This window comes from Comamonas sp. w2-DMI (assembly GCF_040187735.1).
In the GTDB taxonomy this organism is placed as follows: domain Bacteria; phylum Pseudomonadota; class Gammaproteobacteria; order Burkholderiales; family Burkholderiaceae_C; genus Comamonas; species Comamonas terrae.
The window spans coordinates 57,672-112,506 of the sequence record NZ_JBANEL010000008.1; the positions used below are offsets into that span (position 1 = coordinate 57,672).

Below are 54,835 nucleotides of genomic sequence, written 5' to 3' on the forward strand. Positions count from 1 at the left end.
GCTTGCTTCCAACCAAATGGCGGTGACTCGAAGGGGTTGGAAGACCGGGACCGCTTGCGCAAACCGGCGAGCCTCGCGGCTCCCCCTCCGAGCCACCATAAAACTGGGGCCACAGACGACAAAGCCGCACGACTGCGGTTCAGGTGCGGCTTTGTCGCCGCAAACGGTATTCAGGCTTCCAACCCTGATCACGCTTTACTGGCGTGACCGATGTAGTTTAAGCGATTCAGGCAAGGACGCTGCAAAACGCATGTTGTAACATGTTGTTTTGGTGTTCGTGTGTCTGATCAATTTGCTTCACAAGAAATAAGCTATGTCAACTGAAAAGAATAATTTCTCTAGAAGAGAGTGGTTAATGATTATCGCCATTTTCTTAATGGCCGAAGCATGGATATTAAATATTTCTTATTCATTTAATGGTGAGCAATCTGTTATTAATTATGTTTCTTTTGCCTCAACGATAACTTCATTAATCCTTGCTGTTTTAGCTATTGTTTATGGATTTTATCAAAATGAAACTGGAAAGAAATCTAATGCGGCACTGGAGGCGCATATCGATGCAATGAAAAAGACACAAGCAGAGCTTGATGCGTTTGTTATTTCAGTTGAGGGTCAATTAAATTCTGTGACCGAATCGGCTGATAAACTTGATAGGATCGGCTCGGATCTAAGTCTTAGTGTTAATAAAATTGATGATCTAAAGAATGAGATATCCCATATAAAGGAAGGGCAGCGTCAAGGAAATGAGAATATTAAAGATGTTATTGAGAGTTTAAAGATTTCATCTAAATCAGATTTATCTAAGGCAAAATCTTTTGATGCTTCTTCGGGTAACATTGAACTTATATTGAAGAATATATTTTTTGCTACTTCTTATGAGGTCGATCTGGTGTCAGTACTGCTTGTTGAAGCAGCTGATCGAAATTATAAGGGTGATGTTGTGGATCTTGCCTTTAGTTATTATGCTGATCCTGTATTGAATTTTGTTAATGATTTAGATTCAAAAAATTCTGAGAAATATAAATATTTGGCACGGCATAGTATAGGCTCTCTTGGACAATTTATATCAGATATAGTTACAATAGCAGGATTTTTTGGCGTTTATCATGAAAGAGCAGATGGAGAAATGGAATTCAATGCTGAAATTTTGGATGAATTAAGGGAGTGTTCTGATTCTGCGAGAAAATCAAATAATACTAAGGAGTTAGCTGATATTATTTCTAAAAGTTTTTCTCATTAAATTTTTAGATAGACGTTTTCAAGGCGGTGTCAGCGGCATTTTGCGGCCCTGTGAGCGAGCAGGTGTCGATGTCATTGAGCTCTGGCCCGTATGTTCGGGCGATGGCATGCGCTGCTGCCGGGCTATAGATTCGGTAATGGCCATGAGGTGCGGGCAGCAGCAACTGCAGCTAAAAAGCGCCGCACAGCGCCGTGCTGGCCTGCGGCGGGGTACGGCTGAGGAAAAGGGTTTCGGTATGGCGTATGCATGCCTCCTGTCTTGGCCATGAAAAAAGCCCGTGCGGCGTGGGCCGGGCGGGCTGGGGATGTGAATGAAATCGGGCTCCAGCGCTTATACAGAAAGCGCTGGCAGCTATGAAAACTGCTATGCGTGTGGTGACGCGAACGGCATGTGTGCCAAAGTTGAAGGGGGTGATGTCAGCCATTGCGGCCTCCGTGAGTTGTGCGTTTGCTACAACCACCGCCTTTGACACCAACCAAAGGGCGGTGACTCGAAGAGGTTGGCGTACCGGACAACCCTGCGGCAAACCGGCGAGCCTCGCGGCTCCCCCTCCGAGCCACCATAAAACTGGGGCCACAGACGACAAAGCCGCACGACTGCGGTTCAGGTGCGGCTTTGTTGTCACCGCTAGATTGTTTCAGGACGCCAATCCCGATCACGCTTTACTGGCGTGACGAGATGGAGTGTAGCGCAGCCAGCCTCCAATGTGTCAACAACTCGTTACGAGTCGTGTAACCTGCTAGTTTTCTATGGAGGCAGGCGTGGCAAAGATAAAGAAGACAGCTCAATCCATTCCAATGACCAGCACGCAAGCCGCGATTGGTGGCGGGGTGCTGATTGGATTTTTTGCGCTTTGGTTTTTGTGGGCAGCTGTGGGTGATGAATTTATTGATTGGATTGGTGGAAAAAATAACTTATCCGGTTGGGTACAGGCAATTGGCTCAATTCTTGCAATTTTAGGGGCAGCACTTTTCCCGCTCATTCATCATAAGATTATGGATGGAAAAGATCAAGATAGAAAAAAAAGAGAGGCTCGTTTATATCTTATTCGTATTTATCCAATTCTTAAGGATTTCGAAGACGATGTCAGAACTTGTGCTTATCGATATATTTTTGCTTTAGATTCGGTTGGGATGCAAGAAAATAATATTTCGGAATTGTTTTCAGAATTTACCGAATGGTTTAAGCAGTATGAAAATTTCTTGGATGATTCACTGCATGCCCGATATTTTTCAATTATCCCTGATTTAATCGGCCAGAGAATATCTTACGCGATAGGGAAAATTAAATCTATTCAATTGGATGTCTCTAGGTTTGATGTGGATTTTTATGAGAAAAATAACCAGAGATTTGAATCTAAGTTAAGTGATTGGAGGGATGAATTGTTATATATTGCTGATATCTTGCGCACTGTAAATATCTTGGTTGAAACGGAGGCTAGGCTAATAGAAATTTTTCCGTCAAATGAGGAAATATATGGTGAAATTTAATGGCGATTGCCTATCTTGAGTAAATTATTGAGGGGAATTATGTATCTGCAGAAATACGTGACAAAGAGGAAGTTGGTGAGTTTTTTGACGGAAGGTCTTTACTTTAGAAAAATAAGTGAATTTGAAGATAAAACAGAGGGGGAATTTCAGCATTTTGGGCCATTGCAGGAGCAAATTCTGAAAATCATGAATGATAGTGGAATGCTCGGCGCTCCTGTTCCTAAGGTCAAGGCGAAGTCCCTAACTGAAGAACTTATGAACTTTGATAAGGGTTTTAATTTCATACAGAGCTGGCATAAAAGCGAAATTATGTCTAGGAAGATGTGGAGTGAATATTCTGGTATTGAAAATAATATTGATGGGGCAATCATTGTAATCAGCCCTTTTACAATGGATATTTTGCTGAGGAAAAACTTGTTAACCTCTTGGGAGTTTAAAGTTGTTGATTATGTAAATGACAAATCAAGAGCAAGAAATGCATTTTTCACCAAGCATGAAGATTATAGGTGGGAGAAAGAGGAAAGAATATGCATTGATATAAAAAAATTGATTTTTGGAAATAAAAATATCCTACCGGAAATGGCTTGCTTGAATTCAATGCGGAATTATAACTTTAGGGGTGGAAATTTCCCATTTGTAAAAGATATATTTAAATATAAAGATGAAAATGGATTTATTGTGGATATTCCTGATTTGAATAAATCAGTGGAGGGGGTACTTGTCCCGAATAATTGTAGCTCTGATTTTGAAAGTGAAATAAATGATATTTTAATTTCAAAGAAATATAATATTAAAGTAAAAAGAGTTAACGTTGATTCTTTAGAGAATATAAATAATATTATTCAATGATGATTAATGGATTTTCGATCTTTGTCAAAAAATTACTAACAATTTTGACAGCGGTGGGGGATGAAAATTAATAGTGGGCAATATTGTTAATGTCAGTGAGTTCTGCCAGTCGCTGGTGGACTCTGCTCATTTGCTGCTGTTGGTCGCGAAGTCTGTCCAGTAAGGCCGAGCCTTTGGCTTGCCAGTCGGCATGCAGATCCATATCGGTGGGCAGATTGCGAAGGGTCAGCAGGTCGTGCTGTTACTCGGCGTTGAGGTTGTGCATGTCTCGGCTGAGCAGGGGCTGCTCACCCGCCAGTCGCACCAGTTCGTCGCGGTCTGAGGTGTCGGTCATCAAGACCTCTGGGTGAACTAAAAAAGCCCGCCGGGTCTGGAACCTTGCGGGCCTTTTATTTTGGGAGGTTTGACTTGAGGAGGTGCCGTTGGTGCTCCAGTAGCAACCGCATGCAGAGGGTGCAAACAAAAGCATCCCTGTCGGGGGCCGTGCGGTACAAGTCCACCAGTTGCCGCAACTTGAATCCGCCATCAGAATTCAGTACATCCGAAATGGCGTTGTCGTCAGTCACGATTGAATTAAGGGTGTTCATGGCAGTTTTGGTAATGCAGTGCCCGCATTGCGGGGCGGAAAATATGACGTTTAGCGTCATGCAGGCAGTGGGGCATCTGGTGCCCGGAAAAACTTCTGTTTTGGCGTTATGTGCTGGATGTGATGAACCTGTGCTGGCATCGTTCCGTGCAGAAGCGGCGCAAGCTAACTACATCTTGAAAACGCATGGCAATCTGCTGAGCGATCGCGGTTTCACATCGCTGGGAACATGGCCGTCAAAGCAGTCTCTGAATATTCCTGAGTCACTGCCCGATAGGGTTGCCAAGAACTTCATGGAGGCTTTGAAGATCCGCAATGCCAAGCACTGGAATGCTGCGTGCGGTAGTTATCGGCGCTGCTTAGAGATCGCGCTGAAAGAATTTGCGCCGGAGATTGAGGCGAGGATGCTGGAAAAGCGAATCGACAAGCTGGCTGCGGAGCAACGTATTACCCCAGCCCTTCAGGCTTGGGCGCATGAGTTGCGGCTTGACGGCAACGAGGCACTGCATGGCCTTGAGGATGCCACTGAAGAGATGGCCGAGCAGATGCATCACTTGACGTTTTTTCTGCTTACCTATCTGTACACCTTGCCTCAGCAGATCGATGAGGTACGTGCTCGGCGCGACGCCGCTAAACAGGAATAAAAAAGCCCGCATTTGGCGGGCCTTCTCGGCACTCTCCAGGTGAAGCTATGCTTCACCTGGAGAGTGCCCCGCGATTCTATAAAAAACCGGTGGTTTTGTAAATTCGTTAAAACCCGTGTACTAAATCTACAAAAAGGCCTGCCTCTGCGATCTGAGCGCATCGCGGTCGATGCTGGCGGCGAGCAGCTCCATGTCGGACGGGCTGACGCCCAGGGCCGTGAAGTGCGTGGCCCAGCGATCGACGACGGCGGCCACTTGCCGTATCAGCTCGACGGCGCGGGGCATTTTGATGCCGTACTCGTTGATCTGGGTAAGCGCGTTTTCAAGGCTGGATTCGGAGCCTGCGGTGCCCACGATGAGTGCCTGATAGCCCAGGTTTTGCAGGCTGGGCACGACGTCGTAGGCGGGCGTGAGGTCGTAGTAGCCGTCTGCCAGGTTGAGGCTGATGCTGTGGTTGCGCTCGTGGTCGTCGGTGTTGTCCGTGAGGATGTTGAAGACCATGCGTTTGAACAGCTCCTCGCGCATGGCGGCCTGTCGGTCCGGGTGGCCTAGGCGCAGCAGGATGGTGGCCAGATTGCCGTAGCTTTGCTCCAGACCCGCAGCGCGCAGGGCGGTGTGGGCGGACTGGCAATGCACGCGGTAGGGGCCCAGGCGGTCGAACCGCTCGATGGTGAGTGCGTGCCGCGCCTTGCCGTAGCGTGGCGGCAGTGGCAGCACGGCGGTGTCGGCCACGTGCATGCCGGCCTGGGCGGCTAGCGTCATGGTGGCGTGCTCGATGAGCGGGGTGTCCACGGGGTCGTCCAGCTCGCTGAACTTGATGACGCAGGGGCCGTTATCCGTCTGCAGCAATGCCTTGGGCCGCGCGCCGCCGAGGGTGACGCCGGGCTGGATAAGGCGCTGTATCTCTGCGGTGATCGGAGCCTGGGTCTGCACGTCTTCCACCGCGGCGGCCAGTTGGGCCAGATCCTTCAGCTGCGGATAGGGCCCGAGGTAGCGGGGAATGTACTGCTCTGCCGAGGTGGACACGCCCAGCGCGCCAAAGCGGTCGTCGCCCGCGAAGAGCAGCATTTCCAGAATGGACAGGCGGGCAGGCCGGTCGATGTGGCGGATGATGCGCTCGCCCCAGCGGTCCGGGCGGGCGTCGTCGATCGCGCCGGGGGCGGTGCTTCTCTCGCCCGTGCTGAAGACTTGCCCTTGCACGATGGGCATGTCTTCGCTGAGCGCAAAGTTCCACCAGTCCGGCGTGTAGGTAAAAGTGGCGCAGTCGGCCACCAGCTGCGAGAGGCTGACCTCGCCCACCAGCGTGGACGCCGCGGGGTTGACCATGGCCCACACATAGAGCTGGTCTTGCGGCACGTAGGTGCGTGGCGAGACGTTGGGGATGGCGGGCTGGGTCATTTTTTATTGGGCTTCGAGCCAGCCAGAAGGGCGGCCAAGCCAGCTCCTGCGGGCGAGGTGTTGGCTGGGGTGGATACCAAAGCCTGCGGCTTTCCAAACGCAACCGGAGGCAGGGGCGCGGGCTTGGCTGCATGAGCCGGCTTGGCAGCAGGCTTGCGCTTGGCTCTCACCTTGGCCACTTCCTTCTCCAGCGCTGCATGGTCGTTTTGCGGCGCGATCAGGTCGGCCAGCCCACCGGCCTGATTGATCAGCCACATGCACATCACGTACGAGGCCATGGCGACGGACGGGTCGCCGCGCTCGATGCGCGCCATGGTGGGCTGTGATATGCCCAGCTTCCTGGCCCACTGCGCCTGCGACTCGCCGCGCCGCTTGCGGGCGATGACGATGTTTTGCGCAAGCTGCTCGATCTGCTGGAGCACGGCTTGCGGGTAGTCTGCGGGCGGTGTGTTCTGGCGTGGCATGCATAGATATTAGTGTTTTGACAAAAACATGTAAATCTATGAATCATTTTTGTCTCTGCAGCATTGTTCGTGTGCGATAACAGCCGGTTCCACTGTTTCCCGTATTCATGTTTGATGCATAGATATTGTTAAAAGTCTATTTTTGATTCATCTATGTATAAATTCATGCTTTCTGGCCATGAATTTGTGAGCGCGCTGCGCCCGCTCTAGCTGCGTTTAAAAGTAGTTTGATGCCGATAGCTTTGCCGGGCTGGCGGTAGCCGCTTTGCTTTCCATAGCGCGCAGCAGGCGGCTGCGCTGACGGTCGCGGTGCTGCAGCTCGTGCAGCACGGTGTCGTGGGGCGTCATGGAATCAGGGGCGCGGCGGCCTCGAGGTGGATCCAAGCCAGGGCGATGCAGAAGCCCGCAATCAGCAGCCACGCGGCGACGGCTGCTGCGGTGACAAGGCGGTATTTCGTCATCGGCATGCCCCGCGCTGGCAGATGCAGCTGATGGCCTTGCCCAGGTGGCCCAGCTCGGCAAAGCCGTGGTCGAAGGCCTCGGCCATGGAGCGCGCGCGGTGCAGGATGGACACGGCGCCGCAGGTGAGAACAAAGGTGTGCATGGCGCGGCCTCGTCAGAACAGGGGCTGGGTGAGGTGGCCGGCCGTGCCGGCACGCACGCGGCGCACGGGCATCAAAGCCGGACGCTGGCGGGGCGGGCGAGGCGCCGGGGCCTGCAGCGCCGCCTGGGCGGCCAGCTGTTCGCGCGCCCTGGCAAAAGTGGCGGCCACGTCGGTGCTGACGGCATTGCTGTACTGGAACGCCTTGCTGGTGCAGGGCACGCTGGGCATGGTGATGCGGGCTGCTTGCATGGGAGGTCTCCGGTGAATGGCAAAAAGAAAAAGCCCACGCAGCGCTGGCTGGTGGGCTCGGGGTGTGTGTGCGGTGCTGCGCGTCAGGTGCCGGCAGCCGTGCCGGTGGCGGCCGGCTCTCGGGCCTGCTCCATGCGGAAATCTGCCGGTAGCGGAAAGGTCGGGCTGGTCTGGATGAGTTCCAGCAGCCGCTGCTTGAAGGCTTTCTCGTTGTCGATGCCCGAGGCCTTGTAGTGCAAGGCTGCGGCCTGCCTCGACAATGGGGCGCGGCCGTAGATTTCGGCTGCCCAGTGCAATGCAAGAAAAATGGATGTGCAGCGCAATGCGTTCACTGCCGTGTAGGCAGCTTAGACAAAGAGTCCCGATGCCTTGTGGTGTCGGGGCTCTTTTGCATTTGCGGGCAATTACTTCAGCAACCTTACACCTCTGCGGCGCACAAAATCCTCATAGCTGATCGGCGGGCCGTGTTGCTGATCGCTTTGGTGAGTCTGGCCGGCTGCCAGCGCGCCCCGGTGCATGTCGCTCTGCAGCGGGTCAATGTGCCCATCCCTGTGGTTTGCGCTGACTATCTGCCCAGCGCCGCTGCAATGAATAAAGCCTCGGCGTCATAGGGCGCCAAGGCTTTTCTTGTTTCTGCTTGGTTCTCTCAGTCGGGCTGTGCGTCTTCTGCCAGCCATTGCTTGACTTCCCCATAGTGGTCTAAGCTGGCAAAGTCCACGACATGCGGATGCCGCGCTTTCAGGTAGGCCCAAAAGAGATGCACTGCTTTCCCTTCAGGAGGCACGGCGCCGACAGCGCCCAGAGCATTTGACCACTGGCGCCAGAGTTTTAGAACTTGGGGTTTTGCATCTTCGCGGCGCATGCGGGGCTCTCTTTTGCCTTTGCTTGTGCTCGCTGCTTTCGGCCCTGCCTGGGGCAGTCCGTGTCCGGGCTCGAAATAAAATTTTATGGGGGTGGCCGGTGCATTACCGGGCATGCTCCGGGCCACGTCCATGGTGTCGCCCTGGGTGACAGCTTGGGAAACACCCCTGAACGCGGGGGTGTAGCTTCGTTCTTGGGCTGGATTCAAATGGGCAGAGTGCTTTTGCATAGGGCTCCCTTTCTCTCTGTGGTTGTTAAGGTCAGGAATTCACGCTAGACCCTCTGGGGGCTGCATCCAAGAATGGACTGCTTGCCTTGTAAAGCTATCAGCCTGCGTCGAGATGCTGTTACAGCGTGTGGAGCCCCCTGACCATTCCGATCTCTGAGCCGCTTCCGTGCGTCCTACCTCTGGTAACAAGGCCGTTGTAATAAGCCGTGAGAAGCCACGACTGTCATGGAGAACCAAGTCCGGGAGTTCACTACCGTGTAGGCAGCTTAGAAATGTCAGGCATGAGTCAAGCCCCCGTTCACTGCCGCACAGGCAGCACCCCTAAAACAGCAGGGTGTCGGCGACCCTATTGTTTTAGGATTTTTCGGCGCTAGCCCATATCTTGCAAGCGCTGATAGCTATCAAAAACGGACTACTTGAAGGTCATGCGCAGCAGGCCCTGTGCGGGTTGCTGGTCGGCGGGCAGATTGGGCAGGCCGGGCCGGGCGGCCTGCTTTTCGCGGTGCTGGGCGCGTTGGGTCAGGCGCTGGGTGCAGGCCGTTGCCAGCGTGGCTAGTTGCGCATCGGTCGCGCTCATGATCTCGCCGTCGGCGATGCGCTGCGTCAGGCTGTTGAAGGACACCACCATCTGGTCGGTCGCAATCGGCTGGGCATGGGGCAGGGTGGGGCGGCCCTGGCTGTCGTAGTTCAGGTTCAGCAGATAGCGGCTGTGCTGCCACTCGTCTGCGTCACCTTCCATCACCGCATTGAACACCGTGCGGTGCACCTGCGCCGCGGCCTCTGCGGCCAGAGAAAAGGCCAGCTCCATGCGCTGTGTGTCCGCAGGTTGGTGCAGCGCGGCCTCCATGCGGTTAAAGGCGTCGATATAGGCCAGCTTGAAGGCCAGCGCCTTCTTGCCCGTAAAGCCCATGGCCAGCAACGTAAAGCCGTCGCGGGTTAGGCGGTAGGCGGGGTAGGCTTGCCCGTTTTGCTCGTCGGTGACTGAGGTCTCCGCAAAATTGCGGACACCCCCTTCGGGCAACTGAGCGCAGAGATTGCGAATGCCGCGCAACACGTCGTCATGGCGTTTGCCAAAGTGGCTGGCCAGATCGGTGCTGAGAGTGATGGGGATTCCGTCAACGATGGTGACGGCGGGAGAGATAGCCAGTGCGGGCTGAGACATGGTGCTGCTCCTGTACGAGACTTTTGAAGCGCCTTATCGCAGCGTTCTTACGCACTGCAACAAGGCGGCCGGGAGGTTAAGAACCTGGGTACAGCCAGGCGGACTTCTTCCCCTTTCGGGTCTTGTATCCGTCGCCCTCCCGGCCATAAATCAACCGTCTGCAAGAGTGCAGGCGTGCAATGTCCGGGCGCAAAAAAACCGCCAGTTATCGGATGCGGTTCTTCCGCTGTACCTTAGGAGTTCTTACGCTCCACCTCTTGCGAGGCATTGGTAGTATAGCAGCATGCTGCCATGATTGATTTTTTTGCTATCTCATTGCACGCCCGGGAACCATGAATTCTTGACCGGTAATTTCAGCTGATATTTCATCAAGAAACTGAGAGGGCGCTGTTTGAATAAATTCACTTAAAAGCCAGTTGTGTTGACTGTCAAAGTGTTTTGCTAAATATTCTGGCTTATATCGTGCAAGTTCACTAAGCCTATGCATTGCAGCAAAAATTAAGGGGATTGAGTGTCTTTCAATAAATGAGGTGAGGTTTCTTTTATTTCTTTTTAAATACCAAAGCCTCATTGGTCCATAGATATAAAGAACATATTTTCTTGTGTCTTGGTGATATTTTGTTAGAGCAGCTAGGTTTGCTATTTGGTTTGCTGCGCCTCTCTGCCAAGAAAACCTTTTTTTTCTTCTTAGACGGTAACAAGAAGAGTCTCCGGCATCTTTCTCAAATGTTGGCGGCAAAATTGCAGCGGTCTGCCCGTGTACATAGTGTTGATCTAAAACTGCTGTAAACCATGATCTTGCAGAGCTAGGGGCGTGTACATACTCTGGTTCTTTTATGGGTAAAAATAATTCTTGCTCTGATGTGAAAGTTAGGTGATACGCTCTGTGAATGAAAGGTAGATTGTAAAATATGTCTTTGATACTGTAGGTGTTATTATTTACTGTTTCTCCGTAATAGCGGCATAATTCGGGTAATATGCCATTGTTTTTTAATTTAACAATCTCTTTGGAGAGGCTGACCCTTCCCGGTTTGCTCCAGCCAGAAACCCCATGTTGTTCTTTGAAGGTAATTCCTTTTACGGTGAGGAGACATTTTGCTGCATTTAAGAAGCAGTAATATGCGGTTAGAGGTGCGGAAGTTTTTGGTAAAGATTCGGTTGCTTCGGAAAATGCTCTTGCTTGCTCCCAAAAAAAAAGAGCATCCTTCATCCCATTACGTTTTAGCCATAAGGATACATAATCCCAAGTATCGGTCACTAGAACCGTGTCTTTGCCCCATTCTGGGGACTTATAAGACTTATGTAATTTAAGATGTTTCCCATTGTAAGTGTGTTTTATGGCCATTTTAAAATTAATATGGGTTATGTATTGGGGATTTGCTTATCTTGCGTCGGTATCTTTTATGGAATCTGTCCATTCATATTGTTGCAATTCAAAACTTTTGTTTGATGCTTTTATTAGTTCTTCTTTGAGATTTTTGAATAACGAGTCAACACGATACTTCTTAGAAATTTTTGAATAAATTTTACCGCTCTTAGTTCGCCATTCATAAATTATCCGGACAGCATCGCTATTAATGTCTCTGGAGCGATCATCCTGCTTGTAGATAGATGAGAATATGATTATTGACGCAGCTGGATTTCTTAGTTTGTATTCGTACACGTATTCCCATATTTTATAATCCGAAGATTCTATTTTATCTGAAACCTCTTGCCAGCTGACAAGGTTTCCTTGGCCTTTTAAAGAAGTTAGGAGATTTTGAAATTCTGATTTCCAGTAAGGTTGATATGGCATTTTATATTACAATTAATTTAATGAAACGATTTTTAATTGTGATGAAGAAGAGGGTGGTTATATTATTTTAAATAATCATTATTATATTTGTCTGTGATTTGCAAATTTTTAGCTGCAGACATATATGATACTGGTTGATATATCGGAAAATTTACTCCAGTAGTTAGATGGTTAAATGCGGGATATTACATGTAAAAATTAGTTACTGATGCATTAACCCCGGCCCGCAGTGCGATGTTGGGTAACTGTAATAAACCAAAGAAAAAGGCAATGTAGAGAGCTACATTGCCTTTGTGCGTTAGCAGGCGCTTTTCTGGGGCGCTAATCAGATTTAAACAGCGGCCGCGGGCAGCGCCGTCACTACCTGTTGCCGGGCTGGGCGCTTTGCGAAAGCGCCGCTTGTTGCTGATTGGCAAGGAGCTGCGCCGCCAAATGGCTTCTCAGCACTTGCTCCAGCGCGGGCGAGGGCGTCTCAGGGTCTGGGGTTTTGCCAAAGGCCATCAGATTTCTGGTGAGTTGCACAGGCGTCATCAAGATACCCCAAGGCAGGCCCCACCAGCCCAGAAACAATGAAAAAACCGTGTCTCCGATTTTTTGCTTGGTGCCACATCGTGCGCAAGCCACCAACGGCCGGCTCGACCACGATGTCATCATGACGACGGAATACACGCGGTAAGAGGTATGCACATCCACCGGGCCGGGGCCGTCACACTTGGGGCAGTTGCCTCTGTGAACCCGAAAGATATGGGCTTTGACATCGGCGGGGGAGAGCTGGCTTGCAGCGTCGGAAAGTAGCCCTTGGTGCAGGCATTTCTCGTTGCAGTAGCGACGATCGCCGTCTCGCTTTCCGCCAAAAAGAATTCGGGTATTGCAGTACGCGCACGAAGCCATTCAATCTCTTTCAGTGTTGTTATCGCGCCTGATTAAACCAAAGATCGCTTCTGGTCACTCACTTAAATTGAGCGGCGATGATTTGTGTGTCAAATGCGCCTAACTCTTGGGAGTGAAGGCATGTGGAGTTTGTTTTTCATCAAGAGGTCAAAACGAACTCAAGGGGTTTGAATGGATTGAGAGCGGCATGGTGCCCAAGCGAGGCGCGGGCGCAGGCCCGCGCTTTCACCCAGGTCAGTTGGTCGCAAAGCAGTACATCAGCCCGGCGCTGCCGCTTTGCTGGAGCTGCTCGATGCTGCAGCCGCGCGTGCCGTGCGATGAGTTCCACGAGGCATTGGCCACAGGGTCGGGGTTGGTGCCCTGGTGGTCGTGGTGGCCCACGATGGCGGAGCCGCCGTCGCTCTTGGTCCAGTTGCCGCAGGTGGTGTCTTTGCCGGGCTCGGGCACGGCCAGGGTGCCGTCAGGGCGCGAACCGGTGAGGATGTCGTGGCGGTTGACCTCATCGCCAAAGCCCGAGACGACTTCGCCCTTCTCGGTCAGTGAGGTGTCCTTGCCGACTTTGGCATTGGCGCTGTGCAGGTCGGCCACGCTGGTGGCAATGACCACGCCCTTGGCGTTGCGCCACGGCCCGTTGCCGATGCGGTCGCGCGCATTCACCGCAGGTTGTCCGTTCAGCGCAGCATTGCTCAGGTAGGCGTGCCATGTCTTGTTGCCTGCGCCCACGCTGGCGGCCAGCGACTGGCAGTAGCGGTCGGCCCCGGCCAGCCCGCCCAGGTCGCCACCCTTGCCAGGGTTGGTGCTGGTGATGAAAAAGCTCATGGGGTTGCCGCCCGACGCCCCCATGGCGCCGCAACCCACAATCAGTGCGGCAGCCGCAATGGCGGTGCTGGCGGAAAGAACCAAACGACGGGACATGGCAGGCTCCTGAGCAATAGTGGAGCGTGCAGGCTAACGCAACGGGGTGTGAGCGGCAATATGGGCAGTTCCGGGAACCGGGCTCGCCGCCGTGGCCTATGTCAGCTGCCTTGCTCGACGGCAAGCGAAAAGCGCGCGCTTTCGCCGCGCTGCGCAGCGTCGCGCGCCAGATAGACCTGCACGCGATAGCTAGCGCCTGGTTCGGTACGGAAGCTGCAGACGTTGGGAGTGGCGGTGCCCTGGCACGACGGATCTGCGGCGCCGTCCTGGGTGATCTTCATGCGGGTGTTGGGGTTGTCGGCATCGAGTCGGACGGTCAGCTGCCGATGGGGCCGGGTGTCCAGCCCGTATTGCGCAATGCCGTTGCCGGTGATCTGGCCGCTGTACGAGCTGCCGTTGACGCTGCTTGCGCTGGACTGTGCGCTGCTGCTGCTGGACTGGGCCATGGCGCTGCCTCCCAAGAGAAAACCCAGGAGGCCGGCCGCCGAGAGCATGGGGTGTAGGCTTTTCATGCAACTCTCCCGGGTGCGCAGGTCAGGATGGCACGCCGCCTTGCCGGGGCGGTGGGTGTCGACAGAAGAGAGATTACGCCGGTATGCGCGGCCGTGTCGATGGGCTGGCCGGTTCAGACCTAGACTTTTTCAGTTGCAGCGGAGGGTGGCATGCGCGGGCCCGGTATGGCCAGTGCAGTGACCTGCTAATCAGTTCGCAGTGATCGGCAGCCCTCGGCGAAGCAAACGATGCACGAAGCGATGGCAGTTGGCACAGAGACATTGCAGGTCTTCTAGCCGAGTTTGGTGGTTTTCAGGCATGTGACTCACCTGAACGCGTGCATGGTGAACCTCGATGCAGGCTTCGCCGTGTTCGGAGCCGAAAATCTCGACGGGGTCGGCCTGGCATCTTTCGCAGAATAGCCGGCCATGCTTCTTGATGAAGTCTGCCTTCTTTGCCAGGGCTGCAGCAGGTTTGCGTTCGCGGCCAATGTGCTGCCTTAGCAATTTGCCTCCTTCGGGATAGGTATCGAGAGATATCTCGTTCGTATCAGGATCATTTTCTATGTCTGCCGGCACCATCTCGCCTTTAGGAACGATGTGGTATCCGGCCTCCCGTAGCAGCCGGAAGCATGCCGAGCCCTCGCCGGCAGAAAAGTGTTTCGGCAAGATCTGTCGATGGAGTGCGCGCGCAAGAGCGAGGCCGAAGACTGCTTTCGGAGGAAGGCGCAAACCTTCGTCGGTAATGAGGTCGTAGTCGGTGGATTCTCCGAATTCGTGCAGCGCGCCGTTCAGTAGAGCCGCAATACTCGCAAAGATCAGATCGGGGGTAACCTGTCTCAGTAGTTCGGCCGGAAGGCGCTCGCGGCTGCGTTTGTCCGCGGGGGTATCCGGTACGACGGCGGCAGTGGTAAGCGCCTCTTCCAGAGCTTGCGCAGACGCGGGGGTCAACCGTCGTATCGCTCGCATTGCGTTGCGCTCGACTTTTCCAGGTGCGTGCCGATCCATCGCCACTTGGTCTGCACCGCCTTCGAAGCGCAGACTGGTGACCAGCTCGAGCGATAGCGCGCGAAACGCAAAACTGGTAGCCGAGCTGGCCTCGGGCCAAAGATATTCTTTGGCCTCCCAGGTCACTCCAGGAGGTCGACCCTCGGATGCAGTGGTGATCCGGTCTACCGTGAAGGCTCCAAGTAAGCGCAGGACGCCTCCTGCGATGTTTGTCACATATACACGGTCGCCGGGACTTATCTTGCCGATAAAGTCCGAGTTACCGGCTCCCAATAGTGGGTCACCAGGGACATAGCCATGCCAGCCTGTGGCACCCCAATAGATCGTGAATGCGTTCGCCATCTGCCTCTCTTTTCGCTCACGATCGTAACCGTCCCGGGTCAGCTTCTGGCTGAGGCAGCTGCGCATACCCTGCGGCATTTCGTGACCGGGGATGCTTGTCGTTAGCGCATCAGGGGAGGGGCTGAGTTAATCTTGAACAGAGGTGGCTGCAAGTGTCCTGCGGGATAGGGCGATTCGCACCCGAATCGCACGCAAGCCCGCAAAGCGCTGCGCGGCGCGGCGCCCGGGTGGGTTCAATTCCCGCTAGTCCATTGAGCTGACCCTTGCAATCCCGTTGCAGGGCATTGCGCAATGCAGGCAGGAGCAGGTCTTTACGCCGTCTTGATGTGGTCGCTCCCAATCTCTATCCGCTCTTGACGGGCGAATTTCTACATTTCCTCCATCGTTGGCAGAGCAATGACGTTCTGCGGGAGGAAATGAATGACCACCAACTGGATCGAGATCCTGGCCGCCGTCACGGCGCTAGGGCTGTTTGCCTATCTGGGCTATGCGCTGCTGCGCCCCGAAAATTTCTGAGGTGCTGCCATGCAAGTGCTGCAAGACCTTGTTTTCGTGAGCCTGACGGTCGCCTGCTTTGTCGGCCTGCTGGGCTTTGTACGTGCGCTGACGCGCATCTGAAAGGGAGCACATCATGTGGTTACCCTGGATGGAATTTGCCGCGGTGCTCGCGGTCCTGACGCTGCTGGCCATTCCCATGGGCCAGTGGCTGGCGCGCTGCTTTACCAGCGACCATCACACCTGGCTGGAGCGGCTCAGCTACCGCGCCTTGGGCGTGAACCCCGGCGAACACATGGGCTGGCAGCGCTATGGCGCGGCCCTGCTGCTGTCCAACGCGGCCATGATGCTGCTGGGCTATCTGATCCTGCGCCTGCAGGGCTGGCTGCCGCTGAATCCGCTGCAGATTGCGGCCCAGGCGCCCGATCTGGCCTTCAACACCGTGGCCTCGTTCGTCACCAATACCAACTGGCAGGCCTATGCGGGCGAGAGCAGTCTCACCAATGCCACGCAGATGGCGGTCATCACCTTTCTGATGTTTGCCGGTGCCACCACGGGCGTGGCGGCCGGCGCAGGATTTGTAAGAGGCCTGGCCCGTTCCAGCAGCAAGGACATCGGCAATTACTGGGTGGACTATGTGCGCGTGTTCTGGCGCGTGCTGCTGCCGCTGTCGTTTGTGCTGGCCCTGGTCTATGTCTGGCAGGGCATTCCGCAGACGCTGCATGCCGAGACCTGGGCCACCACGCTGGAAGGCGCGCGCCAGCAGCTGTTGACGGGGCCCGTGGCCAGCCTGGAAAGCATCAAGCACCTGGGCACCAATGGCGGCGGCTTCTTCAATGCGAATGCCGCCCACCCGTTCGAGAACCCCACGCCGCTGACCAATGTGCTGCACATTCTGGGCATGATGCTGATTCCGGCCAGTATGACCTATGCCTTCGGCTCCATGCTGCTGCGCCGTCGCCAGGGCTGGGTGCTGTATGGCGCCTGCATGGCGATGTTCATAGGCTTTCTGAGCCTGGTGTTCGTGGCGGAGCAGCAAGGCAGCGGCCTGCTGGTGCATGCGGGTGCCGACCAGCAGTGGAGCCTCACGCAGAGCGGCGGCAACATGGAAGGCAAGGAGCTGCGCTTCGGCATTGCCGATACCTCCTTGTTCGTGACGGCCACCACGGCGGCCACCACGGGTTCGGTCGATGCCATGCACGATTCGCTCACGCCGCTGGGCGGCATCACGCCGCTGGCGCTGATGATGCTCAACTGCGTGTTCGGCGGCGACGGCGTGGGCCTGATCAACCTGATCCAGTACGCCATCCTCACGGTCTTCCTTGCCGGCATGATGATAGGCCGCACGCCCGAGTTCCTGGGCAAGAAGATCGAGGTGCGAGAGATCAAGCTGGTCATGCTCTCGGTGCTGGCACAGCCGGCCAGCATGCTGGGCTTCACGGCGCTGGCCCTGCTCTGGCCGGACGCTTCCGCCAGCCTCAACAACCATGGCCCGCATGGCTTCTCCGAAATTCTCTATGCCTATGCCTCGGCCACGGCCAACAACGGCTCAGCCTTCGCGGGGCTGAACGCCAACACGCCGTTTTTCAACGTCACGCTGGGCCTGGCCATGATCGTGGGGCGCTTTCTCACGCTGCTGCCCATGCTGGCCGTGGCCGGCAGCATGGCGGCCAAGACCACGGTGCCTGCGGGCCCCGGCACTTTCCCCACGGCCTCGCCGCTGTTCATGGGTCTGCTCGTGTTCGTGGTGCTGGTGGTGGGCGGCCTCACCTTCCTGCCGGCGCTAGCCCTGGGGCCCATCGTCGAACACCTTCAAATGCTGGTCGGACAGCTCTATGCATGACACCCCCCCTGAGTCGCTTCGCGCCTTCCCCCCCGCTCTCGCATGGCTGGGCCATGCGGGCAGGGGGACGCAGCCCTCGCTGCGGGGCGGCCCTTGCTCGGCTGCCCTTACATGGAGGGCGCGTGTTTCAGGCGCTACGGGCGGTGCCAGGAATTACAGATAAATCCGTTGGAAGCAAGATCATGAAATCCTCTTCTCTTTCTATCTCCACTCCTGCGACTTTGGTGGCGGATGCCGAAGCATCTCCAGCCTCCTGGGGCAGCCTCGCGGCCAGCAGCGTGCGCGCGGCCGTGGCCGTGATGCTGGTGGCCGGCATTGCCTATCCGCTGGCGACCACCGGCGTGGCCCAGGCCCTGTTGCCGCATGCGGCCAACGGCAGCCTGATAGAGCGCAACGGCCAGGTCGTGGGCTCGGCCCTGATCGGCCAGCAGTTCGCGGGCCCCGCCTATTTTCACGGGCGGCCCAGCGCCACGACGGCGCCCGACCCCGCCAAGGAAGGCGCCAGCGTGGCTGCCCCCTATAACGCCGGCCTGTCCGGCGGCAGCAACCAGGGCGCCACGCACAAGGATCTGGCCGAGGCCGTGGCCGCCCGCGTGGCGCAGTACCGGGCCGACAACGGCCTGGCCGCCGATGCCCCGGTTCCGGTGGATGCGGTGACTGCTTCGGCCTCGGGGCTGGACCCGCATATCTCGGTGGCCAACGCCGTGCTGCAGCTGCCGCGTGTGGCTCGGGAGCGCAATCTGTCGCAAGAGCAGGTGCGGCATCTCGTGGAGCAGAACACGCAGGGGCGCACGCTGGGCCTGCTGGGCGAGCCGCGTGTGAACGTGCTGCAACTGAACCTGGCGCTGGATGCGCTGCAGTCCGCCGCAAAGGAGTAAGCCATGAACAGCCATAAAGTAAAGGCAGGCGCCAGCCTGTTCGAGCCTCGCCTGGTGCGCGAGGCCCTGCTTGACGCGGTGCGCAAGCTCTCGCCGCGCACGCAGTGGGCCAATCCCGTGATGTTCGTGGTCTATCTGGGCGCCATCCTGACCACGCTGCTGTGGTTGCAGGACCTGCGCGAGCCTGCGTCTGCCGCAGACAACGAAGGCGCAGGTTTTGCGCTGGCGATTGCGCTGTGGTTGTGGTTCACGGTGCTGTTTGCCAACTTCGCCGAAGCTCTGGCCGAAGGCCGCAGCCGCGCCCAGGCGGCCAGCCTGCGCAGCATGAAGCGCGATACCGTGGCCAAGGTGCTGTTGCAGCCGCATTTCGGCAGTTCCTGGATTCCAGAGCGCGCCAGCGATCTGCGCAAGGGCGTGGTCATCTTCGTGGAGGCCGGCGACACGATTGCGCTGGACGGCACGGTGATCGAGGGCGTGGCCTCGGTGGACGAAAGCGCCATCACCGGCGAATCGGCCCCCGTGATCCGCGAGGCGGGCGGCGACTTCTCCTCGGTCACCGGCGGCACACGGGTGCTGTCGGACTGGCTGGTGGTGGAGGTGACAGTGAACCCTGGCGAGTCCTTCCTGGACCGCATGATCTCCATGGTTGAATCGGCCAAGCGCCAGAAGACGCCCAACGAGCTGGCGTTGACCATTCTGCTGGTGGGCCTGACGCTGGTTTTCCTGATGGTCATCGTCACGCTGTGGCCGTTCTCGGCCTTTGCCGTGGGGCAGGCGGGCGCGGGTTCCGTGGTCGGTATTGCCGTGCTGGTGGCGCTGCTGGTGTGCCTGATTCCCACGACCATCGGAGGCCTGCTGTCGGCCATCGGCGTGGCCGGCATGAGCCGCATGATGCAGGCCAATGTGATCGCCACCTCGGGCCGCGCCGTGGAGGCTGCGGGCGACGTGGACGTGCTGCTGCTGGACAAGACCGGCACCATCACGCTGGGCAACCGCCAGGCCAGCGACTTCGTGCCGGCGCCCGGGGTGTCGGTGCAGCAGCTGGCCGAGGCTGCACAGCTGGCCTCGATTGCCGACGAGACGCCCGAGGGCCGCAGCGTGGTAGCCCTGGCCAGGGAGCGCCACGGTCTGGCCGAGCGTAGCGCCACCGAGCTGCAGGCCGAGTTCGTGCCCTTTACCGCGCAGACGCGCATGAGCGGCGTGGACCTGTCCACCCCCCAGGGGCAGCGCCATTTGCGCAAGGGGGCAGCCGATGCGGTGCGGCGCCATGTCGAGGCCCTGGGCGGGCAGTTCCCCGCCGCCGTATCGCAGGCGGTGGACAATGTCTCGCGCAAGGGCAGCACACCGCTGGTGGTGGCCGACGGAGCCCGCGTGCTGGGTACGATCGAGCTCAAGGATGTCGTCAAGCCCGGCATGCGCGAGCGCTTTGCCGAGCTGCGCCGCATGGGTATCAAGACCGTGATGATTACCGGCGACAACCCCTTGACGGCGGCGGCCATCGCCGCCGAGGCCGGTGTGGACGACTACCTGGCCGAGGCCACGCCCGAGGACAAGCTGCGCCTGATCCGCAGCCACCAGGCTGCGGGCCGCCTGGTGGCCATGACCGGCGACGGTACCAACGATGCCCCGGCCCTGGCCCAGGCCGACGTGGCCGTGGCCATGAACAGCGGCACCCAGGCAGCCAAGGAGGCCGGCAACATGGTGGACCTGGACAGCAACCCGACCAAGCTCATCGAGGTGGTGGAAACCGGCAAGCAGATGCTGATGACACGCGGTGCGCTGACCACCTTCAGCATCGCCAACGACGTGGCCAAGTATTTCGCCATCATTCCGGCCGCCTTCGTGGGTACCTATCCACAGCTGGCCTCGCTCAACGTGATGCAGCTGCACAGCGCCGACTCGGCCATCCTGAGCGCCGTGATCTTCAACGCACTGATCATCATCGCCCTCGTGCCCCTGGCCCTGCGCGGCGTGCGCTACCGCGCCGTGGGCGCGGCCGCGCTGCTGCGCCAGAACATGCTGATCTACGGCCTGGGCGGTCTCATCGTGCCGTTCGTGGGCATCAAGCTCATCGACATGTTCCTCACGGTTCTGGGCCTGGTTTGAGCGCTGCCGCTATGGCTCCGCTGGCAGGGGCTGTAGCGGGTGCTTGCCCTTTCTCCTCAGGCTTCTTCGGGCTGCCCCTGCAGAGAAGGGGAGTCCTGTCTCTCGTTTTCCCATCATGTGCAAATCTTTCCAAGAATCTTTCGTGGCTTCACGTGTGACTTCGCATGTATCTTCCCGCGTCCTGTCAGCGGCAGCGCTGCTGGCAACCTCTGGATTTCTGTTGCCGCACATCGCGGCAGCTCAGGAAAAACCGGACCGGGCCGCCATGCCTGAAGCAGTGCAGGTCAAGGCGCAGGCCGGTCTGCCCATCACCGGCAGCCTGAGCCTGCTGTCCGACTACCGCTTTCGCGGCATCTCGCAAACCTGGGGCGCCGCCGCCGTGCAGGGCGGGGTGGAGCTGGCGCTGCCGCGGGGCTTCTATCTGGGCACCTCGTTGACCAACGTGTCCACCCACAGCTATGGCCGCGGCGAAGGGCTGGAGAACGATATCTATGGCGGCTGGCGCGGCGACGTGGCGCCCGGCTGGCAGCTGGATGCCGGCCTGCTGCACTACCGCTACCCGGGCGCAAGGCTGGCAACGCCGGACGGCGGCAGCAAGCGCTTTGACACCACGGAAGCCTATCTGGGCGCCACGCATGGTGGCTTCAACATCAAATGGTCGCTGGCGCTGACGCCGTATTTCGGCCTGCGCGAGAGCACGGCCGGCTCGGCCTTTGCCACGGCGCTCGCACCGGCGGGCAGCAGCCGGGGCAGCCAGTACCTGGACCTGAACTACCAGCATCCGCTGGGCGGCTGGGCCACGCTGGGCGTGCATGGCGGCTATACCCTGGTGCGCAACTACGGCGAGGTTTCCTACGCCGACTGGCGTGTGTCCCTGGCCAAGACCTGGGGGGTGTGGACGGCATCGGCAGCCTGGGTGGGGACATCGGCCGATGCCCGCTACTACAGTGCAGCCAACAGCGAGGGGCGCCTGCGCAGCCTGGGGCGCAGCGGCCTGGTGCTGGGCCTGAGCGCGGGCTTCTGAGCCGTGCATCTGCCTTTTTCCCCACCCGCCAGTGATACGCTGATGACCCGATGCCCATGACCCATTCCCCACCGCTTGCCCCGCGCCCCGATCCCGACGCGCTGGTCGCCCAACTGCAGGCCGAGCAGCAGCTTGCCGCGCGCGGCAAGCTGCGCATTTACTTCGGCTCCAACGCCGGCGTAGGCAAGACCTATGCCATGCTGGCGGCTGCGCAGCGCGAACGCCAGGCAGGGCACGAAGTGCTGGTGGGCCTGGTGGAAACGCATGGCCGGGCCGAGACCGAGCAGCAGCTGCACGGCCTCGAACAGTTGCCGCGCCGGCATCTGCCCTACCAGGGGCGGCAACTGTCCGAGTTCGATCTCGATGCCGCGCTGCGGCGCCATCCCGAGATACTGCTGCTGGACGAACTGGCGCACAGCAATGTGCCGGGCGCCCGCCATCCCAAGCGTTGCCAGGATGTGGAGGAACTGCTGGCTGCCGGCATCAATGTCTGGACCACGCTCAATGTGCAGCACCTTGAAAGCCTCAACGATGTGGTGGGCGGCATCGTGGGCATCAAGGTACATGAAACCGTGCCAGACCGGATTTTCGACAACGCCGACGAAGTCATCGTGGTCGACATCCCGCCGGAGGAGCTGCTGAGGCGCCTCAAGGCGGGCAAGGTCTATCCGCTGGAGCAGGCCGAGCGCGCCTCGCACAATTTCTTCCGCCTGGGCAATCTGCTGGCGCTGCGCGAGCTGGCGCTGCGGCGCACGGCCGACCGTGTCGACGAGGATATGCGCGACTACCGGCGCGAGCGTTCCATCGGCGATGTCTGGCCTGCACGCGAGCGGCTGCTGGTGGGTGTGGGCGGCCACGCCGGCGACGATGCGCTGGTGCGTCAGGTCGCACGCCTGGCGCGGCGGCTGGAAGCCGACTGGATGGTGGTCTACGTGGATGCGCCCGAGCGCCAGCACCGGCCGCGCCGGGCGCAGGAGGGCGTGCTCAAGACCCTGGCCCTGGCCGCGCGCCTGGGGGCCGACACGGCCACGATTCCCGGCGCCAACGTGGCGCAGGCCCTGGTGGCCTTTGCGCGCGAGCGCAATGCCAGCCACCTGGTGCTGGCCCGCATGCCGCGCCGCGTGTCGCGCTGGCTGCCCTGGACGGCGGCCAGCCTGCCCGAGCAGATTGCGCGGCTGGACCCGGGGCTGGATGTACTGGTGCTGTCTCCGCCGTTGCCCAAGAATGAGAGCGCTGTGCGCAAGCCCATCGCGGATCGCAAGCCAATTGCATGGGTGGGCTATGTGGGTGCGACCCTGGCCTGCTTTGCCGCCACCGCAGTGGCCGAGCTGCTGCTGCAGGTGTTCGAGCCGGCCAACGTCGTCATGCTGTTCCTGCTGGTGGTCGTGCTCTCGGCCCTGCGCTGGGGGCGCGGACCCGGCGCATGGGCCGCCTTGCTGGCCGTGCTTTGCTTTGACTACTTTTTCGTGCCGCCGCGCGACTCCTTCTCGGTCAACGACACGCAATACCTGTTCACGTTCAGCCTGATGCTGGGCGTGGCGCTGGTCTGCGGCCAGCTCATGGCGCGGCTGCGCCACGAGGCGCGCGTGGCGGCCGAACGCGAGCGGCGCGCCGGGGCGCTGGCGCGGCTGGCACGCGACCTGTCGGGCGCACTCACGCAGGAGCAGGTGGCGCAAATTGCGCTGACCACGGTTTCGGGGGTGTTCGATGCGCAGGCGGGCCTGCAGCTGCCCGACGCCCAGGAGAACCTGCACGCCGTGGCCGGCAGCCAGGGCGTGATGGATGCCAGCATTGCGCGCTGGAGCATGGAGCACGGCCAGCCGGCCGGGCAGGGGACGGACACGCTGCCCGCATCGCCGGCCCTGTATGTGCCGCTGATGGCGCCGGTGCGCGTGCGCGGCGTGCTGGTGCTGCAGCTGCGCAAGCCCCGGCAGCTGGATGTGCCGGAGGAGCGCCGGCTGCTGGATGCCTGTGCCAGCCAGATTGCGCTGGCGCTGGAACGCGTGCACTTCGTCGAGGTGGCGCAGCAGACCCAGGTGGCCATGGAAGGCGAGCGGCTGCGCAACACCCTGCTGTCGGCCGTGTCGCACGATCTGCGCACACCGCTGACCGGCATCCTGGGCGCGGCCCAGGCGGCCCTGCCGCGGGTACCGGCGGGCCCGGCGGCGGACATGCTGGTGCAGATCCGCGATCAGGCACAGACGCTGCAGCAACTGGTGGACAATCTGCTGGCCATGGCGCGCCTGCAGCAGGGCGGTGTGCACCTCAAGCGCGAGTGGCTGCCCGTCGAGGAACTGGCGGGCAGCGCGCTGCGGCAGATGCACGACCGCCTGGCGGCACATGTGGTGCGCACCGATCTGCCCACCGGGCTGCCGCTGCTGCATGTGGATGCGGTACTGATGGAGCGCGTGCTGGTCAATCTGCTGGACAATGCCGCCAAGTACACTCCGCCCGGAACGACGCTGGTGCTGACCGGCCAGGTGCAGCACGGGCCCGACGGCGATGTCTGTCTGCTGACGCTGCAGGACGACGGCCCGGGCCTGCCCCGGCATCTGGATGCGGACATGCTGTTCGAGCCCTTCACCCGGGGTGTGGTCGAGTCCACGGTCTCCGGCATGGGCCTGGGGCTGACGCTGGCGCAGCGCATCGTCGAAGCCCATGGTGGGCGGCTGGAGGCCGCCTCGGCCCACCCCGGGCCGGGTACGATCTTCACCATCCGCCTGCCCGTTCCGGAACAACCCGCGCTGGATGACTGAACCGACTTTCCCATGACTGCCGCCCACCGCGTTTTACTGATCGAAGATGACCTGGCGATACGCCGCTTTGTCCGCCTGGCCCTGGAGGACGAAGGCTGGCAGGTGTTCGAGGCGGAGACGGCACGGCGCGGCCTGATCGAGGCGGCCAGCCGCCAGCCCGATGTGGTGGTGCTGGACCTGGGCCTGCCCGATGCCGACGGCAAGAGTGTGATTGCGGAACTGCGCAGCTGGAGCCCCTTGCCCGTGCTGGTGCTGTCGGCGCGGGACCGGGAGGAGGAAAAGGTCGCAGCCCTCGATGCCGGTGCCGACGACTACCTGACCAAGCCCTTTGGCGTGCCCGAGCTGCTGGCGCGGCTGCGCGTGCTGCTGCGCAGGCGCCAGCAGCTGCCGGCCGAGGCTGCGCCGTCCAGCCGCGCGCGCTTCGGCGAAGTGGTGGTCGATCTGGCCACGCACGAGGTGTGGCGGGGAGCGCAGGCCGTGCATCTCACCCCCATAGAGTTCCGCCTGCTGGCGGCGCTGATTGCCGGGCAGGGCCGGGTGCTGACGCACCGCCAGCTGCTGCTGCAGGTCTGGGGGCCGGAATATCTGGACCGGCCCCACTATCTGCGCGTGCACATGGCCAATCTGCGCCAGAAGATAGAGGCCGACCCGGCCCAGCCGCAGCATCTGCAGACCGAGCTGCAGGTGGGCTACCGGCTGGTGGGCCTGGCGCTGCAGGCGCAGTAGCCGATCCAAGGACCGTGCAGGCAGGCGCTAGAAGGCGCCGGATTCCGGTTTGACCCAAGTCAAGAATGCGCGCGGCGGGAGCAGGATTCCTCATCAACGCATGCGAAATGAATTAGATTGCTCTCCTCAACAAAAAACTTTCGCGGCTGCTTGCTGCAGCCGCTATTGAAAAATCACCCATCGGGAGAGGTAATGCGCAAATCCTTGGCGGCTCTTTTTCTGTCCCTGGCCTGTGGTGGGGCCGCACTGGCTGAAGGGGTGCCGGAGATCAGCCAGTCCGTGCTGAGAAGCGCACTGGCAGAAAAGCTCAAAGGCCATGGCATAGCCGATATCAAGAATCTGGAAGTGTTTGAAGACAAGAAGGAAAAGGGAGCCTTCCATATCTGCGGTGAAGTCAAGACGGATTCCAGCGAGGGGTATACGCCTTTTTTTGCCTTTATCGTTTCCATGGAAAAGTACGCCATCATGGATCTGTCCGCCGATTCGCCCAAGCTGTGCGCGATCAGCCGCAATGGCGGGCTTTGAGCGCCATCCCCGGCTCCCGCGCCAGCAGGGTGCGGCAGCGGCACGGTAAGTGGACTGCCGCAGCCTTTGCGGCAGCTGCGCGTCCCGGCGGAACTCTCCGGTCCGACGGTTTGCAGCCATGCGCAGACTCGGCTCAGCGGACAGGCATGCCGGGCAGGCGGAGTGCGCGTGCCGGATGAAGCAACGGTCGTTGCCCTCGGCGGTCCGCACCGATCTGCGCACCTGCCCGAGACTCAGAACATCATGCGCAGGCCCATGTCGAAGCCCAGGGCGCCAGCCGGCCGCATGCCGCCCGTGGTGACATAGGAGGGCTGGGGCATGATGATCGGGCTGCTCACGACCAGCGGCGTGGCGCCCATGATGCCGGGATTGTTCTGGCCGTTGCCCACGCTGATGCGCGAGATGGTGGTGTACAGCGCCGTGCGCTTGGACAGGTTGTGCACATAGCCCAGCGCCAGCTTGTTGACGGACGAGTCGCCCGTGCCCTGGCCGCTCCTGAACTGCACACGCGAATAGGAGGCGCGCACCATGTGGACCCCCACCGGAATGGTGATGCCGGCCAGGAGACCCTGGTAGCGGTCGCTGACGGAGGCGAGCGTGGCGGCGTCATGGCGCTCGTTGCGCACGTCGGACCATTCGCCGAGGACCTTGGCGGAGCCGAAATCGTAGCTTCCACCCAGGTTCAGCGACTTGATCTTTTCGGCGCTGGCGCCGGCATTGCCCAGCGTGCTCTCGCCGTAGGCCACGGCCACGTCGGTCGGGCCGCCGGCCCAGCCCAGGCGCGCGCCCGCATAGCGGCCGCGCTGGCTGGAGTTTTCCGCAAAGGCATACATGGCCTGGCCGTACACGCCGCCCAGGCCTGCGGGCAGGTGGTAGCCGATGGTATTGCTGGCGCGCAGATAGTTGTCGGTGCCGGCCGAGAGGCCGCCGCCCAGCAGCCGGTCCGTGAGGCTGCCCGTGGTCTGGGTGGCCAGCGCGCGGGCCGTGGCCAGATTGCTGTTGACCACGGCAATCAGGTTGAGCCCCACGCCGTTGGAGGTGAAGGGATCGAACGCCCAGTCGTTCAGGAAGGAGGGCGTGTGGTCGCGCCCCAGGCGCAGTTCGCCCAGCCGGCCCGAGAGGCTGACCGTGGAGCGGCGGCCGAAGTTCAGCGCGCCGCCCCCGGTGTCGTTGGTGACCGGGGCTTCCAGCCAAATGCCGGCCGCAAGGCCGCCGCCGAGGTCTTCCGTGGCGCGGATGCCGATGCGGCTGGCCAGATTGCCCGACGGCGACAGCGCCCAGGTGCTCTGCCGGACCGAGCGCGCGGGGCCTGCATCCCACGATTCGCTGCGCACGCTGTAGCGGCTGATGCTCGCGTCCATGACGCCGAACAGGGTGACCGAGGTTTGCGCGCAGGCAGTACCGGTGGCGAGCAGCGTGCAAAGGCTGAGGGAACAGAAGGCAAGGCGTTGCATGAATCATGTCTCCATTTCGTTATAGGTGACGCGGTGGGGTCCGCGTGACTGCACTCTAGGAAAGGAGCCGCGGCGCCCTTTGGCAATCCATGCCAGATGCTGTGCACTTCATGCCATCGGCGGGGGCAGCAACTCAGGGTTGCAACGGATTTGTCCCAACAAAGCAAGTTCATGTCCCGGTAAAGCAAATCAGCGGCGCGGTGGCTCCGGATACTGAGGGCGTGTTGACAATCTCCTCGCGCCGCAAAGCGACGGACCCGAAGGGGGACGCCATCGGGCGATTTCTTCGCGCCGGCTCGCGGCTTGCACCCTGGTGCAAGCCGCGAGCCGCCGCTTCGGACTCATCCCGATTGCGCTCCAGCCCGGCGGCGTGGAGACCGTCAACGTTCTGAAGCCAAGCCAACCAAGAACGGAGACATGGATATGAAGCGACGAACCCTGGCGCTGCTTGCGGGCTGCGCTCTGGCCTGCGGTGCGGCCTGGGCCGCCCAGCCGATCAAGCTCATCGTGCCCGCGCCGCCGGGCGGCACCATGGACATCGTGGCCCGCGTGGTGGGGCAGCAGCTGTCCAGCGACACCGGCCAGACCGTGGTGGTGGAGAACAAGCCCGGCGCGGGCGGCATGATCGGCATGCAGGCCCTGCTGTCGGCCCCTGCGGACGGGCAGACGCTGCTGGTCGGCGCGAGCAATCTGCTGGCCGAGATTCCCCACGTCATCAAGACCTCGTTCGACCCGCTCAAGGACGTCGTGCCCGTGGCCTCGTTCGCGCGTTCGGGCGTGGTGCTGGTGACGGCCGCCAGCTATCCCGCGCAGGATTTTCAGAGCCTGCTGGCGCAGCTCAAGACCCGCAAGGGCCAGACCAGCTTTGCCAGCTACAGCCCCGGAACCGTGTCGCAGTACGCGGGCCTGGTGCTCAGCGACAAGGCGGGCCTGGACATGCAGCACGTGGGCTACCCCGGTTCGCCGCCGGCGCTGCAGGCCGTGCTGGGCGGCCAGGTGGACGTGATGTTCGACGGCATGCTCACTTCGGTGCCCCTGATCAAGGCCGGCAAGCTGCGGGCCTATGCCTTCTCGGGGCCGCAGCGCTCGCGCCACCTGCCCAATGTGCCGACCACGACCGAGCTGGGCTATCCCGACCTGCAGTTCCGGGGCTGGGTGGGCCTGATCGCCCCGGCCAGGCTGCCTGCCGACGTGCTGGCCCGCCTGCACATCGCCATCGAGAAAGTGGCCAAGGCGCCCGCGGTGCAGCAAAAGCTCTCCGACGTGGGCCTGGAGCCCGAGGTCATCACCGATACGGCCGCGCTGCAGCGCGAAACCCGGGCCATGTCCGAGCGCAACGCCGGCATCGTCAAGAAATACGGCATCACCGTGAACTGAGAGCGTGTTCGCGATCTCCTCGCAGGTGTACAGGCGCGGAGCCGGGCGGTCTGCTTTGTTGCAAATCCTCGCAATAGCACAGCTATTGCTGCGGTTCGCGCCTGGCAGCCCATCCCGATCCACATCCTGCACTCCTTCACGATAGATCGTGAACACGCCCTGAACCCCGCACAGGAGACAAGGGCCATGCACATCCGACAACTCACCCCGGCCATAGGCGCCGAAATCTCGGGAATCCACCTGGGAGAAGCCGCGCGCAGCGCGGAGCGGTTCGCGGAGATCCGCTCCGCGCTGCTCAAGCACCGCGTGCTGTTCTTCCGCGGCCAGGACATCACGCGCGCCGAGCACGTGGCTTTCGCGCGCTGCTTCGGTCCGCTCGAAGACCATCCCGTGGTCGGCAGCGACCCCGACCACCCCGGCCTGGTGCGCATCTACCGCAGCGACAACCCGCACAGCTACGAGAACGTCTACCACTGCGACGGCCTGTGGCGCCCGAACCCGGCCATGGGGGCGGTGCTGCGCTGCATCGAGTGCCCGGAGATCGGCGGCGACACGATCTGGGTGAACATGGTCAAGGCTTACGAAGAACTGCCGCAGTACATCAAGGACCAGATCGCCCCCCTGCGCGCCAAGGCCAGCATCGAGCACAGCTTCGGCGCGGTGATGACGCCCGAGGCGCGCGCCAGGCTGGTGGCCGAACACCCCGCCGCCGAGCACCCCGTGGTGCGCACCCACCCCGAGACGGGCGAGAAGGTGCTGTTCGTGGGCGCGGGCTTCACCTCGCACTTCGTCAACTGGAGCACGCCCGACAACGTGCGCCACGGCATCGACAAATCGCCCGGCGCGTCGCTGCTGCTCAACTACCTGACCAGCCGCGCCAGCATCCCTGAATACCAGGTGCGCTGGTCGTGGAAGCCGGGCGACATCGTGGTCTGGGACAACCGCAGCACCCAGCACTATGCCTGCAACGACTACTTCCCCGCGCCGCGCAAGATGGAGCGCGCGGGGATCGTCGGCGACATTCCGTACTGATCAAAAACCATAGCTTGCAGCGCTTGTAAGACGGGCGCTAGAGGCCTATTTCATTCAAATATTCTCTTTGGAGCGCAGCCATGAACTTCCTCGACGGCCACCTGTTCCCCGAAAACCAGCAGCCCCTGATCATCACCGCCGCACCCTATGCGCCGGGCTGGCTGCCATCCGACTTTCCCGAAGACATTCCGGTCACCATGGAAGAGCAGATCCAGAAGGCCGTGGACTGCTACAACGCGGGTGCGACGGTGCTGCACCTGCATGTGCGCGAACTGGACGGCAAGGGCAGCAAGCGCCTGTCCAAGTTCAACGAGCTGATCGCCGGCGTGCGCAAGGCCGTGCCGGAAATGATCATCCAGGTGGGCGGCTCCATCAGCTTCGCCCCCGAGAACGAGGGGGCGGCCGCCAAGTGGCTCAGCGACGACACGCGCCACATGCTGGCCGAGCTGGAGCCCGTGCCCGACCAGGTGACGGTGACCGTGAACACCTCGCAGATGAACGTGACCGAACAGGCCGAGGATGCGGACTTCAAAGGCACCTCGCGCGAGATCCCGGCCATTTTCAACGCCTACAAGGAAATGACCGTGCCCTCGCAGCCCGGCTGGGTCGAGGAGCACATCCGCCGCCTGACCAAGGCCGGCATCCAGAGCGCCTTCCAGTGCTACAACATCAACAGCTTCGAGTCGGTCGAGCGGCTGATGCGCAAGGGCGTGTACATGGGCCCGCTGGTGATGAACTGGGTGGCCATCGGCGGCGGCATGGACGCGCCCAGCATCTACAGCCTGGCCAACTTCGTGCGCGCCGTGCCCGACGGCGCGGTGCTGACGGTGGAGAGCAACGTGCGCAACGTGCTGCCCGTGAACATGTGGGGCATCGCCGCCGGTCTGCACGTGCGCTGCGGCACCGAGGACTGCCTGTGGAACCAGAAGCGCAGCGCCAAGGCCAGCACGGTGTCGCAGATCGAGCAGCTGGTGCGCATCTCCGAGGAGTTCGGCCGCCCCATCGCCACCGCCAAGGAGGCGCGCGAGATCAGCCAGATCGGCGTGTTCTACGACACGGTGGAAGAAAGCCTGGCCGCCAACGGCTTCGCGCCCAACCGCAACGGCGGCAACCAGGGCTTTCTGCGCAAGGTTTTCACGGCCTGACCGCCATGACGCAGGCAGCAACGCTTTCGGTCGAAGTGTGGTTCGACCTGGTCTGCCCCTGGTGCTGGATAGGCAAGCACCACCTGGACCAGGCCGTGCAGTGCCTGCGCCGGACCGACCCCGGCCTGCAGGTGCAGACCACCTGGCATTCCGTGCAGCTGATTGCGCAGGTGCCGCCGCAGGGATTGCCCTTCGATGCCTTCTACGAGCAGCGCCTGGGCAGCCGCGAGGCGGTGCTGGCGCGCCGGGCGCAGGTGCAGGACGCCGCCCGCCGCGCGGGCGCGCCCATCGACTATACGCGCATCACCGTCTTCCCGAACACCGCCGATGCGCATCGCCTGCTGGCCGCCGGTCGGGCGCAACTGGCGGCCGATGCCTTCGACGCCTTGCTCGCGCGGCTGTTCGAGGGCTATTTCACGCGCGGCGAAAACCTGGGCGATGCGGATGTGCTGGCGGCCATCGCGGCCGAACAGGGTGTCGATCCGGCCGGCCCTTTTGCCCAGGAAGAACCGGCAATGGAAGCTGCCGCGCAGGGCGTACCCTTCTTCGTGTTCAACCGCGCCTATGCGCTGTCCGGCGCCCAGCCGGCCGACGTGCTATGGAGCGCCATGCGCCGGGTGATCGGCCGGGGGATCGCCCTGTCCGGCCAAGGCAATCGCATCTAAATCAGCCCTTTTTGCCGGTTTTAGAGACAGAGGCCGGGGCGAGTCCCGGTCTCTGCCGCCGGCGGCACACACGGAAGTACGCCCAGACACTGCCTTGTTTTTACTGAAAATTTAGATGCGATTGCCCTTCCTGTCCGGCCCGCTGTCTGCGCCAGTCTGAGACGCTGGCGCCGAAGCTGGCCCGGAACCAGTGGCAAAAGCTGCTGGGTATGGAAAAGCCCAGCAGGCTGGCCACTTCGCCCAGGGGCAGATTGCTTTCCTGCAGATGGCGCAGCGCCAGCTCGGTACGGATGCGGTTGAGCAGCTCCGAAAAGCTCTGCCCTTCGGCGCTCAGGTGCCGGTGCAGCGTGCGCCGGTCCACGCCCAGGTGCCGCGCCACCTGCTGGGCCGTGCAGCGGCCACCGGGCAGCAAGGCCACGATCAGCTCCGTGCAGGCGGCCTGCATGCCTTCGGTGCGGCGGTCCAGTGCGGTCTCGAGGTAGTCGCGCGCAAAGCGCGCCACGCCGGGGTCGCCCTGCGTGCGCAGCAGCTGCAGATCGGCCAGCGAGCAGACCATGCCGTTCCAGGCCTGGTCGAACAGGGGCGAAAGGCCAAAAAAGGCGCGGTGCGCGGCCAGGTCCGCCGGCGCCCGGTGCATGAAGCTCACCTGCAGCGGCCTCCACTGCGGGCCTATCAGCTCGCGCAGGATGCGGAACATCATGGCGACCGTCAGCTCCATGGACTGGCGGGTCGCCAGGCCCGCAATCGGCATCAGCTCCTGGCGGATGAGCACATTGGCGCCGGCGTCCTCTATGCGCACGATCATGCCGGCGCTGAGCAGCTTCAGGTAGCGGCACAGGCTGTCCAGCGCCTGGCGCGGCGTGGGCTCGTCCTTGAGCACCAGGCTGATGGGGCCCAGGTCGGAAAAGCTGCGCCGCGCCGCCAGCCGCAGCGCAAAGTCCTCCACGCCCGTGGTGCGGGCCGCGGTTTCCAGCAGCACGCGCACGCTGTGGATGGGGATGCGGGTTTCCGGGTTGTCCAGCAGGCGTGCCGACAGCCCGGCCGCGCGCAGCAGGGTGGACGGATCATGGCCCAGCGAGCGCATCAGGTCGGCATAGCCGCCAAGGCTGGCGCTTCGGATCAGACGGCTGCTGCTCGGTGGCATACCCATGGTGCGGCCTCCTTGCATTCCTTCATCAATGCGGCCAGCGCAGCAACGCCAGGGCCAGCCCGGCCAGAAAGACCGTCTCGCCTACCATCAGCACCACGGGCCTGAGCCCCACGGTGGCCAGCTCGCGCAGCTGGGTCTTCATGCCGATGGCGGCCATGGCCGCCACCAGCAACCAGCCGGAGAGGCCGCTGCCCGCCTGGGCCAGGGCCTTGGGCAGCCAGCCCGTGCTGTTGAGCGCCACCAGCGCCGCGAAGCCGACGGTGAACCAGGGCAGCAGCGGGGGGCGGGGACCGTCGCCGGCACGGCCCGTGGCGCGCGTGAAGGCCACGGCGAATAGGATGACCGGCAGCAGCGTGGCCACGCGCATCAGCTTGACCAGCGTGGCCGTGTCGCCGACTTGCTGGGACATGCCGTAGCCCGCGCCCACCACCTGGGCCACGTCATGGATGGTGGCGCCCAGGAAAATGCCGGCCGTCTGCGTGTCCAGCCCCAGGGAGCGTGCCAGCATGGGGTAGAGAATCATGGTAAAGGTGGACAGGGCCGAAACGCCCACCACGGTGAACAGCGTGGCCCGCTCCTTGAGCGGGTGCGGCGGCAGCGCCGCCGACAGCGCCAGGGCCGCCGAGGCGCCGCAGATGGCCGTGGCGCCGCCGCTGAGCAGGCCGAACAGGATGTTGAAGCCCATCAGCCTGGCCACGATCATCGACAGCCCGATGGTCAGCACCAGCGACACGGCGACCACCAGCACCGGCTGCCAGCCCAGCGACACCACCTGCGCGCCCGTGATGCGCAGGCCCAGCAGCGCCACGCCCCAGCGCAGCAGCTGGCGCGCGGTGAACTCTATGCCGGGCTTGCATGGCCCCTGGCCGGACAGGAAGTTCATCGCCATGCCCAGCATCAGCGCGAACAGCATCACGGGTGCGCCGTAGTGCTGCGACAGAAAGGACGCGGCGGCAGCGACCACGGCGCAGGCGATCACGCCGGGAAACAGCGCGCGGCTGCGGGCAATGGCATGGTTCATGGGGTCTGCTTCCGGAGGGATGTATTGCAGGCGCCGGCGGCTTCCTCGGCCCGGACCTGGTCGCGGGTGCGCTGTACGTCGGCTTCATAGCTGCGCGCGGCGACCAGAAAGCACAGCGCGGCCAGTACCGAGAACGCGGGCATGGCTGCCATGGCCCGGGGCAGGGTCCATGCGTCCGACAGCATGCCGGCAATGAAGGGGCCGGCTGCCAGGCCGAACAGATTGAGGAAGAAGGCCAGTACCGCGCTGCCGGTGGCGCGTATGCCAGGGTGAATGACGTCGATCACGATGGCCACGACGGGGCCGGTGGAGCAGGTCATGAGCAGGCCCCCTGCAGCGATCCAGGCCAGCTGCTGGTGGTGCGACAACGCCCTGCCGGGTGCGGCGAACGCCGGTATCAGCACGGCCATGGACAGCAGGCACAGCAGGGCCAGGACAAGGAGCTTGCCGCGCTGGCGCCGGCGGCCGGCTCGGTCCACCAGTGCGCCCGTGAGCACGGCGCCAGCCGCGCCGCACAGCACGACCAGCGCGGCGTTGACCGCAGCCTGTGCCGGCGCCAGGCCCTGGGCGCGGTTCAGGTAGCTGGGCAGCCAGGCCCAGACTGTGGACAGCACGATGACCTGGGCCGAGCCGCCCAGGCTCACCCAGAGCATGGTGGGCGAGCGCGCCAGCGCCGCCGCGATGGCGCGGGCCATGCTGGCGGGGGTCTGCGTCGCCCGGTCCAGCCGCGGGGTGAGCTGCACGGTGCGGTAGTCGCGTACGAAGATGTAGAGCAGGGACAAGGCCAGCCCGGGCACGCCGACCACGCCGAAGGCGGCCTGCCAGCCCCAGTGGCTGGCGATGACACCGCCCAGCATCACGCCCAGCACCGAGCCCAGCGAGCCCACGGAGAAGAAGACCGCCATCAGCGTGCCGCGCATGCGGGCCGGAAAGTGGCTGGCGATCAGCGCCGAGCCCACCGAGCCATAGCCGGCCTCGCCCGCCCCGACGACGGCGCGCGCTGCCAGCAACTGGCCGTAGCTGCGCGTGAACATGCAGGAGATGCAGGCCAGGCTCCACAGCATGGCCATGAGGAAAATGCTTTTGACGCGGCTGTGCCGGTCCGCCCACAGCGCAATGGGCATGGCGCCCACGGCCACGGTGATCGAGACCGCCGACACCAGCGAGCCCAGCTGCTTATCCGACAGCCCCCAGGCCTGCTTGAGGTGGGGGAACAGCGAGACGATGACCTGGCGGTCGATGTAGTCGACCATCATCAGCGCCACGGTCATGATCAGCGCGAACCAGGCCGGGCCCCGCCCGAACAGGTAGCCGTCGGGGTTGGGGCGGCCGGGGTCGGCCATTTGCAAATCCATTGCCATGGCGCTTGTCTCCGGTGTTTGTGCGGCGCTGCTCTGGCGGCAGCGTTTACGCGGGTGTCAGCAAATGGTCGCGGTAGGCTTCGCGCAGCAGGTTCTTCTGCATCTTGCCGGTGCCGCCGAGCGGAATCTGGTCGACGAACAACACGTCGTCCGGGGTCCACCACTTGGCTACCCGGCCGGCGAAGAAGGCCAGCAGTTCGTCGCGCGACAGTTCGTGGCCGGGCCTTTTCACGACCACGAGCAGCGGCCGCTCGTCCCATTTCGGGTGGCGCACGCCGATGCAGGCCGCCATGGCCACGGCAGGGTGGGCCATGGCGATGTTCTCGATGTCGATGGAGCTGATCCATTCGCCGCCGGACTTGATCACGTCCTTGCTGCGGTCGGTGATGTGCATGAAGCCGTCGGCGTCGATGGTCGCCACGTCGCCGGTCGGGAACCAGCCGTCCACCAGCGGGCTCGCGCCTTCGCCGCGGAAGTAGCCGCTCGCGATCCAGGGACCGCGCACCATGAGTTCGCCCGGCGTGCGGCCGTCCTGCGGCAGACGCTGGCCCGCGGCATCGACGATCTTCATTTCCACGCCGAACACGGCGCGCCCCTGCTTGGCCTGCAGGGCCTGGCGCTGCGAGGCCTCCAGTGCCGCCTGGCGCGGCGTGAGCCGGCTTACGCTGCCCAGCGGGCTGGTCTCGGTCATGCCCCAGGCGTGGATGACCTGCACATCGTGCTGCTGCTGGAAGGCCTCGATCATGGCCGGCGGGCAGGCCGAGCCGCCGATGATAGTGCGGCGCATGCTGCCAAAGCGCAGGCCGTGGCCCTGCACATGGGCCAGCAGCCCCTGCCAGACAGTGGGCACGCCGGCGGAGACCGTGACGCCTTCGGCCTCGAACAGCTCGTAGAGCGATTTGCCGTCGAGCCAGGGGCCGGGAAACACCAGCTTGGCGCCGACCATGGCCGCGATGTACGGAATGCCCCAGGCATTCACATGGAACATGGGCACCACGGGCAGCACGGTGTCGTGGCTGGAGTAGTTGAGCGCATCGGGCAGGGCCGCGGCATAGGCATGCAGCAGCGTGGAGCGGTGGCTGTAGAGCACGCCCTTGGGGTTGCCCGTGGTGCCCGAGGTATAGCACAGCGAGGAGGCGCTGCGCTCGTCCAGGTCGGGCCAGTCGAAGCGGTCGGTCTGCGCGGCCAGCAGGTCCTCGTAGCACAGCAGGCCGGGAAGGGCGGTGGAGACCGGCATGTGCTCCCGGTCCGTCATGGCGACGAAGGCCCGGATGGTGGAGGCGCGCGAGGCGATGGCCTCGACCAGCGGCAGGAAGGTGAGGTCGAAGAACAGGATCCGGTCCTCGGCATGGTCGGCGATCCAGGCCACCTGGTCCGCATGCAGGCGCGGGTTGATGGTGTGCAGCACGGCGCCCGAACCCGAGACGGCGTAGTACAGCTCCATGTGGCGGTAGCCGTTCCAGGCCAGCGTGGCCACGCGCTCGCCCCGGGCGATGCCGCGCGCCGCCAGCGCATTGGCCAGCCGGCGCGCGCGCCGGCCCATGTCGCCATAGGTGTAGCGGTGCACATCGCCTTCGACGCGGCGCGACACGATCTCGCGCTCCGCATGCTGCTGCTGCGCATGGGTGAGCAGGCCGGAGATCAGCAGCGGCCTATCCATCATCAAGCCATTCATCGCAAGCCTCCGGATCAGGGCACGAGCACGGTGGAGCCGGTGGTCTTGCGCGATTCGAGCGCGCGGTGCGCCTCGGCTGCGTCTGCCAGGGCAAAGGTCTGCTGGGGCTCGCTGACGATGTCGCCGGCCAGCACGTGGTCGAACAGTTCCCTGGCCATGTCCAGCATGTGGGCGCGCGGGTGGATGTAGTGCACCATGGCGGGCCGCGTCATCCAGATCGAACCCTTTTGCGCGAGCAGCTGAGAATCCACCACCACCGAGCCCGAGGAGGTGCCGTTGCTCACGAAGTGGCCGCGCGGCTGCAGGCAGTCGAGCGAGTCCATCAGCGTGTCCTTGCCCACCGAGTCGTAGACCACGGGCACGCCCTTTCCGTCGGTGATTTCCTTGACGCGCTCGACGATGTTCTCGCGCGAGGTCACGATGGTGTGGGCGCAGCCGTTGGCCTTGGCGATCTCGGCCTTCTCGTCGGTGCTCACGGTGCCTATCATGGTGACGCCCAGGGCGCGCGCCCACTGGCAGGCGATCAGGCCCACGCCGCCGGCTGCCGCGTGGTAGAGGATGGTTTCGCCGCCCTTGAGCGGATAGACCTGGCGGAACAGGTACTGCGCCGTCATGCCCTTCATCATCAGGGTGGCTGCGGTGCGGTCGCTGATGCCGTCGGGCAGGGGGATCAGCACTTCGGCCGGCATCACGCGGGCCTGCGAGTACGCGCCCTGGGGGCCGATCAGGTAGCCCACGCGGTCGCCGGGCTGGAGGTAGTCCACGCCGGGACCCACGGCCTCGACCACGCCGACGGCGTCCGAGCCCAGGCCGGAGCCAGCGCCTTCCGGCAGGGCCAGCGGATAGCGGCCGGTGCGGAAATAGATATCGATGAAGTTGAGCGCGATATAGCTGTGACGCACGCGCGCCTGGCCCGGTCCGGGCTCGCCCACGGCGACGTCCTCGTACTTCAGGACTTCGGGGCCGCCGGTTTCGTAAAAGCGTATGGCTTTGACCATGGTGTCTGTCTCCTTGATGTCGTGTTCTCAGGCCGAGAGTTCGGCAATGAATTCATGCGCGCGCGGCCATTCGCCGTAGCCCGATGCGGGGTTGAGGTGGCCCACTTCGCCCAGGTCCACCAGGCGGCTTCCCCAGGCGCTCGCCATCTGCTCCACCTGGGCAAAGCGCGCCAGCGGATCGTTGCGGCTGGCCGCGACGATGCTGGGAAAGGGCAGGGCCTGCAGGGGCACGGGCAGCCAGCCGCCGTCCTTCAGCGCCTGCAGCGGCGGATAGCCCTCGGGCATGGGGCGGTCCAGTTCGGGCGGCGTGGCCAGCAGCGCGCCCTTGACGGGACGGCTGGTCTGCGCGGCCCAGTGCGCCACCATGGGGCAGCCACCGCTGTGCGCCACGATCACGAGGGGGCCGGAGATGGCCCGGGCTGCCTGCTCGATGGCCTGCACGCGCGCCGCGCGGTCCAGCCCTGCGCCGCTGCGGCCCATGGGCGGCACGGTATGCACGCGCGGCAGCTGCGCCGCCAGCAGCGTCTGCCAGTGGGTCTCCACATGGTCGCGCAGGCCCGGGACGATGAGAACAGTCGCCTGCATGTCAGTTGAGCTTGATGCCGAAGGTCTTGACGATCTCGGCGTTGCGCTCGAACTCGGCGCGCAGATCGGCTGCCAGCTGTTCCTGCGTGCGCTTTTCCTGGATCATTTCAAAGCCTGTGCCCGCATAGCGTTCGCGCACGGCCGGCAGGGCGTTGACCCTGGCCAGCACGGTGTACATCTTCTCCATCAGCGGGCGCGGTGTGCTGGCGGAGGCGAAGACGCCGGCCCAGTTGCTGAAGTCGATTTCCGGGTAGCCCAGCTCGGCCATGGTCGGTACGTTGGGGTAGTCGGGCAGGCGGCTCTTGTAGGCCACGCCCAGCAGCTTGATCTTGCCGCTGGGTATCAGCGGCTTGGAGGTGACTGATCCGTCGAACATCAGCGGTATCTGGTTGCCCATGACCTGGGCCAGTGCGGGCGCCGAGCCCGGAAACGCCACATGCTCCATGTCGAGCTGGGCCTTCCTGTTGAGGATGGCGCCCGCATATTGCGAGGCCGTTCCCTGGCTGTAGGAGGCGAAGGAGATCTTGCCCGGGTTGGCCTTCACGTAGGCGATGGCCTCCCTGGCATCCCTGGCCGGGAATTGCGGCGAGGCGACGAACAGCATCACCGAGCGCGCCATCTGGGCCACGGGCTTGACGTCCTTCATGGGGTCGAAGCCCACCTTGAGCACATGCGGCACCTCGGTCAGGATATTGGTGACCGTGACCAGCAGGGTGCTGCCGTCGGCAGGCTGGGCCAGCATGTACTTGACGGCGATGGCTCCGCCGGCGCCGGGCCGGTTCTCGACGATGACAGGCTGCTTGATCTCCTGCGCGAGCTGGTCGCTGATGATGCGCGCGAAGACGTCGATGGTGCCGCCCGGCGGGGCGGGCACGATGAGCTTGACCGGCTTGTCGGAGAAGGCCAGCGCGCTGCCGGCCTGCAGCGCCGCAGCCAGCGCGATGGGCAGGAGAGATGCAATGCGTTTCATCGCGCGCTCCCGTTTCAGGCAACCTTGCGCAGAAAGCCTTGCTGGCCGCCGTTGCGGTTGGGCGCAAAGCCGTTCTTTTCCAGTGTCTCTTCCACGGTATCGTAGAACACGCCGATCTGGCAGATTTCGCGCGCCTGCCGGGGCGTGGCGATGGGGCGGCTGCATTCCTTGGCAATGCGCACCAGCTGCTCGATCTGCTCCACCGTGCCCATCTTGCGGGTACGCGTCTGGTTCCAGAGATTGTCCTCGGTGCCGCAGCGCACGTGCAGGCCCATGGCAATGCCCATGATGTTGACCGGCAGCACGTTGAGTACCGAGCTTTCCACCGTCAGCACGGCGCCGTCGGGCACGGCGCGCACGAAGTTGGCCAGGCTGTAGATGCTGGGTGCGTCCATGCCGCCGCCGATGGCCACCCAGTTGAGCACCAGCGGGCCCTTGTAGATGCCGCGGCGCATCAACCGCTCGACCGACTCGAAGCTGTTGATGTTGTAGCACTGGAAGGCGCTCTGGATGCCGGCGGCCGACAGGCGGCGGATATGCTCCTCGGCCCATCCTGGCTGGGCCGGCACGGTCATTTCCTTGTAGGCGTTGAACACGGCCGGGTCTTCCATCGAGGTGCCCTGGATGTCACGCGCATCGAACTGCTCGAGGATGTTCATCTGCGAGGTGTTGATGGTCACCGTCACCTGGTCGGGCTTGGGATCGAGTTCGGCCAGCATGTGGCGCGTGTCGTCGGAAAGCCACTTGGCGGCGGCGCCTTCGGTCTCGGGCGCGAAGCTGATCGAGCCGCCCACCTGGATGATCATCTCGGGCACGCGCTCGCGCACGCCGGCGATCAGTTCATTGAACTTCGAGAGGCGCTTGCTGCCCTTGCCGTCGAGCTCGCGCACATGCAGGTGCAGCACCTGGGCGCCGGCGTTGTAGCAGTCCACGGCCTTCTGGATCTGCTCCTCCATGGTCACGGCGATTTCTCCGGGGAAATCGGACGGCAGCCACGAAGGCGCGTAGGGTGCGGCGGTGATGATCAGGGGCTGCTGGTTTTCTGGGAACAGGTGGCCGTCGAGGAAGTTCATGGTTGTCTCCGTGAATAGGTGCAGAAAGGGCTCAGAACGTAGGCGTGCCGATGATTCCGGCGCGCTCCATCTTGCGGTGGCAGGGCGGGTAGTCCATCACCGCATAGTGCTGCGTGGCGCGGTTGTCCCAGATGGCCACGCTGCCCGGCTTCCAGCGCCAGCGCACCTGGTATTCGGGAATGGCGGCCTGGCTGATCAGGTACTGCAGCAGGTCAGCCGCGCCGCGCGTGAAGTCCTGTCCCACCCGCACATTGGCCGGGGTGTGGAAGTTGGTGAAGTGGGTGGTGAAACCGTTGACGAACAGCACTTTCTCGCCGGTCTCGGGGTGAGTACGCACCACGGGGTGCTCCGCGTCCGGGAACTGGGCCCTGAGGGCCAGGCGCTTTTCGGTGGGCATGGCCGCGCCGAAGGTGCATTCGATGCTGTGGCGGGCGCGCAGCGGATCGATCAGGTCCTTGATCGTCCGGGGCAGCCGCTCATAGGCCAGGGCCATGTTGGCCCACATGGTGTCGCCGCCTACGGGCGGGCACTCCACGCAGCGCAGCACGGCGCCCATGGCCGGGGCCTCGCGCCAGGTGCCATCGCAGTGCCAGGAATTCTCGTAGCGGTCGTTGGGTTGATCGGGGTTCTTGTAGATGCGCACCAGGCCGGGATGTTCGGGGTCGCTGCCGGCCACCGGATGGTCTTCGAGCTCGCCGAAGCGGCGTGCAAAGGCCACGTGCTCGGCGCGCGTGATCTCCTGGTCGCGCAGGAACAGGACCTTGTGCCGGAGCAGGGCGGCCTTGATCTCCGCAAAGAGGGCATCGTCGCGGGCTGCGTCGGCCAGGCTGACGCCCATGAGTTCTGCACCGATGGCGCAGGTAAGGGGCTCTATGCGCATAGTTGTCTCCTATCGCTGTTGTATGTCCGGACTGTTGTGTTCCAGGTCGTCCGGTGGGCCTACTGTAGAAAGAGCAGGGCCTTTCATGCTTTGCATTTCATGCCAGCCGTTTTGTATTTCATGCCAGAATGACCGCCCAGGCAGGAGGGCAGCAATGGTCACTTTGGTGCGTGCGGCGGCTTTGACGCATTTCCCCGAGGTCTTGCGGGAGCTTGGCGGCGATCCCGAAACGGCGCTGCGCCAGGCCGGCCTGCGCCCGGCCATGCTCCGGGAGCAGGATCAGCTGATCGATGTCTCGATGGCCTCGCGCCTGCTGGAGGATGCAGCAGCCTCTACGGGCTGCGAGTCCTTCGGGCTGCGCATGGCGCAGTCCCGCCAGCTGTCCAATTTCGGCGTGATCAGCCTGCTGCTGCTGCACCAGCCGACCCTGCGCCATGTGATCACCACGCTGATAGCGCATGTCCACCTGCTCAATGAATCGCTGCTGATTCACATGGAGGATGCCGGCAGCGTCGTGATCCTGCGCGAGGATTTCGTGTCGCCCGATCCCATGCGCCAATCCATCGAGCTGGCCATAGGCGTGCTGTTTCGCATGTGCGAGGCCCTGCTCAAGGACCGCTGGATGCCCCAGCGCGTCTGTTTCAGCCATGCGGCGCCCGCAGATCCCAGCCTGCACAAGCGGCTGTTTCGCTGCCGCGTGGAGTTCGACGCCGAGTTCAACGGCATCGTCTGCCGCGCCAAAGACCTGGACGAACCCAATCCCCTTGCCGACCCCGTGCTGGTCCGCTATGCCAAGACCGTGGTGGAGACGACGCTCAAGGGAAAGCAGGCGTCCACGGGCCAGCAGGTGCGCAAGGCCATTTATCTCATGCTGCCCTCGGGCAATGCCACCTGTCTTTGCGTGGCCCAGGGATTGGGGCGCAGCATGCGCACGCTGCAGCGCGAGCTCGATGGCGAGGGCCTGAGCTTCACCGGTCTGCTGGAAGAGGTGCGTCACGATCTGGCCCGGCGCTATGTAGTCAACCCGCACTACAGCATCGGCCAGATTGCGGCCATGCTCGGCTACAGCAGCCACAGCGCGTTTACACGCTGGTTCGGCGCGCGCTTTGGCTGTGCACCGGAGGTGTGGCGTGCGCGCCAGGCGGGCGCTGCCTAGGTATAGGCCCCAAGGCCGGGTGGGATAACCTGGACGACCGGGCCGTTCCCGCGAGGCGATGGCATCGTCATGGTCTGGACGCTGGTACTGCGCAACAATGGCTTGTTACGCAGTACACCGCGTGCACCCAATTTCCGACGCATGGTCGATTCTTGCTCAATGTCCGAAACACCCCCCGAGAAAAAAGACGTGGGCGCCGTCACGCTCTCCTGGCCTGTGCGCTGTCTCTTGACAGTTTTTGCAGTGGTTTGCCTGGTTCTGGGGTTGATAGGTGCCGTGGTTCCCGGCATGCCCACGACGGTATTCATCCTGATGGCTGCCTGGGCAGCAGTGCGCAGTTCCCCGAAACTCCACGGCTGGCTTTATGCTCACCCCACGTTCGGCCCCATGCTGCGCAACTGGGATGCCGGAGGCTTGGTAAGCCGTCGCGTGAAATGGACTGCGACGGCCAGCATGGCTCTCAGCGCAGTGCTGGTGTTCTACCTGGCCAAGAAGCTATGGCTGGCCGCGCTGGCAGTGGGCATCATGGCCTGCGTGCTCCTTTGGCTGTGGCTTCGGCCTGAGCCCGCGGAATGAGGTGCAGATTCCCATTCGTTGGTGATGCCATGCGCTTTTCCTTGGCGTTCTTCGTCGCCACTGCGGCGTTGGCCGTTGTGCGGTCGTTCCAGGAGGCGGTTGCAGCAGTGCATGGAAGCACGATATCGCCCATCTTGCGGGTGGTTGGCGTAGCAGGTTGCTTGGGACGGTACTCATCGGCAGGATCTTGAAAAAGGCTTTTATCCGACAATGACCCCCAGCCCGCTGGTGCCGGCCGCGACTGCGGTGGCCCTGGTCAGTGGCACCAATCCACCGAGCTTTCTGGCGCCTGGGCGGAGATGGGGGATATCCGCGTGTCCTCGAGCAATGCGCTCCGTTGCGCACGGGCAGCGAATGGAAGAATTCGTACTCATGATTTCGTCCCATGGGGCTGCCATGCAGGGTTGAGGCGCTTTCCCGGCAAGCGGCCCGGGAACCACGCCGAGCCATCGCATACGTCTGCTGAATGGGAGAAATGGCCTGCTGAAGCGTGGGCAATCTGCATGCTGCTCGAAGCCGGGGCGCTTCTCTATCCGGTAGTTGGACTGTTGCCGAGGCTAGAGGCTCCTGGACAGAGCGGAGCGGACAATTCTTCAGAACAGGGCAATGGGCGGCGACTCGCTGTCCGGAAACAGCCATGCGTGGCGCGGCTCGCGGTAAAACGGACCCGAGCCGGTGAACTCGGAAAATGCGGGCAGGTTCAGATACGGCGGCGCGTAGGCCAGGCAGGGCAGCTTGCGGCCGAGCTGCGCGACCCGCAAGGCAGGGTGGATGTGGCCGTGGATATTGAGCCTGAAGTCCGGTGCCTGCTCTATGACGGGTTCGTGCGTCAGGAGCACCTGCTGGCGCTGCAGGCGTTCGTGCACGGCGTCCAGAAGCAGCGCCTCGGATTTCAGGTGGGCATCGTGGTTGCCGCGCGTGAGTATGAAGCGGGTCGTCGCGTTGGCATGGCGCAAGGCCTGCCAGAGTTCCATGGTTTCCTCGCCCAGGAAGCGGCCATGCACGAAGTCTCCCAGAATGACCAGCTCCCGGGGCCGCCACTGCCGCAGAACGCGGTGCAGGCGCTGCAAGTCCTGGCGCTGCACCGCATGCGGCACGGCAATGCCGTGGCGCCGGAAGATGTCGCTCTTGCCCAGGTGCAGGTCGGCGATGACCAGCAGGCTTTCATCGGGCCAGAACAGGGCGCGCTCGGCCAGGATGAGCAGCCGGATCCCTGCGATGTCGGCGGCCACCGGCGCCGCAGGCGGTGCGAGGGGCGGATCGGCGGGATAGATGTCCGGAAATGGCATGTGGTGGGTCATTGCCTGCCTTGCGCCGCCGGCTTGGCGTGCTTGTCAAGGTGCTTGCCGGGGCTTTTCGCGGCCCTGCGTCCGGCCGCGCCGGTTTCCGCGTCCCGCTCCTGCTGTTCGCACATGCGGCGCACGCGGTCATTCCATGTCTCGTTGCTCACGTGTCCGCGAAAGCTTTCCGCGGAAAGCCCGAAGGAAAACGGCGTGTGCCTTGCGGGATGCTTCAGCATGATCTCGCAACGCTCCATGTGGGCGAGCACCCGTTCCATGGTGGGCAGATGCAGCTCCTGCTCCAGGGCCTCCTGCCGGGCCTGGCGCAGCAGCAGGTGCTCGGGGTCATATTTGCTCAGTACGTCGAACAGCAGGCCGGCGGAGACCTGGAGCTGCCGATTGCTGGCGCGGCTTTTTTTTGCCCGGCACGCGCGTTTGAACCAGTCCGGCAATCTGTGCCACCTCCTTGAAGCGCTTGCGCGCCAGTTCGCCGAAGTTCACCGCGGTCCGCAGGTCGTCGTTCAGATCCCCGGTCCTGAAGATCTCCCGCCAGTCCACATCCTGCGCCGATATGGGAAGGGCGGGCTGAATCATCAGGCCTATTTCGTTGCACGCCCAGGAGAAGGTGTTGGCGTGCAGCTGGGCCAGGCGCGTCGCGATCAGCACGGCCAGGCCTTCATGCGCGACCCGGCCCGCAAAAGGATAGAAGAACAAGGGGCGTGCCTTGCCGTCCTGCTGCGTCCCTACCTGCTCGATGAGCAGCTGCCCCTCGTCGGGAACCAGGGAGCGCTGGGCCTGCAGGCTGAGGATGGGCACGAGCCACTGAAGCTCGCGCGTGGGCGGGACCTCGCCCTGCGCGCTGGAGCGCGCAGCCTCGTACATGAGCTTTTGCATGCGCGCTCCCAGCCGGGAGGACATGGGCATCAGCGAGCCCGACCAGGTGGCCGTGTGTGCGCCGGCCCCGGCGCTTCTTCTAACCCATGCGGTCTGGTTTTCCAGGCGGATGAGCTGCAGGCTGCGGCCCGCGAAATTGAACACGTCGCCCCGGTTCAGGCGCGCAATGAAGGACTCGTCGACCGTGCCCAGCCTTGCGCCGCGCAGGTACTGGACGCTGACGGCGCCGTGTGCCGTGATGGTGCCTATGCCCATGCGGTGCATGCGCGAGACGGCGGCATTGGCCGGCGTGCAAAAGCCCTGGCTGCATTGCAGGCGCTCGTACTGCGGGTACTGGACCAGCGAGTCGCTGCCGTGCTCGAGAAAGGCAAGGACGGAATTCCACTGCGCCGGGCTCAATTCGCGGAAGGCGGCGGTGCGGCGGACTTCGTCGTACAGCTGCCGCGCGTCAAAGCCTCCCGCCAGAGCCATGCTCATCGCATGCTGGCTCAGCACATCGAAGCACAGCGACAGCGGCTCGCGGTTCTCGTAGATCTGCGCCTGCGCGAGTTCGCGCACGGCTGCGAACTCGGCCAGCTCCAGGGCCTGGGTGGCGACGGCATCCACATGCACGGCCGTGCCCGGGCGGTGCCTGGCCCGGCCCGCGCGCTGCACCATGCGGGCGACCGAGCGCGCGCCGCCGACCTGTATGACCCTGTCCACGGCCGGAAAGTCCACCCCCAGATCCAGGCTGCTGGTGGCCACGACGCAGCGCAGCGTTCCCGCGCGCAGCCGCTGTTCCACGTCCAGGCGCACCTGCTGGTCCAGTGACCCGTGATGGATGGCCAGCGTGGCGGCGTCTTCGGCCCAGATGCTGGCCAGCGCGGTGTGCCACAGCTCGGCCTGCGCGCGCGTATTGGTGAACACGATGCTGCTGCGCGTGCCGAAGACCAGCTTCGCGACTTCGCCCAGATTGGCCAGGCCCAGGTGCCCTGCCCAGGGCAGGCGCGTGTGCAGCGGCGGCGCAATGGTGTGCAGGTGAAAGGGCTTGGGCCGCGCATCCTGTATGAGTTCGGGCCGGGCGCCGCTCCAGGCGCTGAGCAGCACATCGCCGGCCTGCCGGAGATTGCCGATGGTGGCCGACAGCGCCCATACCCGGGCTTGCGGCGCGAGCGCCTGGATGCGCGCCAGATTGAGCTGCAGCAGCACGCCGCGCTTGCTGGGCAGCAGCTCGTGCCATTCATCCACGATGATGCAGCGCAAGTCCATGAACTGCGCATGGCTGCGCTCGTGGCTGAGCAGGATGGCCAGGGACTCGGGCGTGATCACCAGCAGCTGGGCCTTGCCTGTGTCGCTCAGGCGCTTGTCGCGCGCGCCGGCATCGCCGGTGCGCATGGCGACCTGCCAATGCGGCAGCATGGCCGCGACGGGCTGCGTGATCCGTTCCCGCGTGTCGCTGGCCAGGGCCCGCAGGGGGGTGATCCAGAGCATGCGAAAGCCTTGCACGGCCGCAGTGCGGGGCGTCTGTTCCTCGGCCATGGCCTGGATCAGCGGCCCGCCCAGCGCGGCCAGGGTCTTGCCCCGGCCCGTGGGGGCCGAGATCAGGCCGCTCTTGCCCGCGGCATACGCCCGCCAGGCCTGTTGCTGGAACACTGCGGGCGCTATGCCCTGGCTGCCTAGCCATTCGCGCCATCGCCAGCCCGCGCGCTGCAGGGCCCGCGCGCTGGGCGGATTCGGACGGCCAGGTGGGGCCGCGGAAGGGCGGCTTTCGCGCCTATTCATCGCAAAGCTCCAGCAAGGCGCTCAAATGGTCGGCGTCGCGCGCCGTCTTGTCTTCGCGCCAGCGCAGGATGCGCGGAAAGCGCACCGCCACGCCCGACTTGTGGCGCGTGGAGCGGTTCACGCCTTCGAAGGCGATCTCGAAGACCAGCGCGGGCGTGACCGAGCGCACGGGGCCGAAGCGCTCCAGCGTGTGGCTGCGTATCCATTTGTCCAGCCGCAGGATTTCGGCATCGGTCAGGCCCGAATAGGCCTTGGCCACGGGCACCAGCGTGTCCTCCTTCCAGACCGCGAAGGTGTAGTCGGTGTGCAGCGTGCTTCTGCGGCCGCTGCCGCTTTGCGCGTAGATGAGCACGGCGTCGATCGTGAAGGCGTCGACCTTCCACTTCCACCAGTCGCCCCGCCGCCGCCCCTGGCGGTAGGGCGAGGACAGGGACTTGAGCATCAGGCCCTCGGCCTGAAGCTGCGGGGCCTTCTCCCTCAGGGCGGGAAGCTCCTCCCAGTTGTCGAAGTCCACCCGGGGCGACAGGCCGAGGGCGGGCGAGCGGGCCTGCTCGAGCAGCCGGGCCAGCTGCGCCCGGCGCTCGCGCAACGGTTTCTCGCGCAGGTCCTGGCCATCGAGCTCCAGGAGATCGTAGAACAGAATGCGGGCCGGCACGGTCTGCAGCAGGCGTGCCGAAGGCTTGCGCTTTTGAATGCGGCTTTGCAGGGCCACAAAGCCGCGGGGCCGCTGCAGCTCGTGGTCCCAGGCCAGCAGCTCGCCATCGAGCACCAGGTCTGCAGGCAGCCGGGAGGCGGCTTCCTCCAGTTCGGGAAAACGCCCGTCCAGCCGCTCCTCGCCCCGCGACCAGAGGTAGGGTGCATGCCCCTTGCGGTGGACCAGCTGCACGCGAATGCCGTCCCACTTCCACTCCACCAGCCAGTCGCGCGGATCGCCCAGCTCCGCGGGCTCCTGCGCAAGCGGCGAAGCCAGGTAGAACGGATAGGGCTTGTCGCGCAACTGGGCATTGGTGCCCGCGTTCATCAGGGCCTCGAAGGCCTGCGCGCTGGGCTGCCATTCGCCCACCATTCGATGGGCCATGTCGGCCGGCGAGATGCCGGCCAGCGGCGCAAGACTGTTTTGCAGCGTGCGCCTGGAGACGCCTGCGCGCAAGGAACCGGTGAGCAGCTTGTTGAACACGAACCGGGATGGCGTGTCCAGCTGCTGCCAGGCGGCCTGTATCGCCAGCTTGCGGCTGGTGGCGTCGAGCGGCACCAGGGGCAGGAGGAACAGCTGTGTCCATTCGTCAAGGCGGCTGTCGTTGTCGGGAACCCGGAAGGCGAATTCCATCGGAGCCTGGCCTGCAGGGGGCAGCACCGGCTGCGGGATGGGCGGCTCTTGAGTCTCCGGGGCACCGGCCCGGCCGGCGCCACGCTTTTGCCAGGCGGCGACCAGCAAGGCCAGCGTCTCCGCCAGGTCTCCCACCTGGCGGTAGCTGTCGTCCACCAGCCAAGCCGGCCATTGGGTGAGCTCGCTGGCCCACTCGCGCAGTTCGGTCGTCTTGGCGATGCGGTTCTTTCCGGTGTTCACCTTGCCGCCGCCCAGCACATACACGGCCCAGCTGGCCTCGGCCGCGTCAACGCTGGAGAAATAGTGCTGCAGGGCGAGCTCGCGGTCGCGCGTGCCCGCAGCCTCGTCCAGTGCCTGGTACAGCTGCACGAAACGGTTCATTCCACCGCCTCTTCCTCGTCGCCATAGGCAGTCCTGAGCCGCTCGGCGCGGATGCCGCGCTCCTGCAGGTAGGGAATCAGGGCGTCCGTGTTTCCGTGCGTGGCGATGACGCGCCGCGCGCCGCTCTGGTCGATGGTGTCGATCAGGTCCTGCCAGTCGGCGTGGTCCGAGATCACGAAGCCGCGCTGCACATTGCGCCGGCGGCGGTTGCCGCGCAGCTGCATCCAGCCCGAGGCCAGGGCCTGCTCGAAGCTGCGAAAGCGCCGGCACCATGCCGAATCCTGCGCCGAGGGAGGCGCGAGCACGAGGCGGCCCGCGAAGTCCGTGTCCGGCGGCACCTCGCTCACCAGCTCCGTGGGCGCCAGCGTGATGCCGGCCTGCCGGTAGACCTCGACGCCGCGCGCTATCGCACCATGCAGGAGCACGGGCGCATCGAGCCGTCCGTCCAGGCCCGCGAGCACGCGCTGCGATTTTCCCAGGCTGTACGCATACAGGATGGCGGCCTTGCCTTGCTCGCGGCAATGGGCTATCCAGTGCAGCACCCGCTGCACCTCCTGCATGGTGGAAGGCCATGCGTACACGGGATAGGCGAAGGTCGCCTCGCAGATCAGGCTGTCGCAGCGCACCTGCTCGAAGGGCTCGCAGGTCGGATCGGGCTCCCGCTTGAAGTCGCCCGTGAAGACCCAGACTTCGCCGGCGCGTTCGACCCGTACCTGGGCCGAGCCCAGGATGTGCCCGGCCGGATGCAGGGATACCTGAACCTCGCCCATGCGGATGGGGGTGCCGAAGGGCAGAGGCCTGATGTTCTGCTCACCCAGACGCCAGCGCAAGATGGGCTCGGTGGTGGGGCTGCAGATGTACTCGCCCATGCCGTCATGCGCGTGGTCCGAATGTCCGTGCGTGACAAAAGTGCGGTGAACCGGCTTCCACGCGTCGATGTAGAAGTCGCCGGCCTCGCAGTACAGGCCCTTGTCCGTCAATACGATCAAGTCCTGGCGCGTGCCGTTGGCAGACTCATGTGTAGCGAGCATGGAAGGATTCTGCAAAACAGGCGCTAAGGCATGCGTCAGTCTTCACCGACTTGAACTGCCGTCAAAAGAGGGGGACAGCCGAATGGACACATCGTGATAGGCCCGGAATCGGTTGCATACCTCGAGCTTTGTGGAGATTTCCTTGCCTCCCCATGGGCTCGACACGAGGCGCCATGAATGAGCGGGATACCTCGAAGGGTTCAGGGCCGGGACGGTCGAGCAGATCAAGCGCCTATGGCGATGCCTGGCGTGTCGGCCAGCCCGTTATCGGCAGATGCCAGTGCTGCCGATGTAAGCATGCACTCGCTATTGCAAGGTCTTGGCCCATTTCTTGCGTAGCAGCTGGGCCGAGGCGCTGGCGCGGCGCTTGCGTTCTTTTTCGAGCCAATGCCCCATCTTTGCCGGCTTGCTGTTCTTGGAGGGCCACAGCAACGGGTTTTCGCGCAGGAGTTTTTCGCTGGCCACGACATCATTCAATTCACCGAGCGACTTCAAGGTCTGCCTGAGGCGACGCAGCGTTTTTCGTTGATCGCCGGACAAGGCCGGGGCCAGAAGCTCCAACAGGCAGCGGGCCTTCTTGCCGGCCTTTCTGACATCGTGAAATGCCGCCAGGTCCGGCTTCTTGGCTGCCAATGCCTGTTGGAGTCTTTTACGCAGCAGCTTTTCGGCTTTGGCAACGCGAATCTCTGCAAAGGCTTTAAGGGTTTCTTTTTGCTGTCCCGCAGCCACAGAGGTGGAGGCCTGCCGCAGGATTTCCTGCAGCAGCGGCTGCAGGGCGGAAGGTGACAGCTGGTCCTTGACGTCTTCCACGGCGGCTTGGCGAGCCGCCGATATCTGGGAAGCGGGCAGAGCTGTGTCTTTCATGCGCAGGTTCAGCAATGCGAGCAGGATGTCATGGTCGCGAACACGGCCGGCGGCGCCCGCGACGGATTGGAAGATGCTTCTCTGCCGGGCATATTCTCTTGCGTCCATCATGGGGCGATAGAACCACCATAGCGACTGCAGGCTGCGCATCGACACGCGCAGCTGATGAAAGCCTTCGGCGCAAGGCTCGCTGGCAATTTCCCGGGCCTGCGCGATCACCGATTCCGCAAGGGGTGACGCAAGTTCCAGGAAGAAGGCTGCGGCGCCGGCTTCGCTTCGTCTTGTGGTTCTGGCCATGTGCGTTCCTGAACTCCACTGACAGGCAATCAGGCGGATGGCGGCACAGGGCGCAGCTAGGCGGGGCGGTGCACCAGGACCGGAATGTTGCTGTTGACCAGAACGCGCTGGGTTTCGCTGCCCAGCAAAATGCCGGTGATGCCCTTGCGGCCGTGGGATGCCATGCAGATCAGGTCGCACCGGCTGTCCCGGGCCTCCTTGACGATGGCTTGGTGGACCGAGACATTGGTCACCCGCACGGTTCTGCAGGGCACGCCCTGTTCCCTGGCTAGGTTTTCCGCGAACTGCAGGACCCTGTCGGCTTCCAGCTGCGCGCTTTTCTCGAATTCGGCAGCGTTGCACGTCAGCAGCGCGTCCGCACCGTAGATCATGACCGCATAGTCAGGCATTACATGCAGCGCGGTCACCTGGGCGCCTTGTTCCTTGGCGAGCTGGATGCCTGAACGAAGTGCGGCCTGCGAGAGTTTCGAGCCGTCCGTAGGAATAAGCACATGTTTGAACATAGCTGGCCTCCTGGGGTGATGCAGAGGGCGTGATCGCCCGCTGCGCCGAATATCGGTAAGCGAATATTCCTACTGCGCCGCGCGGCCTGCAATGCCCTGGCTGCAAATTGCCGCTGTTTCTTGATGAATGTCAAGGTGGGCGGGCCTGGCTGCATCCAGCAGCCTAAGCCTGCGCCTGCTGGGGTGCTGCGGCCCAAGCAGCCCTGGAGACGATCTGCGGGCCAACGGTCGATGCGCCGTTATAGCCACCGTTGGCTCTTTCTTCGTGGGATGCGTTGAGGAGCTGGAAGGCCAGGTAGGCAATGCCCGCTGCGCAGAACAGCAACAAAAGCATTTTCCAACCAGATTCGGGCATGGGGTACTCCTTGCGTCAGATCGATATCTGGATATCCGGATTTTCGCGCACTCAAAGCCCCATGGGTGCAGCCTGTCTTCGTTTTCCGCGGCTTGCGCGCTTTGCTACCATCCGCCCCGATTCATTGGGAGGGATATGAAAAAGTCGACGTATCAGGCAATCGTGGTCGGTTCCGTGGCATTGCCGATTGTGGGGATGGTCGCCGAGATGGCATTCGCCCTCATTCCCGAGCCGCTGGAGGCATTTGTCGCCGGCCTCTGGTGGGACACGGAGATGAGCGTGATGGACTGGGTCTATCTCCTCGCCCTGATTGCTCTCTTCATGCTGGGTATGGCCTCCTGGTACGGGCTGCTGCGTACCAGAAGCTGGGGCCCCCGGTTTTCCTTGTGGATGGGTGCTGCAACGTGGGGCTTTCTCTGCTTTGCACCGCCGCTGGCGATGTCCGGCCTGGGCTACTCGACCGCCACACTGGGTAGCGCCCTGTATGGGGTGGCGCTTGCGCTGCCGTACTGCTCGCCTCAGGTGCGGGAGATGTTCTGGCCTGCAAGAGCCTGAGCGTGATATTCCCCGGGGCGCCCAGATGCTCTGCAGAGCAGTTGGCATAGCTGGCAATATTCGGCGCCTGCCGGCATGCCAGGAACAAAGGCTGCCGCGATCCGCTGCCTCATGAAAAGCCATGTTGCTTGGTTGGCCGGGCGGGAGGTGCTTGAATGGCATGTCTACCACTGTCAACTGCGAGCAGAAAAATGCGTTTACCAAGAAGCTCTTTTTTGCGGATCGCCACTTTTGCAGCGATCACGGCAGGCACGGCAATCGCCGTGTCCGGCTGTGCCGTCTCCGTGCCCGTCGGCGTCAAGCCTATCGCCGGTTTTGATGCCAGGCGATATATGGGCACATGGTATGAGCTGGCCCGCATCGATCACCGGTTCGAGAAGGGGCTGACACGGACATCGGCGCACTACACGCTGAACGACGACGGGACGGTCAAGGTGGTCAATCGCGGCTTCGATGTCTCCAGGCAGGAATGGCGCGAGTCCGAGGGCAGGGCGCGCTTTCTGGGCGATCCTTCCATTGCGGCGCTCAAGGTGTCATTCTTCGGGCCGTTCTATGGCGGCTATAACGTGGTGAGCCTGGACGACGGCTACCAGACCGCCCTGGTCGTCGGCAGCAGCCCGGAGTATTTCTGGCTGCTGTCGCGCAGCAAGCAGATCCCCGCGGACAAGCTCAAGGCTTTGCTGGAAAAGGCGCAGGACCTGGGGATCGATCTGAGGCGTGTCCTGCTGGTCGAGCAGGAATAGGCTTGGTATCCGTCTTTCGGGGCTTGCGTCCTGCCCCGGCGAGCGACTGCTCCACGCATTGAGTTCAAGAGGTCCGGTGCTGACAGGACGCATGAAAATGCGGCCGCATGGCCGGTACCTGACAGGAGGCATGCGCTGCCACCTGCGGCACGCGAACACTGATCCTGGTGGCGTGGGGATAGCGCCGCATCGCATCGGCGGCTGCGGCGCAGGTGCTGGGGAACAGGGCTGAATAGCAGGCTCCGGCGACCTTGATGATGCAGTACCTCATGTCCAGGGCCTTTCATGGTGGGTGAACGGTTTCCTTGAGTATCGGCATGTTTGTTTCTAAATGAAACAAAAAAATGATGCATCAGTACTTCTGCCGGGAACGGACAGGCATGCAGGGCCGACTCCAGGAAAAAGGCCCGCGAGCGCATGCTGCGGGCCTTTTGTAAAGAGCCGGTGCCACTACAGGCACGCCTGGGAATGAAAAATAGTGGAGGGAGCCCCAAGCCCGGCGTAAAACGGTACAAGCCACCGCGATGGAGAGGGGGCTCTGCCTGGGCAGATGCTTCCACATGATCTATCGGCCTGTATTCGTCGATTGTAAATCATGATGTTACCAAAACATACAAAAATGAGAGCCTCTAGGGGTCCGTATGTGCGTGGCTACATGTATTGGGACAGGTCACTCCCTCTTCGGTGCGGAAGTACAGAGCGCCAAGCTGTGACAACCTGACTACTCTGCCTGTCCCGGCGTTGTCCGGAACCGCGTTCATGGTGCTGCCGGCTGCCTGCCTGGCGCCGGAGCTTGCCCGGGGTAAGGCAGGCGCGGAGCAAGGTAACAAATGAACAAGCTGCGGCAGGCGCCCTCTGCATAAACTGTCCATGTTCAGACGGAAAGGACTGTTATGAAAACGCTGCTTGCCTTTTCAGCCGTGGCAATGCTTTTGTCCGGTTGCGTGGGCTACGGACCTGATCGCGGCTATGGCTACCAGGAAGCTTATGGCTACCGCGATGGATATCGGTACCGGGACAGAGACCTTGCGGACCGCTATCGCCAGGATCGCCGCTTCGATGAGCGCGGCCGTGGCCGGACAACGAACAATGACCGGGGCACCAAGGATCCCCGTTTCGACGACAGCGGCCGCGGCTGGTCCACCAACGGCGAGCGTGGCAATCAGGATCCACGGTTTGACGACAGTGGCCGGGGATGGAAGCCCGACGGCTCCGGTTACCAGAGGTGACCTCCCTCGGAGAAGCCCAAGGCCGCTGACAAGAACCCGCGTCGGCGGGTTTGTGCTTTATCTGTGCAAGTGCCTGATGGGTGGTTCAGGCCATATCCAGCAGGGGCAGCATTTCGTTCAGCCGGCCCATTGCGTTCTCGCCTTCCAGGGCGGAGAGCTCCTGCAGTATTTCTTCGTCTTCCACCATGGCATAGGCCATGGACCAGTTGGCGAACAGGCGTCGGTTGCCGGTGTTTTGGCGGTATTGGGGATTGAACTCGCAATGCCGGGAATCGGCGGCGATGCGCTGGATCAGAGCGTCCAGAGAGGCTTTCGGCCCCTCGATGTATTGGCAGAAACGCTCGCCGTCAAATATCAGCACGCCAGTGATGTGATTTTCCGAATTGAAAGCCCGTGCGGTTTTGACGATGTCTGCAACGCAGTCGATGCCCGCATCCGATGCGAGCCTGCTGGTGTAGAGAAATGCCTCGGTGGGACTGCTTTGCATGAATATCCATTTCCTGATGGGTTGCTCTGAAGTGACCGGGCAACCCTACCATGCAATATCACTTTCATTCTTGCTCCATGATGACGAGGCAAAACCGCAATATCCGATTGCGCATGCAGTGCTGGACTGAAGCCGGAAAAAACTTCGTTATGCACCGTGCTGACGCAGGACACCGTCCTGCAATGCCCGGGGCCGCCACCTGTCGTTGAAACCCATGGCCGGCAGAGCCGAGCCCGGTGCGTATCCGGAATTCCCGAGCGGTATGAATCAGCCGATGCCGGCATCGAATATCAGGTCGCGAATACCGTGGCGGACGAGAAATCCCTGGTGTTCGAAATGCAGGTACGGATTGCCTGGATGCGCGCGGAGGGCATTTGTCGCCATGTGCTGATGCAGTTCGATGCCCAGGCAAAGGTCTGCCTTTGGCAAGAGGTTGATT

Annotated in this window: 56 protein-coding genes (1 of these 56 running past the window's edge); 22 read left to right on the plus strand and 34 right to left on the minus strand. The window is 62.5% G+C overall.

Annotated features, from left to right (window positions below; translation table 11 throughout):
• The first annotated feature begins 313 nt into the window (after positions 1–313).
• The 4 genes from V8Z74_RS10425 (at position 314) to V8Z74_RS10440 (ending at position 4,809) form a co-directional block, all read left to right on the plus strand.
• On the plus strand, positions 314–1,240 hold the full coding sequence (locus V8Z74_RS10425; protein WP_349709165.1) for a hypothetical protein: 927 nt from the start codon (positions 314–316) through the stop codon (positions 1,238–1,240).
• Positions 1,241–2,001: 761 nt separating this feature from the next.
• The gene (locus tag V8Z74_RS10430; RefSeq protein ID WP_349709167.1) at positions 2,002–2,730 is read left to right on the plus strand and encodes a hypothetical protein; all 729 of its coding nucleotides are present in this window, start codon (positions 2,002–2,004) and stop codon (positions 2,728–2,730) included.
• 75 nt (positions 2,731–2,805) lie between these two features.
• Entirely contained in the window at positions 2,806–3,579 is a 774-nt protein-coding gene (locus tag V8Z74_RS10435) for a hypothetical protein (protein WP_349709169.1), read from the plus strand.
• Positions 3,580–4,164: 585 nt separating this feature from the next.
• Positions 4,165–4,809, plus strand: coding sequence for a DUF4145 domain-containing protein (locus V8Z74_RS10440; protein ID WP_349709171.1), 645 nt, complete (start codon positions 4,165–4,167; stop codon positions 4,807–4,809).
• A 126-nt stretch (positions 4,810–4,935) separates the two neighbouring features.
• Here the strand turns inward: V8Z74_RS10440 and V8Z74_RS10445 are convergent, their stop codons facing one another.
• The 14 genes from V8Z74_RS10445 to V8Z74_RS10510 all read right to left on the minus strand — a co-directional run bounded on the left by V8Z74_RS10445 (position 4,936) and on the right by V8Z74_RS10510 (position 15,218).
• Entirely contained in the window at positions 4,936–6,207 is a 1,272-nt protein-coding gene (locus V8Z74_RS10445) for a type II toxin-antitoxin system HipA family toxin (protein ID WP_349709173.1), read from the minus strand.
• Positions 6,204–6,671, minus strand: a complete 468-nt coding sequence (locus tag V8Z74_RS10450; RefSeq protein WP_349709175.1) for a helix-turn-helix transcriptional regulator — start codon at positions 6,669–6,671, stop codon at positions 6,204–6,206. Before V8Z74_RS10450 ends, V8Z74_RS10445 begins: the two co-directional genes overlap by 4 nt.
• Before the next feature lie 344 nt (positions 6,672–7,015).
• Positions 7,016–7,138 (minus strand): hypothetical protein, encoded by a 123-nt coding sequence (locus V8Z74_RS10455; RefSeq protein ID WP_281178789.1) that lies wholly within the window; start codon positions 7,136–7,138, stop codon positions 7,016–7,018.
• Positions 7,129–7,275, minus strand: a complete 147-nt coding sequence (locus V8Z74_RS10460) for a hypothetical protein (RefSeq protein WP_157082161.1) — start codon at positions 7,273–7,275, stop codon at positions 7,129–7,131. Before V8Z74_RS10460 ends, V8Z74_RS10455 begins: the two co-directional genes overlap by 10 nt.
• Positions 7,276–7,287: 12 nt before the next feature.
• Entirely contained in the window at positions 7,288–7,524 is a 237-nt protein-coding gene (locus V8Z74_RS10465) for a hypothetical protein (RefSeq protein ID WP_349709178.1), read from the minus strand.
• An 83-nt stretch (positions 7,525–7,607) separates the two neighbouring features.
• Entirely contained in the window at positions 7,608–7,763 is a 156-nt protein-coding gene (locus V8Z74_RS10470) for a hypothetical protein (RefSeq protein ID WP_349709180.1), read from the minus strand.
• A 407-nt stretch (positions 7,764–8,170) separates the two neighbouring features.
• Complete coding sequence (locus tag V8Z74_RS10475) at positions 8,171–8,386, minus strand: hypothetical protein (RefSeq protein ID WP_349709182.1); 216 nt, start codon at positions 8,384–8,386, stop codon at positions 8,171–8,173.
• A gap of 640 nt (positions 8,387–9,026) precedes the next feature.
• On the minus strand, positions 9,027–9,776 hold the full coding sequence (locus V8Z74_RS10480; protein ID WP_349709185.1) for a Rha family transcriptional regulator: 750 nt from the start codon (positions 9,774–9,776) through the stop codon (positions 9,027–9,029).
• Between the two features lie 307 nt (positions 9,777–10,083).
• Positions 10,084–11,034 carry a YaaC family protein gene (locus V8Z74_RS10485; RefSeq protein ID WP_349709187.1) on the minus strand — a complete coding sequence of 317 codons (951 nt, stop codon included), beginning with the start codon at positions 11,032–11,034 and terminating at the stop codon, positions 10,084–10,086.
• A 123-nt stretch (positions 11,035–11,157) separates the two neighbouring features.
• Positions 11,158–11,571, minus strand: a complete 414-nt coding sequence (locus V8Z74_RS10490; RefSeq protein ID WP_349709189.1) for a hypothetical protein — start codon at positions 11,569–11,571, stop codon at positions 11,158–11,160.
• Positions 11,572–11,931: 360 nt separating this feature from the next.
• Positions 11,932–12,462, minus strand: a complete 531-nt coding sequence (locus V8Z74_RS10495; protein WP_349709192.1) for a hypothetical protein — start codon at positions 12,460–12,462, stop codon at positions 11,932–11,934.
• Between the two features lie 234 nt (positions 12,463–12,696).
• Complete coding sequence (locus V8Z74_RS10500) at positions 12,697–13,377, minus strand: hypothetical protein (protein ID WP_349709194.1); 681 nt, start codon at positions 13,375–13,377, stop codon at positions 12,697–12,699.
• 101 nt (positions 13,378–13,478) lie between these two features.
• Complete coding sequence (locus V8Z74_RS10505; RefSeq protein WP_349709196.1) at positions 13,479–13,889, minus strand: DNA breaking-rejoining protein; 411 nt, start codon at positions 13,887–13,889, stop codon at positions 13,479–13,481.
• Positions 13,890–14,078: 189 nt separating this feature from the next.
• On the minus strand, positions 14,079–15,218 hold the full coding sequence (locus V8Z74_RS10510) for a ScoMcrA-related endonuclease (protein WP_349709198.1): 1,140 nt from the start codon (positions 15,216–15,218) through the stop codon (positions 14,079–14,081).
• Positions 15,219–15,638: 420 nt separating this feature from the next.
• Between V8Z74_RS10510 and kdpF the strand changes: the two genes are divergently transcribed.
• From kdpF to V8Z74_RS10550, 8 genes are all read left to right on the plus strand, one after another.
• A complete protein-coding gene (gene kdpF / locus V8Z74_RS10515) occupies positions 15,639–15,734 on the plus strand; it encodes a K(+)-transporting ATPase subunit F (protein ID WP_066483199.1) in 96 nt (31 codons plus the stop codon).
• Between the two features lie 115 nt (positions 15,735–15,849).
• A complete protein-coding gene (kdpA, locus tag V8Z74_RS10520; RefSeq protein ID WP_349709200.1) occupies positions 15,850–17,556 on the plus strand; it encodes a potassium-transporting ATPase subunit KdpA in 1,707 nt (568 codons plus the stop codon).
• A gap of 182 nt (positions 17,557–17,738) precedes the next feature.
• A complete protein-coding gene (kdpC, locus tag V8Z74_RS10525; protein WP_349709202.1) occupies positions 17,739–18,434 on the plus strand; it encodes a K(+)-transporting ATPase subunit C in 696 nt (231 codons plus the stop codon).
• Between the two features lie 3 nt (positions 18,435–18,437).
• Positions 18,438–20,540: a potassium-transporting ATPase subunit KdpB gene (gene kdpB / locus V8Z74_RS10530; RefSeq protein ID WP_349709204.1), complete on the plus strand. Its 2,103-nt coding sequence runs from the start codon at positions 18,438–18,440 to the stop codon at positions 20,538–20,540.
• Between the two features lie 265 nt (positions 20,541–20,805).
• Positions 20,806–21,564 (plus strand): TorF family putative porin, encoded by a 759-nt coding sequence (locus tag V8Z74_RS10535; RefSeq protein ID WP_245633453.1) that lies wholly within the window; start codon positions 20,806–20,808, stop codon positions 21,562–21,564.
• Positions 21,565–21,614: 50 nt separating this feature from the next.
• The gene (locus V8Z74_RS10540) at positions 21,615–24,320 is read left to right on the plus strand and encodes a DUF4118 domain-containing protein (RefSeq protein ID WP_349709206.1); all 2,706 of its coding nucleotides are present in this window, start codon (positions 21,615–21,617) and stop codon (positions 24,318–24,320) included.
• A gap of 12 nt (positions 24,321–24,332) precedes the next feature.
• Positions 24,333–25,046: a response regulator gene (locus tag V8Z74_RS10545; protein ID WP_349709207.1), complete on the plus strand. Its 714-nt coding sequence runs from the start codon at positions 24,333–24,335 to the stop codon at positions 25,044–25,046.
• Between the two features lie 192 nt (positions 25,047–25,238).
• The gene (locus V8Z74_RS10550; protein WP_157082195.1) at positions 25,239–25,571 is read left to right on the plus strand and encodes a hypothetical protein; all 333 of its coding nucleotides are present in this window, start codon (positions 25,239–25,241) and stop codon (positions 25,569–25,571) included.
• 233 nt (positions 25,572–25,804) lie between these two features.
• Here V8Z74_RS10550 and V8Z74_RS10555 read toward each other — a convergent pair whose 3' ends face one another.
• Positions 25,805–27,025: a porin gene (locus tag V8Z74_RS10555; protein WP_349709210.1), complete on the minus strand. Its 1,221-nt coding sequence runs from the start codon at positions 27,023–27,025 to the stop codon at positions 25,805–25,807.
• A 417-nt stretch (positions 27,026–27,442) separates the two neighbouring features.
• On the opposite strand from V8Z74_RS10555, the gene V8Z74_RS10560 reads away from it, so the two are divergent.
• From V8Z74_RS10560 to V8Z74_RS10575, 4 genes are all read left to right on the plus strand, one after another.
• The gene (locus tag V8Z74_RS10560) at positions 27,443–28,402 is read left to right on the plus strand and encodes a Bug family tripartite tricarboxylate transporter substrate binding protein (protein WP_066483163.1); all 960 of its coding nucleotides are present in this window, start codon (positions 27,443–27,445) and stop codon (positions 28,400–28,402) included.
• Between the two features lie 186 nt (positions 28,403–28,588).
• Positions 28,589–29,434: a TauD/TfdA dioxygenase family protein gene (locus V8Z74_RS10565; RefSeq protein ID WP_349709212.1), complete on the plus strand. Its 846-nt coding sequence runs from the start codon at positions 28,589–28,591 to the stop codon at positions 29,432–29,434.
• Between the two features lie 80 nt (positions 29,435–29,514).
• The gene (locus V8Z74_RS10570; protein WP_349709214.1) at positions 29,515–30,579 is read left to right on the plus strand and encodes a beta-keto acid cleavage family enzyme; all 1,065 of its coding nucleotides are present in this window, start codon (positions 29,515–29,517) and stop codon (positions 30,577–30,579) included.
• A 5-nt stretch (positions 30,580–30,584) separates the two neighbouring features.
• Positions 30,585–31,244, plus strand: a complete 660-nt coding sequence (locus V8Z74_RS10575) for a DsbA family oxidoreductase (protein ID WP_349709216.1) — start codon at positions 30,585–30,587, stop codon at positions 31,242–31,244.
• A gap of 100 nt (positions 31,245–31,344) precedes the next feature.
• Here V8Z74_RS10575 and V8Z74_RS10580 read toward each other — a convergent pair whose 3' ends face one another.
• The 9 genes from V8Z74_RS10580 to V8Z74_RS10620 are packed head-to-tail and all read right to left on the minus strand — an operon-like array spanning position 31,345 to position 40,957.
• Complete coding sequence (locus tag V8Z74_RS10580; RefSeq protein ID WP_083526768.1) at positions 31,345–32,394, minus strand: AraC family transcriptional regulator; 1,050 nt, start codon at positions 32,392–32,394, stop codon at positions 31,345–31,347.
• A gap of 25 nt (positions 32,395–32,419) precedes the next feature.
• Positions 32,420–33,415, minus strand: a complete 996-nt coding sequence (locus V8Z74_RS10585; RefSeq protein WP_349709219.1) for a YeiH family protein — start codon at positions 33,413–33,415, stop codon at positions 32,420–32,422.
• Positions 33,412–34,776: an MFS transporter gene (locus tag V8Z74_RS10590; RefSeq protein ID WP_349709221.1), complete on the minus strand. Its 1,365-nt coding sequence runs from the start codon at positions 34,774–34,776 to the stop codon at positions 33,412–33,414. The genes V8Z74_RS10585 and V8Z74_RS10590 overlap by 4 nt, the downstream gene beginning before the upstream one ends.
• A gap of 46 nt (positions 34,777–34,822) precedes the next feature.
• Entirely contained in the window at positions 34,823–36,451 is a 1,629-nt protein-coding gene (locus V8Z74_RS10595; protein WP_349709223.1) for a 3-(methylthio)propionyl-CoA ligase, read from the minus strand.
• Positions 36,452–36,465: 14 nt separating this feature from the next.
• Positions 36,466–37,449: a quinone oxidoreductase family protein gene (locus tag V8Z74_RS10600; protein ID WP_349709226.1), complete on the minus strand. Its 984-nt coding sequence runs from the start codon at positions 37,447–37,449 to the stop codon at positions 36,466–36,468.
• Between the two features lie 27 nt (positions 37,450–37,476).
• A complete protein-coding gene (locus tag V8Z74_RS10605) occupies positions 37,477–38,034 on the minus strand; it encodes an RBBP9/YdeN family alpha/beta hydrolase (RefSeq protein WP_349709228.1) in 558 nt (185 codons plus the stop codon).
• A 1-nt stretch (position 38,035) separates the two neighbouring features.
• Positions 38,036–39,004, minus strand: a complete 969-nt coding sequence (locus V8Z74_RS10610) for a Bug family tripartite tricarboxylate transporter substrate binding protein (protein ID WP_349709230.1) — start codon at positions 39,002–39,004, stop codon at positions 38,036–38,038.
• Positions 39,005–39,018: 14 nt separating this feature from the next.
• Entirely contained in the window at positions 39,019–40,077 is a 1,059-nt protein-coding gene (locus V8Z74_RS10615) for a beta-keto acid cleavage family enzyme (RefSeq protein ID WP_349709232.1), read from the minus strand.
• Positions 40,078–40,108: 31 nt separating this feature from the next.
• A complete protein-coding gene (locus V8Z74_RS10620) occupies positions 40,109–40,957 on the minus strand; it encodes a TauD/TfdA dioxygenase family protein (protein ID WP_066483110.1) in 849 nt (282 codons plus the stop codon).
• A 154-nt stretch (positions 40,958–41,111) separates the two neighbouring features.
• Here V8Z74_RS10620 and V8Z74_RS10625 point away from each other — a divergent pair, with 154 nt between their 5' ends.
• Together V8Z74_RS10625 and V8Z74_RS10630 are read left to right on the plus strand one after the other, a co-directional pair.
• A complete protein-coding gene (locus tag V8Z74_RS10625) occupies positions 41,112–42,113 on the plus strand; it encodes an AraC family transcriptional regulator (RefSeq protein ID WP_349709233.1) in 1,002 nt (333 codons plus the stop codon).
• Positions 42,114–42,272: 159 nt separating this feature from the next.
• Positions 42,273–42,689 (plus strand): YbaN family protein, encoded by a 417-nt coding sequence (locus V8Z74_RS10630; RefSeq protein ID WP_157082199.1) that lies wholly within the window; start codon positions 42,273–42,275, stop codon positions 42,687–42,689.
• Between the two features lie 593 nt (positions 42,690–43,282).
• Here the strand turns inward: V8Z74_RS10630 and pdeM are convergent.
• The 8 genes from pdeM to V8Z74_RS10670 form a co-directional block, all read right to left on the minus strand.
• Complete coding sequence (gene pdeM / locus V8Z74_RS10635; RefSeq protein WP_349709235.1) at positions 43,283–43,978, minus strand: ligase-associated DNA damage response endonuclease PdeM; 696 nt, start codon at positions 43,976–43,978, stop codon at positions 43,283–43,285.
• An 8-nt stretch (positions 43,979–43,986) separates the two neighbouring features.
• Positions 43,987–44,421 (minus strand): hypothetical protein, encoded by a 435-nt coding sequence (locus V8Z74_RS10640; RefSeq protein ID WP_349709237.1) that lies wholly within the window; start codon positions 44,419–44,421, stop codon positions 43,987–43,989.
• Positions 44,315–46,624, minus strand: a complete 2,310-nt coding sequence (locus V8Z74_RS10645) for a DEAD/DEAH box helicase (RefSeq protein ID WP_349709238.1) — start codon at positions 46,622–46,624, stop codon at positions 44,315–44,317. The genes V8Z74_RS10640 and V8Z74_RS10645 overlap by 107 nt, the downstream gene beginning before the upstream one ends.
• Positions 46,617–48,332 carry an ATP-dependent DNA ligase gene (locus V8Z74_RS10650; RefSeq protein ID WP_349709239.1) on the minus strand — a complete coding sequence of 572 codons (1,716 nt, stop codon included), beginning with the start codon at positions 48,330–48,332 and terminating at the stop codon, positions 46,617–46,619. The genes V8Z74_RS10645 and V8Z74_RS10650 overlap by 8 nt, the downstream gene beginning before the upstream one ends.
• A complete protein-coding gene (locus V8Z74_RS10655) occupies positions 48,329–49,363 on the minus strand; it encodes a ligase-associated DNA damage response exonuclease (RefSeq protein WP_066483255.1) in 1,035 nt (344 codons plus the stop codon). The genes V8Z74_RS10650 and V8Z74_RS10655 overlap by 4 nt, the downstream gene beginning before the upstream one ends.
• A gap of 306 nt (positions 49,364–49,669) precedes the next feature.
• On the minus strand, positions 49,670–50,524 hold the full coding sequence (locus V8Z74_RS10660) for a CHAD domain-containing protein (protein ID WP_349709240.1): 855 nt from the start codon (positions 50,522–50,524) through the stop codon (positions 49,670–49,672).
• A gap of 56 nt (positions 50,525–50,580) precedes the next feature.
• Entirely contained in the window at positions 50,581–51,027 is a 447-nt protein-coding gene (locus tag V8Z74_RS10665; RefSeq protein WP_066483087.1) for a universal stress protein, read from the minus strand.
• A gap of 163 nt (positions 51,028–51,190) precedes the next feature.
• A complete protein-coding gene (locus tag V8Z74_RS10670) occupies positions 51,191–51,382 on the minus strand; it encodes a hypothetical protein (protein WP_157082193.1) in 192 nt (63 codons plus the stop codon).
• A gap of 135 nt (positions 51,383–51,517) precedes the next feature.
• Between V8Z74_RS10670 and V8Z74_RS10675 the strand changes: the two genes are divergently transcribed.
• Complete coding sequence (locus V8Z74_RS10675) at positions 51,518–51,937, plus strand: hypothetical protein (protein ID WP_349709242.1); 420 nt, start codon at positions 51,518–51,520, stop codon at positions 51,935–51,937.
• 109 nt (positions 51,938–52,046) lie between these two features.
• On the opposite strand, the gene V8Z74_RS10680 is transcribed toward V8Z74_RS10675, so the two are convergent.
• Positions 52,047–52,190 carry a hypothetical protein gene (locus V8Z74_RS10680; protein WP_349709317.1) on the minus strand — a complete coding sequence of 48 codons (144 nt, stop codon included), beginning with the start codon at positions 52,188–52,190 and terminating at the stop codon, positions 52,047–52,049.
• Here V8Z74_RS10680 and V8Z74_RS10685 point away from each other — a divergent pair.
• Both V8Z74_RS10685 and V8Z74_RS10690 read left to right on the plus strand, forming a co-directional pair.
• Positions 52,129–52,680: a lipocalin family protein gene (locus V8Z74_RS10685; protein ID WP_349709312.1), complete on the plus strand. Its 552-nt coding sequence runs from the start codon at positions 52,129–52,131 to the stop codon at positions 52,678–52,680. The two genes, V8Z74_RS10680 and V8Z74_RS10685, sit on opposite strands and share 62 nt — an antisense overlap.
• A gap of 893 nt (positions 52,681–53,573) precedes the next feature.
• On the plus strand, positions 53,574–53,909 hold the full coding sequence (locus tag V8Z74_RS10690) for a hypothetical protein (RefSeq protein ID WP_349709244.1): 336 nt from the start codon (positions 53,574–53,576) through the stop codon (positions 53,907–53,909).
• Between the two features lie 85 nt (positions 53,910–53,994).
• Here V8Z74_RS10690 and V8Z74_RS10695 read toward each other — a convergent pair whose 3' ends face one another.
• Positions 53,995–54,396 (minus strand): BLUF domain-containing protein, encoded by a 402-nt coding sequence (locus V8Z74_RS10695; RefSeq protein WP_066483071.1) that lies wholly within the window; start codon positions 54,394–54,396, stop codon positions 53,995–53,997.
• A 156-nt stretch (positions 54,397–54,552) separates the two neighbouring features.
• Here V8Z74_RS10695 and V8Z74_RS10700 point away from each other — a divergent pair, with 156 nt between their 5' ends.
• Positions 54,553–54,835: the 5' portion of a hypothetical protein gene (locus V8Z74_RS10700; protein WP_349709245.1), read on the plus strand. The gene runs 83 nt beyond the window's last position; only the first 283 of its 366 coding nucleotides appear in the window; its start codon is at positions 54,553–54,555; its stop codon lies beyond the right edge, outside the window.

What these genes read in the sequence shown, in the direction of transcription:
- V8Z74_RS10425 (WP_349709165.1), top strand. Translation starts at nt 314, where the DNA reads ATGTCAACTGAAAAGAATAATTTCTCTAGAAGAGAGTGGTTAATGATT.
- V8Z74_RS10440 (WP_349709171.1), top strand. Translation starts at nt 4,165, where the DNA reads ATGGCAGTTTTGGTAATGCAGTGCCCGCATTGCGGGGCGGAAAATATG.
- V8Z74_RS10445 (WP_349709173.1), bottom strand. Translation starts at nt 6,207, where the DNA reads ATGACCCAGCCCGCCATCCCCAACGTCTCGCCACGCACCTACGTGCCG.
- V8Z74_RS10450 (WP_349709175.1), bottom strand. Translation starts at nt 6,671, where the DNA reads ATGCCACGCCAGAACACACCGCCCGCAGACTACCCGCAAGCCGTGCTC.
- V8Z74_RS10455 (WP_281178789.1), bottom strand. Translation starts at nt 7,138, where the DNA reads ATGCCGATGACGAAATACCGCCTTGTCACCGCAGCAGCCGTCGCCGCG.
- V8Z74_RS10460 (WP_157082161.1), bottom strand. Translation starts at nt 7,275, where the DNA reads ATGCACACCTTTGTTCTCACCTGCGGCGCCGTGTCCATCCTGCACCGC.
- V8Z74_RS10465 (WP_349709178.1), bottom strand. Translation starts at nt 7,524, where the DNA reads ATGCAAGCAGCCCGCATCACCATGCCCAGCGTGCCCTGCACCAGCAAG.
- V8Z74_RS10475 (WP_349709182.1), bottom strand. Translation starts at nt 8,386, where the DNA reads ATGCGCCGCGAAGATGCAAAACCCCAAGTTCTAAAACTCTGGCGCCAG.
- V8Z74_RS10480 (WP_349709185.1), bottom strand. Translation starts at nt 9,776, where the DNA reads ATGTCTCAGCCCGCACTGGCTATCTCTCCCGCCGTCACCATCGTTGAC.
- V8Z74_RS10490 (WP_349709189.1), bottom strand. Translation starts at nt 11,571, where the DNA reads ATGCCATATCAACCTTACTGGAAATCAGAATTTCAAAATCTCCTAACT.
- V8Z74_RS10495 (WP_349709192.1), bottom strand. Translation starts at nt 12,462, where the DNA reads ATGGCTTCGTGCGCGTACTGCAATACCCGAATTCTTTTTGGCGGAAAG.
- V8Z74_RS10500 (WP_349709194.1), bottom strand. Translation starts at nt 13,377, where the DNA reads ATGTCCCGTCGTTTGGTTCTTTCCGCCAGCACCGCCATTGCGGCTGCC.
- V8Z74_RS10505 (WP_349709196.1), bottom strand. Translation starts at nt 13,889, where the DNA reads ATGAAAAGCCTACACCCCATGCTCTCGGCGGCCGGCCTCCTGGGTTTT.
- V8Z74_RS10510 (WP_349709198.1), bottom strand. Translation starts at nt 15,218, where the DNA reads ATGGCGAACGCATTCACGATCTATTGGGGTGCCACAGGCTGGCATGGC.
- kdpF (WP_066483199.1), top strand. Translation starts at nt 15,639, where the DNA reads ATGACCACCAACTGGATCGAGATCCTGGCCGCCGTCACGGCGCTAGGG.
- kdpA (WP_349709200.1), top strand. Translation starts at nt 15,850, where the DNA reads ATGTGGTTACCCTGGATGGAATTTGCCGCGGTGCTCGCGGTCCTGACG.
- kdpC (WP_349709202.1), top strand. Translation starts at nt 17,739, where the DNA reads ATGAAATCCTCTTCTCTTTCTATCTCCACTCCTGCGACTTTGGTGGCG.
- kdpB (WP_349709204.1), top strand. Translation starts at nt 18,438, where the DNA reads ATGAACAGCCATAAAGTAAAGGCAGGCGCCAGCCTGTTCGAGCCTCGC.
- V8Z74_RS10535 (WP_245633453.1), top strand. Translation starts at nt 20,806, where the DNA reads ATGCCTGAAGCAGTGCAGGTCAAGGCGCAGGCCGGTCTGCCCATCACC.
- V8Z74_RS10540 (WP_349709206.1), top strand. Translation starts at nt 21,615, where the DNA reads ATGCCCATGACCCATTCCCCACCGCTTGCCCCGCGCCCCGATCCCGAC.
- V8Z74_RS10545 (WP_349709207.1), top strand. Translation starts at nt 24,333, where the DNA reads ATGACTGCCGCCCACCGCGTTTTACTGATCGAAGATGACCTGGCGATA.
- V8Z74_RS10550 (WP_157082195.1), top strand. Translation starts at nt 25,239, where the DNA reads ATGCGCAAATCCTTGGCGGCTCTTTTTCTGTCCCTGGCCTGTGGTGGG.
- V8Z74_RS10555 (WP_349709210.1), bottom strand. Translation starts at nt 27,025, where the DNA reads ATGCAACGCCTTGCCTTCTGTTCCCTCAGCCTTTGCACGCTGCTCGCC.
- V8Z74_RS10560 (WP_066483163.1), top strand. Translation starts at nt 27,443, where the DNA reads ATGGATATGAAGCGACGAACCCTGGCGCTGCTTGCGGGCTGCGCTCTG.
- V8Z74_RS10565 (WP_349709212.1), top strand. Translation starts at nt 28,589, where the DNA reads ATGCACATCCGACAACTCACCCCGGCCATAGGCGCCGAAATCTCGGGA.
- V8Z74_RS10570 (WP_349709214.1), top strand. Translation starts at nt 29,515, where the DNA reads ATGAACTTCCTCGACGGCCACCTGTTCCCCGAAAACCAGCAGCCCCTG.
- V8Z74_RS10575 (WP_349709216.1), top strand. Translation starts at nt 30,585, where the DNA reads ATGACGCAGGCAGCAACGCTTTCGGTCGAAGTGTGGTTCGACCTGGTC.
- V8Z74_RS10580 (WP_083526768.1), bottom strand. Translation starts at nt 32,394, where the DNA reads ATGGGTATGCCACCGAGCAGCAGCCGTCTGATCCGAAGCGCCAGCCTT.
- V8Z74_RS10585 (WP_349709219.1), bottom strand. Translation starts at nt 33,415, where the DNA reads ATGAACCATGCCATTGCCCGCAGCCGCGCGCTGTTTCCCGGCGTGATC.
- V8Z74_RS10590 (WP_349709221.1), bottom strand. Translation starts at nt 34,776, where the DNA reads ATGGCAATGGATTTGCAAATGGCCGACCCCGGCCGCCCCAACCCCGAC.
- V8Z74_RS10595 (WP_349709223.1), bottom strand. Translation starts at nt 36,451, where the DNA reads ATGAATGGCTTGATGATGGATAGGCCGCTGCTGATCTCCGGCCTGCTC.
- V8Z74_RS10600 (WP_349709226.1), bottom strand. Translation starts at nt 37,449, where the DNA reads ATGGTCAAAGCCATACGCTTTTACGAAACCGGCGGCCCCGAAGTCCTG.
- V8Z74_RS10605 (WP_349709228.1), bottom strand. Translation starts at nt 38,034, where the DNA reads ATGCAGGCGACTGTTCTCATCGTCCCGGGCCTGCGCGACCATGTGGAG.
- V8Z74_RS10610 (WP_349709230.1), bottom strand. Translation starts at nt 39,004, where the DNA reads ATGAAACGCATTGCATCTCTCCTGCCCATCGCGCTGGCTGCGGCGCTG.
- V8Z74_RS10615 (WP_349709232.1), bottom strand. Translation starts at nt 40,077, where the DNA reads ATGAACTTCCTCGACGGCCACCTGTTCCCAGAAAACCAGCAGCCCCTG.
- V8Z74_RS10620 (WP_066483110.1), bottom strand. Translation starts at nt 40,957, where the DNA reads ATGCGCATAGAGCCCCTTACCTGCGCCATCGGTGCAGAACTCATGGGC.
- V8Z74_RS10625 (WP_349709233.1), top strand. Translation starts at nt 41,112, where the DNA reads ATGGTCACTTTGGTGCGTGCGGCGGCTTTGACGCATTTCCCCGAGGTC.
- V8Z74_RS10630 (WP_157082199.1), top strand. Translation starts at nt 42,273, where the DNA reads ATGTCCGAAACACCCCCCGAGAAAAAAGACGTGGGCGCCGTCACGCTC.
- pdeM (WP_349709235.1), bottom strand. Translation starts at nt 43,978, where the DNA reads ATGCCATTTCCGGACATCTATCCCGCCGATCCGCCCCTCGCACCGCCT.
- V8Z74_RS10645 (WP_349709238.1), bottom strand. Translation starts at nt 46,624, where the DNA reads ATGAATAGGCGCGAAAGCCGCCCTTCCGCGGCCCCACCTGGCCGTCCG.
- V8Z74_RS10650 (WP_349709239.1), bottom strand. Translation starts at nt 48,332, where the DNA reads ATGAACCGTTTCGTGCAGCTGTACCAGGCACTGGACGAGGCTGCGGGC.
- V8Z74_RS10655 (WP_066483255.1), bottom strand. Translation starts at nt 49,363, where the DNA reads ATGCTCGCTACACATGAGTCTGCCAACGGCACGCGCCAGGACTTGATC.
- V8Z74_RS10660 (WP_349709240.1), bottom strand. Translation starts at nt 50,524, where the DNA reads ATGGCCAGAACCACAAGACGAAGCGAAGCCGGCGCCGCAGCCTTCTTC.
- V8Z74_RS10665 (WP_066483087.1), bottom strand. Translation starts at nt 51,027, where the DNA reads ATGTTCAAACATGTGCTTATTCCTACGGACGGCTCGAAACTCTCGCAG.
- V8Z74_RS10670 (WP_157082193.1), bottom strand. Translation starts at nt 51,382, where the DNA reads ATGCCCGAATCTGGTTGGAAAATGCTTTTGTTGCTGTTCTGCGCAGCG.
- V8Z74_RS10675 (WP_349709242.1), top strand. Translation starts at nt 51,518, where the DNA reads ATGAAAAAGTCGACGTATCAGGCAATCGTGGTCGGTTCCGTGGCATTG.
- V8Z74_RS10685 (WP_349709312.1), top strand. Translation starts at nt 52,129, where the DNA reads ATGCGTTTACCAAGAAGCTCTTTTTTGCGGATCGCCACTTTTGCAGCG.
- V8Z74_RS10690 (WP_349709244.1), top strand. Translation starts at nt 53,574, where the DNA reads ATGAAAACGCTGCTTGCCTTTTCAGCCGTGGCAATGCTTTTGTCCGGT.
- V8Z74_RS10695 (WP_066483071.1), bottom strand. Translation starts at nt 54,396, where the DNA reads ATGCAAAGCAGTCCCACCGAGGCATTTCTCTACACCAGCAGGCTCGCA.